We start from the raw sequence: 57,671 nt of genomic DNA, 5'->3' as shown, positions 1-57,671 counted from the left end.
TCACGACACGGTGGCCGCGCTGGCGGCCTACAAGTCGGCTCAGGGACTGCTGAGTATCGACGACGCCGTCACTGCGCTGCTGTCCACGGCCCACCAGGAGACCCGATGACCGCGAACTGGGACCGCGCCCGGGCCGTCGCGGACGCCGTGCTCTACGAAGGCTATTTGCTCTACCCGTATCGCGCGACCTCCGGCAAGAACCAATCACGGTGGCAGTTCGGGGTTCTGGGTCCCCCCGGTGCGGCCGAAGCGGGGATCGGCGAAGCCGACAGCCTGTCCACGCAATTCCTGGTGTCGGCCGATGCCGTCAACTTGGTGGTGCGCTTCCTGCACCTGCAACACCGCGGCGCCGAGCGTGACACCGGCGGTGGCCGTTATCAACCGGTCGACGAACTCAGCACGCCGGCGGGAACCTGGCTGTCGTGGGACGAGGCGGTGGAACGTGAATCATGGTTCGGCCCCTTGGAATTGACGACACCGTTCAAACAGTGGACGCTGCCCGTGGTAGCCCCGGCCGGAACCGATGTCGAGCTGGTGAGCGGAGGCCGGCTGGTGCGCACCAGGCAAGAGCTGCGCGCCGAGCTGACCGTGCGCGTCGAACCCGATGACGGTGTGGACCGGGTCAGCGTCACGGTGCGCAACACCGGCGCCGCTGCGGGCGGGCGGGCCACCGGGAAAGACCGGGCCCTCGCGCGGTCTTTGATCGGCACCCATATGATCGCCGAGGCTGTTGGCGGCGAGTTCATTTCGCTACTCGAGCCCCCGGAGCACGCCGCAGCGGCGGCGGCACGCTGCCGCCAGCACCGATGCTTCCCGGTGCTGGCCGGCCGGCCCGGTGAGCATGACCTGCTGTTGATCTCGCCGATCATCCTCTACGACTATCCGGAGATCGCCGAGCAAAGTGCGGGCGCGCTCTATGATTGCACCGAGATCGACGAGCTTCTCACGCTGCGGGTGATGACGATGACCGAGGAGGAGAAAGCCCAGGCGCGCGCCACCGATCCGTTGGCGGCGCAGATCATCGACCGCTGCGATGCGATGTCGCCGGAAGCCCTGCAACGCCTGCACGGTGTGCTGCGCGACCCGCACGCCGGTGAGTCCGCCGGTGGGCCGGGGCTCGTCCCGGACATTCCCGACGGGCTGAACTGGTGGGATCCCGTGGCCGACAACGCGGTACACCCGGAGCGGGACGCGGTGCTGGTCAACGGTGTGCGGCTGGCGCGGGGCAGCCGGGTGCGGCTGCACCCGGCGCGGCGCGCGGATGCGCACGACCTTTTTTTCGCCGGGAAAACGGCCCGAGTGACGTCGGTGCACCAAGACGTCGACGGCGACTACCATGTTGGGGTCGTCCTCGACGAGGACCCCGCGGCGGACCTGCATGACTGGTATGGCCGGTACCTGTATTTCTCCCCCGACGAAGTCGAACCACTTGACACCACTACGGAAAGGAACTCGACATGGACGTCTTAGGCTGGGTGTTCGTCGCCATTTTGGCGCTGGTGGCGCTGGTCGCGGTGGTGCTGGGGCTGATGTCGCTCCCGGACGCGCGCCGTTATCTCAAGATCCGCCACATGTAGCGCGCCGATGACGCCCCGCATCCTGGTAGCCGGCATTGGCAACATTTTCCTCGGTGACGACGGCTTCGGTCCCGAGGTGCTGCGCCATCTCGGTGACCGGCTCACCGGGCACGAGGGGGTACGGGTCAGCGATTACGGCATCGGCGGCCTGCATCTGGCCTATGACCTGCTTGAGGAGTGGGATGCGCTGGTTTTGGTCGACGCGCTGCCCGACCGCGGCGCGCCCGGAACCGTGCACGTCTTTGAGGCCGACGACAGCCCGCCGGGCCCGCTCGGCGCGCTGGACGCACACGGCATGGACCCGGCAACCGTGTTCGCCAGCCTGCGCGCCCTCGGTGGCAGCCCTCCGCGCACGATCGTGGTGGGATGCCAGGTCGCCGACGTCTCCGAGGGCCTGGGTTTAAGCGAGCCGGTTCGCGCGGCGGTTCCCGAGGCGGTGACGGCGGTCGAGTCGGTGGTGGCGATGCTGCAGCACCCCGACCGGGTCCACGATCAGCCCGCCGCGGCGATCCCGGAGGTGTGAGCGATGTGTCTGGGGATTCCCGGTCGGGTCGTGGAGATGCTCGACGGCTATCAGGGTCAGCTGGCCCTGGTGGAGGTCGCCGGGGAAAACCGCACGATCAACGTCGGCATGCTGGCGCAGGAGGCGTTGGCCCCCGGCGACTGGGTGATCATCCACATGGGCTTCGCGGTTGAAAAGACCGACGGCGCCGGCGCGCAGGCGGCGATGGCCGGCCTGGAGTTGCTGGGCCGTGGCCGCGACGACGACGCGGGCTGAATCAGGCCGTGAAGGTGTGTGGTCAGAACCCCCGCCGCGGCGACGACGCGGCGGGGGTAGCCACTGGTGATCACCACCGCGGCGGCGCGGCGCCGCGGCCGAAACCCCACGTCGACTGGCCTAAACGCGGCTTGGGCGGGGCGGCGGGCGCGAGGCGGAAATGCGCCGCCAGCACCGGTTGGGGGTCGGTGCCCTCGGTGAGGGCCAGACACGGTTCCCGAAATGCGCAGTCCCCGCAGTGCGCGGCCGGGGTCGGGTAGATGCGGGGCCAGCGGGTCATCTCCAGTGCCTCGGCGGCGATCAACTGGCCCACCGTGGTGATCTCGTGGCGGGTTCGACGGATGCGGGTGCGGCGCACGACACCCGCGCTGCGCTGCTCGGTGCGACCGGCCCCACCGGCCCGTGAGGCCTGGGCCGCGACCCGCTGGTGCTGGGGCAGCGACCGGCCACCCCCGCTGGCCTCATGTTGGGCCACCTGCCGGCTCCCCGCCGCCGGCCCGGTGGGCGGAAAATCCAGCGGGCCCCCGATCCGCAGCTCGTTGTGGATCGTGCCGGCGACCCTCAAGCCCAGATAATCCTGCTCCACCGCCCAGCAGGCCGCCACGGCCTCCTCGTCGCGCAGCAACGTCTCCAGCTCCTGCCACTGCTGGACCACCCGATGACTGACCACCCAGTACTCGTCGGCCGCGTCGACGGCCAGCAGGTCAACCAGGCACGGGTAAACCACCGCCGAGCCGTCGTGCACCACCAACCCCCGCTCGGGCTCGTCGGGATCGGGAACCAGCGCCCGCACATCGCAGTTCACCCTGACGGGCGCAAAATCATCGACAGTGACCGCCCACGCGTCATAACAGTCCAGCACCGCCGCGGCCCGCTCAAACTTGTCGGTCGCGCCCGCCTCAGCCAACGAGCGCTGCAGCGCCTTGCGCACCAGGGGCTGGGTCACCTCGCGCGGCCAATCCCAGGTCCCCGGGTAATAGTAGACGGCGAGCGCCTCTTTAAGCGCGGCAGGCAGGGCGGGTACCGCAAACCCGGTGGGCTGCAGATTACGCCGATGCGGCGAGGCGAAATCCCACTGCCGCCGGCACCGTTTAAACCACGCACGCTCTTCAGCGGTGATTCGATAATCCACAGCCGCACCCACCGATCAGTGACGGTGCGGCCAGGGCTCACCCAGCGGCCAGCGGCAGCGGTCCGCGCCCCCGGCCATCGACTCCAGCTCGGCGAGCAGATCATCGAAGAACACCCGCAACCGCTCCGGCTCATCAAACGGCCAGGCCGCCGAGAACGACATCCACACATCCGGGGCCGAACACGCCGAGCACACCCCAGCGGCCTCGGCCTGACCGGGGTGCAGCAGCCGCCAGCCATAGGCCTCGCCGCGGCGCTCCAGATACACCACGTCATCACGATCGGGGCGTGCCCCCACGATCGCGGCCAGCAATTCATCACGGGTCATGCCGCGCTCCCCCTCCAAGGGTAAACCGCCGTGCATGTTCGGCAACCCAACGGGTATGCCCGAGGGGGACTTTGGAAGGGCGCGGCAAGCAAACCCGCCCGCTTTGGTCGGCAAGCGGTCGCGTCGGAGGTGCCGCCAGTAATAGCCGTGCTGTGGGTGTCTGGGTGCATCCGCCCGGTCAGCGCTTGCGGGCAGTGACCAATAAGTACTCCCACTGCATCGTCGGCCCTCCGGCTAGGTAACGGTCAGCGAGTTCGGCGAGCTTGGCATCCAGCGCTTCAACCCGCTCCGGTTCGCTCTCGATCGCCCGGTAGACCGAGATCGTCGGCCCGTAATAGGCTTTGAAGTAGTCGCGAAAAGCTGCGCCACTGGCGAACCGGTCGATACACAGTGTGCGGCGTTGGGCACTGAAGTCGGCGATTCTGTCACCCAGTAGATCATGGACGTGATCAGGGCTGCCCCACTTCGGGGGCGGCTGCGCACCAGCCGGTGGTGGCGGCGCATATGGCTTCATTGCCGCGAGCATCTCTCCGATGAAGCCTTCTGGTGTCCAGCTGATCAGCCCGATCATCCCGCCCGGGCGGCAGACTCGGACGAGCTCGTCGGCGGCGCGTTGATGGTGCGGGGCGAACATCACGCCCACACATGAGAGGACCGCATCGAACTCATCGCAAGCAAACGGCAACGCTTCAGCGTTAGCTTCAACCCATCTCAGGCGTATCCCGTCGGCCTCGGCGAGCGCGCGGCCACGCTCGAGCAATTCTGGGCACAGATCGCTGGCAACCACGTCGGCACCGATGCGCGCGGCGGGTATCGCCACATTGCCAGCCCCTGCGGCCACATCGAGCACGCGGTGACCTACGCCAATCCCGGTGGCCTGCAACAAGGTCGGCGCTAATGGCGCCACAAGTTCGGCTGCCACCTTGGCATAGTCACCCAGCGCCCACAGCGCGCGATGCCTGCTTTCAAGTTCGTGATCGGCAGCCTTGAGACCGGTTGTGGTAGTCATCAGCCGTCCTTTCTCTCCGCTGACGACAATCGTCCTGCGCGTCGACGTAGCATTTCCAGTGGCAGATCTGAATCACCGGCAGTTCACGATTTGTACTAGCCGGTTGCGCCACCAGAGCCTGTACTGGAAACAACTGGAGCAAAGGGGCCGTGGCGAGATGTCGACATATAGCCAGTTCTGTCCCGTGGCCAAGGCCATGGAGGTGCTGGATGAACGGTGGACGCTGCTTGTCGTGCGGGAGTTATTAAGTGGCAGTGCGCATTTCAATGACATTCGACGTGGCGTTCCGAAAATGTCACCCGCGCTGCTTTCCAAGAGGCTGAGGTCATTGACTCGGGCCGGCGTTGTCGGCTGCGATAAGACGGGCGGCCGCATTTCGTATTCGCTGACACCCTGCGGCCGGGAACTCGCCGAAGTGGTGGATGCGCTCGGGAGATGGGGAATGCGCTGGATCGGCGAACTGGGCGATCGTGACCTGGACCCCCACTTGCTGATGTGGGATATCCGACGCACAGTGCCCATCGACGCTTGGCCGCGGACGCGCACCGTGTTGGCGTTCCACCTGGATGGAGTGGCGGCTAACGCCTCCCGCTGGTGGCTCGTGGTGTCCGAGGGCGAGGCCGATATCTGCGATTCCGACCCGGGTTATGACGTGACCGCGACGATCAAGGCCAGCCTGCGCACCCTGACCCAGATCTGGCGTGGCGACCTGCCGTGGGCGCGGGCCATGCTGAACGACGGCGTGACCATCACCGGAGCGGCCCATGTCCGCAAGGCAGTGCCGCGCTGGCTGGGACAATCGCGGTTAGCGGCAATCCCCCGCCCAGTGTAGTGACGGTGTGACCGCGCTAAATCCGAACAGTCCCGCCGTCCCCGCAAGCGATCAGCGGAGCAGTCCCATCGATCAGCCCGAGTGGGACCCAGGAAGTCCCGCTCCGGCGCAACCCACCGCCAGCGCTGGGGTTCTTCCGTCCCATCGATCAGCCCGAGTGGGACCCAGGAAGTCTCTAGCCACGGCCCGCCGAGCCCCTGAAGTCCTTAACGGCGGATAGACGCTACGGGCCCGACTGCCAAACTGTGCCTCGGCGCTTTGCGGCAGGCCGCTATGGCTTGTCCGGTGGGACACGGCACGATGGACTGGCGCGTGTCTTGGACCGCGGGTGGGGAGTCCGCTCTGGTGTCACTGGCGACCGACCGAAAGACCGTGGTGTTCGCCCGCGAGCCGCTGCCGGGGGCCACCCCACCCGACGCGGACGAGCGACGTGCGCCATCCCCCGGGTCGGTTCGGCCGGTCCAGCGCGATGACGCCCGCCGGGAACATCGCCTGACGCTGCTGCGGCGGCTGGCGTTCGCGGCCTGGGCGGTTGCCGTGGCGTATCGGACCATGAAGACCGGGCTCGCGTTCGACCGCGAGCTGCTGCTGGTGTACATCGCCACCGGATCGATGACCGCCGGCATCGGGCGGCGTCGCCAAGTGTGGATGGTCATCCGGGACTGGCTCCCGTTTGCCCTGGTCCTCCTGCCCTACGAGCTAAGCCGCGGCGCCGCCACGCCTGGTGGGGACCCCTATCCTCTGGCGGTTTCAGCCGGCAGCAGACCGCCGGCTGTTTTTCGGTGCGGTGCCAACGGTCTGGCTGCAGGAACGCCTCAAGATGCCCACACCACCCCGGTCGGAGGTGATCATCAGCACGGTCTACATGTCGTTTTTCATCGCGCCGTACGTGGTTGCCGGGCTGCTCTGGCTGCGTGACCGAAACGAGTGGAAAGCGTTCGTTCGGCGGTTCGTCTGGCTGTCATTTGCGGCCCTTATCGGCTACATCGTGCTGCCGGCTGCACCGCCGTGGGCCGCCACCCGCTGCACCGCCGCCCACGTCACCGGTGGGCCTGCCAGCCCGCCGTGCATGTTCGGCAGCCCAGCGGGTGTGCCCGACGGGGGACTTCTGGCGCGATGCGTCCGCATCAGCCCGGCGCCCACCTGTTTGTGGAACGGATCTCCACCCGCGGCTGGGACGCGCTGCATCTGCGTGCCGCGGCCGCGTTGATCGACTCGGGCCAGGCCAGTGTGAACCTGGTGGCGGCGATCCCGTCGCTGCACGCCGGGTTAACCGCGATGGTGGGGATGTTTTTGTGGCGCCGTATTCATTGGCGCTGGCGCCCGTGGCTGCGGGCGTACGCGCTGACAACGGCCTTCGCTCCGGTGTACTCGGCGGAGCACTATGTCATCGACACCCCGATCGGCTGGTTGCTGGCAGCGGTGGTGCTGGGTGTCGTCGGTCACGTCGAGTCGCGGTGGTCGCCCCGCGCAGGCCGGCCGACCCTTGCCCACGAGACTTGCCCACGAGACCGCGGATTCGGCAGGGCCTTCGAGCCGGTCGGCGGCGAACCCCCTGGCGCCTACGGGGCGGGCACCGACGACCGCATCCGGTGATGGTGCGGTAACCGCCGGTGCCGCTCAGTTGATCAGCGCGAGCGCGTGGGCTCGGCGCAGTTTCCCCGAGGGGGTCTTCGGGATGACACCCGGAGCCAGCACCACGACGTGGCGCGGCCGCACGTCGACCTCGGTGACGACCTGATGGGCCACTTGGTGTTTGATGCGGCGCACCTCAGCCGGATCCTCGAACAGGTGCGACTCCACGGCGACAGCGAAAGATTCCCGCGAATGTCCCGCGTCCAGCCGCACCGCCACCGCACAGCCCGGCCGCACCCCCGCAACCCGCCCGGCAGCCCGCTCAACGTCGACCGGATAGATGCTGCGCCCGCCGATGATGATCACGTCCTTCACGCGGCCGCACACCACCACGTGTCCGTTCTCGGTCAGGTAGCCCAGGTCACCGGTCTCATACCAGCCCTGGTCGTCCTGGGTGGCCACGAGCCCCGCCATGGTGACGTAGCCGCGGGTCACCGGCTCACCCCGAAGCTCGATGACCCCCACGGCACGGGCGGGCAGCAGGTTGCCGTCCTCGTCAACGATCCTGACTTCCAGGCCGTCCAGAAGCGGGCCCAATGACGCCAGCCGACGGGTGTTGCCCATCGTGGCCGGAACCGCCCGGCGCAACACGGACAACAGGTCGGCGTCGACCTCGTCGACCACCAGGCCGGCGCCGCACTCGGAAAACGACACCGCCACCGTGGCCTCGGCCATGCCGTAAGCCGGCACGATTGCCTCCCTTCGCAGTCCAAACGGTGCCGCGGCGTCACAGAAATCCTCTACGTCGGCGGGCTCTACTTGTTCTGCTCCCGAAAGCGCCCACCGCAGCGTGGACAAGTCGAATTGACCGGGCTTGGCATGCTTGCGCAGCCGCTTCGCAAACAGCGAATACGCGAAGTTCGGGCCTGCGGTCACCGTGCCCTTGTATTTGTCGATTAGCTTGGCCCACAACAGGATATCGTTCAAAAAATCCATGGGCGTGACCTTGACCAGCTCGGCGCCGAAGTACATCGGAACGGTCAAAAAACCCGTCATACCCATGTCATGAAACAGCGGCAGCCAACTCACGATGACATCGGTCTCGAGGTCGAACCGGGCGGCGGAAAACATTGCCTCCGCGTTGGACACCACGTTTCGGTGGGTGATCGAGACCGCCTTGGGCGATCCGGTCGAACCGGAAGTCAACTGCAGCAGCGCTAGATCGTCCTCGCCGGTGTCGATCGGATCGATCGGCGCGGCGCTGCGCAGGTCGGCCACGCTGACCACCGACATGCCGCAGCCGGACAGTATTGGCGCCGCGGCCAGGAACGGATCCGAGACGATCACCACCTTGGCCTCGATCATCTCGATCACCGTGACGGTGTCTTGTGTCCACACCCGCAGATCGGTGCGCGGTGTCGGTTGATGCAGCATCGTCAGGCTGGCACCGCGCATCCACAGGCCCTGTGCGGTCGGGGCGATCTCGGCCGGAGCGCCGGCCAACACCCCAACCCGATCGCCGTGCCCGACCCCCGCGGCGGCCAGGCCGCCCGCGATCCGGCGGGCCGTCCGGTGCACCTCGGCCCACGTCTGGCGCACCGGTGCCTGGGGCTCGCCGGTGACCAAGCCGTTGACGCTCATCCGCGCGTTGCGGAACATCCCCTCGGTAAGTCGGCTCACGAAGACCCCGTTCTGAGACGCAACTGGCGGCAGCGCAACCATGGAGGCTCGCGACTCGATCCGCAGCAGCATACAACCGCCCGCGCCGAACAGGACCCAAGACATGCTTTTCGCGGCACGATGAAGCTGTCCACGATCGTGGCCCCGACTCGTCTAACCAACAAACGGTTGCCCACACCAACTGGCCACGGGCCACACCAACTCGCCACGGATAGGAGCGATCATGCGGTTTGTCGAATTCATGCGCAGTATGGCCGGGCGGCTGCTGCGGATCGTGGCCGGGCTGGCATTGATCCTGCTCGGCCTGCTTGTCGTCAAAGGCACCGCCGGGATCGTCATCGGCATCGTCGGGATCGTCCCGCTGGCAGCCGGCGTCTTCAACTTCTGCTTGATCGGCCCGCTCGTGGGCGTCGGATTCTTCGGAAACCGCCCGAGGTGACGACCCGCCATCGGCCCTGCCTAGGCGCGCTTAGCGCCGCCTCTGTGGATGGCTCTGGTTGCGATCGCGAGCGCACCCGGTGCCGCCGGGCTTACGGAGGAACTGCTCCGCAGGCTAAGCCCACCCAACGGCTAACAAAAAGTGACGCACTGCTTTACGCTTAATACATGCGCGATCGGGAGACGATCGACGCCGAATTGCGCCGACTGGCAGCGCTGCGTCGCTCAATCCGCGAGCACGGCGGCACGCCGTCGATTCGTCAGGTTGACGAACTGCTCGATGAGCGCTTAGGGCACCGTCCGGAGGTGCCCGAAACCGGGGCGGGCGAACCGTGGGGAAACGCGCCGGTCGCCAGCGCCCGGTCGCAGCGCGGCAAAACCCGCGCCATCACGCCCGCCGGGCGTAAGCCGGTGTTGCGCCGCTTCGGGTTTCTCGCGGCGCTACCGCTCTCCCTCGCGGCCGCCGCCACCGTGCTGGTGGTGGTGTTCGTGACCCACAACCCGCATCCGGCGGTGGCGCCGACGCCGGGCACCCCGTCGGACGCGCGGCCCCAGCCGGTGCCTCAGGGTCCGCGCGCTGCCGCACCGCCAACCACGCCCGCTGCCGCACCGAAAACCCCCGCCGCTCCGCTTACCATCGTCGACAGGGCGTTCATCGACGCGTTGACACAGCAGGGCGTGCCAGTTCCCAGCCACGAATACGTAATGCTCCACGGGCGCGCGGTCTGCGACTTCCTTGCGCACCAGCCCGAGTTCACCGAGGCCGTCCGCTTCGTGCAGAACTCAACGATATGGGACGCCGACCAAAGCGCCGAATTCGCTGCCGGTGCCGTCGTCTCGTACTGTCCGCAGTACCAACCGGCGGGCCCGGACGCCACCACGCAGCAGGCGTTTCAGAATGCCCTTTCCGACCTGCATTCTGACCTGCAGGCCATTCAGCGTGATCTGCAGGGCATTCACGATGATCTGCCCGCCCTGCCGGGCCAGGGCTAATGCAGGGCTAGCTAATGCGGACCACCGCGGCGCACGGTTGCGGTTCCCCTCGGTGGAGCTAACGGGACTCGAACCCGTGACCCCCACACTGCCAGTGTGGTGCGCTACCAGCTGCGCCATAGCCCCCAAGTGGTGCCAATCGAAGCTACACCACCGTCAACGAGCCTTCAAAGCTGCCGGTCGTGGCCGCCGCGGTGCACCGTCACCCGATGACCTTGTCGACTACCTCCTGTGCCGCCCTTTGCACCTCGGCCAGGTGCTCACCGCCCCGAAACGATTCGGCGTAGATCTTATAGACATCCTCGGTGCCCGAGGGTCGCGCGGCAAACCAGGCGTTGGCCGTCGTCACCTTGAGGCCGCCCAGCGGTGCGCCGTTGCCCGGCGCGGTGGTCAGCATTGCCGTGATTGGCTCGCCCGCGAGCTCGGTGGCGCTCACCTGATCGGCCGACAGCCGGGCCAGCCGCGCTTTCTGCTCCCGATCGGCGGGGGCGTCGATGCGGGCGTAGGCCGGTGCTCCGTATTTGGCGGTCAGCTCCGCATACCGCTGCGACGGGGTGGCGCCGGTGACGGCGAGGATCTCCGCGGCCAGCAGCGCCATGATGACGCCGTCCTTATCGGTGGTCCATACCGATCCGTCGCGGCGCAAAAACGATGCGCCAGCGGACTCCTCACCACCGAAACCGATTGTGCCACCAAGTAATCCGTCGACGAACCATTTGAACCCGACCGGTACCTCCACCAGCCTGCGACCGAGGCCGGCGACCACCCGATCGATGATCGAGGAGCTGACGGCGGTCTTGCCAACGGCGATGCCCGTCGGCCAGGACGGCCGGTGGGTGCAGAGGTAGTCGATGGCCACGGCCAGGTAGTGGTTGGGATTCAGCAGCCCGGCGTCCGGGGTGACGATGCCGTGGCGGTCGGCGTCGGCGTCGTTGCCGCAGGCGATCTGGTAACGGTCACGGTTGGCGATCAGCGACGCCATCGCGTCCGGCGAACTGCAGTCCATCCGGATTTTGCCGTCGCTGTCCAGCGTCATGAACCGCCAGGTCGCGTCGACCAGCGGATTGACCACGGTCAGGTTCAGGTTGTGCCGCTCGGCGATCGCGCCCCAGTAGTCGACGCTGGCTCCGCCGAGCGGGTCGGCGCCGATGCGCACCCCGGCCCGGCGGATCGCCTCGATATCGATGACGGTCGGCAGGTCATCGACGTAGGCGCGCAGGTAGTCATAACGCTGTGCGGCACGCCGCGCGCGGGCCCACGGCACCCGCTTCACCCCCGTGAGTCCGCCGCGCAGAATGTCGTTCGCGCGCTCGGCGATCGCCGTGGTGACACCGGTTTCTGCGGGGCCGCCGTGCGGCGGGTTGTACTTGAAACCGCCGTCGCGGGGCGGGTTATGCGAGGGAGTCACCACAATCCCGTCGGCAAGCGCCTGGCTGCGGCCGCGATTATGCCTGAGGATGGCGTGGCTGATTGCCGGCGTGGGGGTGTACCGGTCGGCCGAGTCGATAACCGCCACGACGTCGTTGGCCGCCAGCACCTCCAGCGCCGACACCCAGGCCGGTTCCGAGAGGCCATGGGTGTCACGGCCGATGAACAGCGGCCCGGTCGTTCGCTGAGCGGCCCGGTACTCGACGATGGCCTGGGTGATCGCCAGGATGTGGGCCTCGTTGAAGGCCCCGTCGAGCGCCGAGCCGCGATGCCCCGAGGTGCCGAACGCCACCTGTTGGGCGACGTTTTCGGGGTCGGGTTCGACGGTGTAGTACGAGGTCACCAGATGCGGCAGGTCAACGAGGTCCGCGGGCTGGGCCGGCTGTCCGGCACGCGGGTGGGCCACCATGGCACCAATTCTGCCCACCGCCGGCGGGCCGGCGGCCGCGAGTGCTGGCAAACGGGCCTGTCGCCGGGGCGACCCTGCCCAGGTTCGGCTTTTCAGCGACCTTTCAGCACCTTCGCCAGCACCGCCGCCTGGCTACCGTCAAGGTCGCGGGTGGCGGTCACCAGCGTCACGGTGCCGTGCTTGGTCAGCTCGCGCAGCTCCTGCAGCGCCGCGTTGCCCTGCAACTCTTTCTCGTACCGCGCGGCGAACTCGTCGAAACGCTCGGGCCGGTGGTCGTACCATTTGCGCAGCTCCGCCGACGGCGCCACGTCCTTCAGCCAGGCTCCTACCCGCGGGTCGTCCTTGCGGAATCCCCGCGGCCACACCCGATCCACCAGAACCCGTTGACCGTCCTCAGGTCCGGGCTCGTCATACACCCGGGCCACTCGGATCCGGCTCTTGACACCCATGCGATCACTGTAACGCCGATGCGGCGACGGGCTGATGCACTCGGCGCTACCGTTGAGCCGCGGTGTGGTTGCGTCGGGATCCCGCGCGTCACCCAGGTTGAGCAAAAGCCCGGCCGGTGAACATCAGAGCCAGCCGACGCGGGCGGCGGCAACCGGCTCGGCGGGGGCCGGGGCCAGTTGCCCGTTCCGCACACCGTCGAGCATCCGTTTCACCGTGGCGATGATCTCCGGGGCCGCCGCGGCCAGTCCGCTCTTATCGGCCGGGGTGATCTCGTCGGCGGCGACGCCCGCTCGGGCCAGCACGGCCGCCGGGTCGGCCAGCTGACCGGCCAGCCAGGACAGCGGGTCGGCCGACAGTTCGGCGACGAAGTGTCGGGGGCCGGGTTCCCACCCGTCGAAACGGGGGTGGTGATGGGCCCGGTCCAGCGTGCCGGACGGGCTTTCGGTGGATCCGAAAAGATCCACCCGCCACACCGGGCGGGCGAAGGCGATCGGGACGCCGGCATAGATCGATCCCCGCGGCTCGGCCCGGTCGACCAGGCGGAGTTCCAGCCTGACCCCGCGTTCCGGGGTTTCCTGGCCGGCAAGCGGCGCCGGGTCAACGAAATACATGTCTGCGATCACCACACCCAGGGCCTCGAAGCCGAACGCTGCGAACATCACGCACCCTTTCCTTGTGCTTTTTCAGGTGTGCTTTTCAGGTGTGCTTTTTTCAGGTGCCTCGTCGAGCGTAATCCCAGCCGGTCCGCGTGGCGCCCCCCAAAATCGCCGCGACCCGGAGCACAGGTCCCTGCAGGACAACTCACGTGTCGGCCCCGACCGGTGCAGACGCACCGGGTCTTGAGGGTCGTCCCGACGCGGGCTGCCGTACCAGGGCCTGGGCCCGGTACCGTTAACGCCCTGCACAGCGCTTTCGTGGTGGAGCTGCCGGGAATCGAACCCGGGTCCTACGGCATTCCCTCAAGGCTTCTCCGTGCGCAGTTCGCTATGCCTTTACTCGGATCTCCCGGTCACGCGAACTTGCCGGGATGACGATCCCAGTCGCTGTCGGTGTCCCGATGAGTCCCGCGACCGAACCCATCGGTTGATCCCTCTAGCTGATGCCAGGATCCGGGTCGAGGGCGCTCCCGGCCTGACAGACTAGCCGTCGCTTAGGCAGCGAGGGCGTAGTCGCGCTGATGTGAATCGGCGCTTATTTGTTCGCAACGACGCTTACGGTGGTCTCTTGCCTGCACCGGCACGCTTCCCTTGATTCGATGCGCGAAGTCGAAACCGTTCAGCCCCGTGTCTTCGAGCATCCCCGCCGACCTTCGGCGGGACAATCACAGATTACGCCTACCACAGCGGTCAATTCCAACGCCGAATCGCCGCAGTATCATCCGCGCCACCGCTGCCCGATGGAGTCGTCGCAGCCTACCGCCCAGCCGTCCGGTGCCGGTGTGCGGCCCACCACGCACCGGCCTACGCCGGTCAGATCACGTAGTTCAGGTGCTCGACGATGCGAGCGGCCACCGCTGTGTCGCCGCCGAGCTCCACGCCCTCGAAGCCGGACGCCCGCCCGCCGACAAGCCGGGTGAATAACAGCCCGTCGAGGCGGATCGTCACCGACGGATTTTGTCCGCCGAAATCGTCGACCAGCCGGCCGCGGCCGTCGACGGCGACGTGAATCCTGCGCGCGAGCGGGCCGGTCAGCTCGAAAACCACCCGGGAGCCGTCCGGCGCGTTGCCAAGCTTGCCGACGACGTAGCCCATGCTGGCCGTGATCTCGTCGAGGGCAAGCTGGGCTCCCGGCCCGTGCAGATCGTCCTCGGACGCCGGCGCGCCCACCGCGTCGCGGATGTCGTGCTCGTGCATCCAGCAGTCGAACGCCCGGATCCGCATCAACCGCCCGTAGCTGTCGACACCCGCGGGGGTCTGCGCCGGCGCGTTCCAGTCCTCGTCGGGCATCGCGATCAGGTGCCGGCGCCGGTCATCGGTCACCGCACGGAACCGCTCACGCAGGTGGGCGCCCGATTCAGCGCTGAAGTGGCGCACCCAGCGCTCGTTGAGCGCGCCCATCTCGTTGCGGACGTGGGGCAGCGCCGTCACGTCGATGTCGACGACCGGAACGGCGTTCCCCAACAGGGTCAACTCGGTGCCGATCAGATGCGCCACCACCGCGTGCACCGTCCATCCGGGTAGCGGCGTCGGAACCCGCCAGCCGGTCTCCGGGAGCCCCTCCAGCAGCCGGTCGATGGCGTCCCAGACGGCGAACAGCCCGGACAGCACCGCAGGCTTGTCGAGCCGGGCGATCTGGGCAGCCACGCGCCGATCCTAAACCGTCAGCGCGCGGCGATCATTGCCACCGACACCGCGGCCAGCAACATGCCGGCCGCCTGCCAGCGGGTCACCCGCTCGCGCAGCACAATGATGGCCAGCACGACGGTTGTCGCCGGATACAGCGAAATCAAGACGCTGGCCAGCGACAGCAGCCATTCCTGCAACGCCAGCAGCATGGTGATATTGGCGCAGGTATCCAGCACCGCCGCGGTCACCGCCAGCCGCAGCGCCGTCGGGGGCGGCAACTGCAAGTCACCGCTGATCCCCGCCATGGCCACTACCAGCACGGTGGCGATCGCCCGAGCGAAAAACAACGGCCACAGCCGGCATTCCGCCGGTGCCTGGTGAAGTAGCACGAAGTCCAGCCCGAAGGCTATCCCCGAGGCCGCCGTCAGCCAGGCCACCTTGGGGGTGAATCGGTGGGTCCGGATGTCCTCGTCGTCGGGGGCCTCCCGGCCGACCAGCAGCACCGCGGCCATGGCCAGCACCACCCCTGCGGAGGCCATGCCACCCGGCCGCTCCCCCAGCGCCACTCCCGCGACTACCGGCACGGCAGCGTTGAGAATCGCCGCCAGCGGTGAGACCACCGAGATCGGCCCGGCCGCCATGGCCTGGTTGAACCACCACGCCCCGAACGCCTGGCTGATGCCGTACAGCGAACCCCACAGCACCGCACCGGGATGCACCGGCCCCCCGGCACTGAGCGCCACCGCACCCAGCAGCACCGTGACGAGGGGGTAGGAGACCACCATCACCCGCAACACGGCCGCTCGGCGCGCGGCCATGCCACCGACGAAATCGCCCACACCGAAGGTGACCGCCGACAGCTGGGCGTACGCGGCGCCGATCAGCTCATCCCCCTTGCGCGTCGTCCCATCGCCCGAAGCACTTCCCGCTGGGCGTCGCGGCGGGCCATGTCCTGGCGTTTGTCATACGCCCGCTTACCGCGTGCCAGTGCAAGTTCCACCTTGACTTTCCCTTCGGAGAAATACACCGACAACGGCACCAGCGCGAGGTTACCATCCCGGATCTTGCCGACCAGGTGGTCGATCTGGCGGCGGTGCAGCAACAGCTTGCGGTTGCGGCGCGGATCGTGGTTGGTCCAGCTGCCGTGCTGATACTCCGGGATGTACATGTTGCGCAACCACACTTCGCCGCCGTCGACGGTGGCAAACGCGTCCGCCAGAGACGCATGTCCCTCCCGCAGGCTCTTCACCTCGGTACCGACCAGCGCCACCCCTGCCTCGAAAACCTCAACGATCGAAAAATTATGCCGGGCTTTGCGATTGGTGGCGATGATCTGCCGATCCCGCACTCGGGCGCCGCTGGACTTTTTGGCCACCGCTACCGCCGCACATACACGCGCAGGGTGGCGTACGCGGTGGCCCCGGCCATCGCCACCCCCACCAAGAGCAGTACCGGGGAAATGTAGAGGACGTCGGCGTAGTCGATCCGGGCGATGAGGTTGGCTTGATAGAACTGGCTGAGCGCATTCTCGAGGAACAAGGCCCGCATCAGGATCAGGCCGACGACGGCGATGACGACGCCGACGGTCGCGGCCACCATCGCCTCGACCAGAAAGGGCAGCTGGGTGTACCAGCGGCTGGCACCGACCAATCGCATGATGCCAACCTCGGTGCGGCGGGTATACGCCGCAACTTGAACCATGTTGGCGATCAACAAGATCGCTCCGATCGCTTGCACCAATGCGATGGCGAATGCGGCGTTGCTCAATCCGTCCAGCACGGCGAACAGCCGGTCGATGAGGTCCTTCTGGTTGAGCACCGACAACACCCCGGGCTGGCCTCGCATGGCGGCATCGAATTCCTTGTGTTGCTCAGGGTTTTCCAGCTTGACGATAAACGATGCCGGGAAGGACTCCTTGCCCGCCACGTCTTTGTACTGCGGGAACTTTCGGATGGCATCCTCGTAGGCGTCTTCACGGTTGAGGTAGCGCACCGATTTGACGTCGGTGCGCGCCTCGATCTTCTCCCGCAGCGCCTTGCACGGGTTGGCGCTGCAGGTGGGGTCGTTGGCGGAGATGTCGTCGTTGAGGAAAACCTGGGTCTCGACCCGGTCGAGGTAGATGTGGCGGGAGTTGTCGGCCAACCGCACGACCAGCAGGCCGCCGCCGAACAAGCCGATCGAGATGGCGGTCGTCAGGACCATCGCGACCGTCATGGTGACGTTGCGACGAAGGCCGGTCAGGACCTCGTTGAGCAGGAAGCCGAAGCGCACCTAGCGGTCCATCCCGTACACGCCGCGCTGTTCGTCGCGCACCATCTTGCCCAACGACAGTTCGATGACGCGTTGGCGCATCGAGTCGACGATGTGGTGGTCGTGCGTTGCCATCAGCACCGTCGTCCCGGTGCGGTTGATCCGCTCCAGCAAATCCATGATGTCCTTGCTGGTCTCCGGGTCGAGGTTGCCGGTGGGCTCGTCGGCCAGCAGGACCAGCGGCCGGTTGACGAACGCCCGGGCGATCGCCACCCGTTGCTGCTCCCCCCCCGACAGCTCACTGGGCAGCCGGTTGGCCTTGCCGGACAGGCCGACCATCTCCAGCACCTCGGGCACCACGCGGTTGATCACTTCGTGACGCTTGCCGATGACCTCCAATGCGAACGCGACGTTTTCGAACACCGTCTTTTGCTGAAGCAGCCGGAAATCCTGGAACACGCAGCCGATCACCTGGCGCAGTTTCGGGACGTGGCGGCCGGGCAGCGTGTTGACGTGAAACTTCGAGACCCGGATGTCGCCACGGGTGGGCGACTCCTCGGCCAGCAGCAGCCGCATGACCGTCGACTTGCCCGACCCGGTGGGGCCGATCAAAAAGACGAACTCACCCTTGTCGATCTTGACGCTGACGTCATCCAGCGCCGGACGCGCCGAGCGTTTGTACTGCTTGCTGACGTGGTCGAGGGTGATCATCACGGCTCGCCAGTGTAACCGCGCAGCTCAACCGGCGCGCTTAACTCCCCGCGGGCGCCGGCACGAACGGTGTCGCGCCCGGCGCCGGGGACGTCGTCACCGGGGCCGTCGGGCCGGAGGGCGGCGGCACAACCTGCGGCGGAAAAAGCGGCGGCGAGGTAGCGGCCGTTGTCGGGGGCGTCGTGACCGGTGTGGCGCTGGCGGTCTCGGTGACCGTAACGGTAGCGGGCGGCTGCTGCAGTCGGCTGCGCGGCACCCAGGTGTAGTTGGGATCGGGCACGTAGCCCGGGGGCACGGCGGGCGGAGCCGGCGACTTCGGAGAGGTCTCCGGACGGTAGGCGTCATAGACCCACCACACCGCCAGGAACGCCAGGATCAACATCACCGTAGAGGTGCGGACATGACCGCCGAACAGATAGCCCGGCCAGCCCCGTCTCTGCTCGCCGCGTCTCCCGTTGGCATGCGATGTGAACGGCGGTTCCCCCGCCGACGCTGACCTCATCGGGGCGGCACCCGGCCCTGCGTTTCGTCCGGGGTGCTCCCGGCCGTCGCCGCAGGCGCGATTGCGCTCGCCGACGCATCGGGGGCGGTCACGACACCGACGCGGGCCAGGTTACGAACCACCAGCACCCGCAGCTGGCGGCCCACCTCAAACTGTTTTCCGGGAAGCGTACGGGCCACCAGCCGCAGGTTCACGGTGTCGACTTCGATGCTCTCCACCCCCATCAGGGTGGGCGCATCCAGCAACAACTCCCCCAAAACCTCGTCCTCACGCGCGTGCTCGCACACCTCGTGCAGGGCCTCGTTGACCCGGTTGAGGTCGGCGCTGGTGGGCACCGGCACGTCGACGACGGCACGCGCCCAATCCTTGGATAGGTTGACCGCTTTGACGATCTGGCCGTTGGGGACGGTAAACACCGCACCGTCTGCGGAGCGCAGCTTGGTCACCCGCAACGTGACATTCTCGACGGTACCGACCGCATCGGTCGGCGATCCCATGATGGTGAGCTCGACCAAATCCCCGAAGCCGTACTGCTTTTCGGCGATGATGAAAAACCCGGCGAGCAGATCCTTGACCAGCTGCTGAGCCCCGAAGCCCAGCGCGGCACCCAGCACAGTGGCCGGGGCGACCAGCCCGTGCACCGAAATGTGCAGCACATCGGTGATCTCGACGACGACCGCCACCGCGATGAGGACGATCGACACCCAGGAGATCACCGCCGCCACCGCCTGACGGTGCTTGGTGGCTTCCGAACGCACCAACGCATCACCCTCGGAGAAACCCACATCAAGTCGCTGGGTGATCCTTTGAGCCGCCCAATTGACGAACCGGCCCGCCAGCACCGCCCCGATCAGCAGCAACAGGATGTGCAGACCTTTGGTGAGTATCCAGTCGCGGACGTCGTCGCGCCAGACATCCTGCCAGGGTGGGGCCGCATGAACCACAGCAGCCTTATCGATGGCGAAAGCAATTGTGTTAGTTGTCATGTCGCCTGTTGCGCCACCGGATGCCCGCTTCCAGGAAGCCGTCGATATCCCCGTCTAACACCGCCGCCGGGTTGCTCACCTCGTAATCGGTGCGCAGATCCTTGACCATCTGATAGGGGTGCAAAACGTAGGAGCGCATCTGGTTACCCCAGGAGCTGCCACCTTCACCCTTCAACGCGTCCAGTTCGGCGCGCTCCTCTAACCGCTTGCGTTCCAGCAACTTTGCCTGCAGCACCCGCATAGCGGACTGCTTATTTTGCAGCTGCGACTTCTCGTTTTGGCAGGTAACGACGATGCCGGTCGGGAGGTGAGTGAGCCGGACCGCCGAGTCGGTGGTGTTCACCGACTGGCCGCCGGGCCCGCTAGAGCGGTAGACATCAACGCGGACATCGCCTTCCGGGATGTCGATGTGATCGGTGGTCTCCACCACCGGCAGCACCTCGACCTCGGCAAACGACGTCTGACGACGGCTCTGGTTGTCGAACGGGCTGATGCGGACCAACCGGTGGGTGCCCTGCTCGACCGACAAGGTTCCGTAGGCGAACGGGGCATGCACCACGAAGGTCGCGCTTTTGATCCCGGCTTCCTCGGCGTAAGAGGTGTCGAACACCTCGACGGGGTAGTGATGCTGCTCGGCCCAGCGGAGATACATCCGCATCAGCATCTCGGCCCAGTCGGCGGCATCCACGCCGCCCGCCCCGGAACGAATCGTGACCAGGGCTTCACGCTCGTCGTATTCGCCCGAGAGCAGGGTACGGACCTCCAGGGCTTCGATGTCGGCGCGCAGCGCCTTGAGCTCGGCGTCGGCTTCGGCGAGGGTTTCGGCGCCGCCCTCTTCGGCCGCCAGCTCATAGAGCACCGGCAGGTCCTCCAGACGACGGCGCAGTTGCTGCACCCGGCGCAGCTCACCCTGGCTGTGCGACAGCTCGCTGGTGACCCGCTGTGCGCGGGCCGGGTCGTCCCACAGCTTCGGGTCGGATGCTTCCTGCTCAAGCCTCTCGATGCGGCTGCGCAAGCCCTCGACGTCGAGCACTTTTTCCACCGTGGTCAGGGTGGAATCGAGGGCCGCGATGTCGGCCTGGCGATCGGGTTCCACAGTTTCCACGTTACCGGCGTTCCCCGGCGCAGACGCGCCCCGCACGCGAACGACCGGGCGTTCGGGAACCGCGGTCCCCAACCCGCCGCTTCACCGTCACCGGTAGCATCGGCTGAGGCCAGCAGGCGCGTTGTCCGGCTGCAACACCGGCCCACCGCCAGTGCGGTTTGACCGAGACACACCGCGAGACACACAGAAAGCTCCAACATGCGTCGTTACTACATCGCGATCGTCGGCTCGGGTCCGGCGGGATTTTTTGCCGCCGCGTCACTGCTGAAGGCCGCCGATGCCGCCGACCAATTCGACGTCGCCGTCGACATGCTGGAGATGCTGCCCACGCCGTGGGGACTGGTGCGTTCCGGGGTGGCGCCCGATCACCCCAAGATCAAGTCGATCAGCAAGCAATTCGAGAAGACCGCCGAAGATCCCCGATTCCGCTTTTTTGGCAACATCGTGGTGGGCGAACACATCCGGCCTGCCGAACTCGCCGAACGCTATCACGCGGTGATCTATGCCGTCGGGGCGCAAACCGACCGCGCGCTGAACATTCCCGGCGAGGACCTGCCGGGAAGTATCGCGGCGGTGGATTTCGTCGGCTGGTACAACGCGCACCCCCACTTCCGCCAGATGTCGCCCGACCTGTCGGGGGGACGGGCCGTCGTTGTCGGCAACGGCAACGTCGCACTCGATGTGGCGCGCATTTTGGTCACCGATCCCGACGTGCTCGCGGTTACCGATATCGCCGATCACGCGCTGGCGTCGCTGCGCCCCCGCGGTATCCAGGAGGTGCTGATCATCGGCCGGCGCGGGCCGCTGCAGACCGCGTTCACGACGCTGGAGCTGCGCGAGCTGGCCGACCTGGAGGGTGTCGACGTGATTGTCGATCCCGCGCAGCTGGAGGGGATCAGCGACGAGGACGCGGCTGCGGTGGGCAAAACCGCCAAACAGAACATCAAGGTGCTCCGCGAGTACGCGACCCATGAGCCCCGCCCGGGGCATCGGCGCATCGTGTTCCGCTTCTTGACGTCGCCCGTCGAGATCAAAGGGAATGGCAAAGTAGAGCGAATTGTGCTGGGCCGCAACGAGTTGGTCACCGACAGCAGCGGGCGGGTGGTGGCCCGCGACACCGGTGCCCGCGAGGAGCTGCCCGTGCAGTTGGTGGTGCGCTCGGTCGGCTACCGCGGCGTACCCATACCGGGGCTGCCGTTCGACGACAAAAGCGCGACCATCCCCAACACCGACGGCCGGGTCGTGGGCAGCCGCAACGAGTACGTCGTGGGCTGGATAAAGCGCGGCCCGACCGGTGTCATCGGTACCAACAAGAAAGACTCCCAAGACACCGTCGACACGCTGCTTGCCGACCTGGCCGCTGCCCGCGACTCCGGGACGGCGAAGCTCGCGGATTTCCCCGAGGATCACGCCGAGGAGCTCGCCAACTGGCTGGCCTCGCGGCAGCCGAAGCTCATCACCGGGGCGCACTGGCTGGCCATCGACCGCTTCGAACGCGCCGCCGGTGAACCGCACGGGCGGCCCCGCGTCAAGCTGCCGACCATCGACGAGCTCCTGCGGGTCGGCCACGCCGCTACGGGCTAACGGCCCTACTTCCCCTAATGCTTGTGTCGGCCAACATGTTTCGCCCTAATTTCGCTGACACAGACCGATTGCCACCGGCATGCGGGGTCGACGTCTTGGCGCCATGCGGGTAATTTCCTGAGCTGTCGTTGTAAAAACGATGCCGGCCCAACCCCCAACCGGTGGTATTACGGATAGCGAGGCGTATGCGAAATCGGAGCATCGGCCACCGCCCCGGAGGCGCGCCGGGTCACTACCCTAATCCACCTATCCGACCGGGACGGATAGCTCCGCCGGCCAGAGGAGGCCACGCCTGATGGGACACCGAAGTGGTTGACACCGCACACCCCGAGACCCGGGCGTCGCCGCAACAACGGCCCGAAGACCGCCCCATCGCCGGCCGCCCGCCATCGGCCCCACAGGCCTACCTGGCGCCGCTGCTGCCCGGCGGGGAACCCGTCGAGTCGCTGTTGCGCAAGGCACAGTTCTTCACGCCCGGAACACCCACCCCCGACCATCGCGAGGTCCATCGCCGCGGCGGGCGCGGGGCGGAAGAGTTCTACCGCCAGCGCTGGCGGCACGGCAAAGAGGTCCGCTCGACCCACGGGGTGAACTGCACCGGCTCGTGCTCCTGGAAGGTCTACGTCAAGGAGGGCATCATCGCCTGGGAGACCCAGGCGACCGACTACCCCTCGGTGGGTCCGGACAGCCCCGAATACGAGCCGCGCGGCTGCCCGCGGGGGGCGTCGTTCTCCTGGTACACCTACTCGCCGGCCCGGGTGCGCTACCCCTACATCCGCCAGCCCCTGCTGGAGATGTGGCGGGAGGCCCGGGCCCGGCTGGGCGACCCGGTGCAGGCGTGGGCGGAGATCACCGGCGACCCCGAACGTGCGGCGCGCTACAAGCAGGCCCGCGGCAAGGGCGGATTCCTGCGTTCGACGTGGGAGGAGGCCAGCGAGCTGATCGCGGCCGCGCATGTGCACACCATCAAGGCCTACGGACCGGACCGGGTGGTGGGTTTCTCGCCGATCCCCGCAATGTCGCAGGTGTCGTATGCGGCGGGCACCCGGTTCTTGTCGATGATCGGCGGGACGATCCTGTCCTTTTATGACTGGTACGCCGACATGCCACTGGCGTCCCCGCAGGTGTATGGGGATCAGACCGACGTGCCCGAGTCGGGCGACTGGTGGAACGCCGCCTACCTGATCATCTGGGGGACCAATCTGCCCATCACCCGCACCCCGGACGCGCATTTCATGGTGGAGGCGCGCTACCGCGGGCAGAAGGTCGTCGTCGTGAGCCCCGACTACTCCGATCACACCAAGTTCGCCGACGACTGGCTAGCCTGCGCGCCGGGCACCGACGGTGCGCTGGCGATGGCGATGGGGCACGTGATCCTCTCGGAGTTTTTCCGGGACCGCCAGGTGCCCTACTTCCAGCGGTACGTGAAGACCTATACCGATCTGCCTTTCTTGGTCACCTTGCGAAAGCGCGGCGACACCGACGGCGAGGCCTACGTTCCGGACCGGTTCCTCACCGCGGCGCACCTGGGTCACCAGGACGAACGCGCCCCGCACCAAACGGTGCTGCTGGACGCGGTGACCGGGCGTCCGGTCATCCCCAACGGCACCCTGGCCGATCACTACGGCGACGCCGGCAAAGGCCACTGGAACCTCGAGCTCGGCGACATCGACCCGGTGCTGACGCTGCACGGCCGCACCGCCGACGCGGTGGCCGTCGACCTACCGCGCTTCGACATCGGCGACACCGAGGGCGGCGGCGTGGTCCGCCGCGGCGTTCCGGTGCTGCGGCTGGGCAACCGGCTGGTGACGACGGTGTTCGACCTGCTGATGGCCCACTACGCGGTGCGCCGGGAAGGATTGCCGGGCGAGTGGCCGACCAGCTACGACGACACCACCCAGCCGTACACCCCGGCCTGGCAGCAGGAGATCACCTCGGTGCCGGCCCCCGCCGCCGTACGGGTGGCCCGTGAATTCGCCCGCAGCGCGGAGCTTTCCGGCGGCCGGTCGATGATCGCGATGGGTGCCGGCACCAACCATTGGTTTCACTCCGACCAGATCTATCGCACCTTTTTCACGCTGACCATGCTCTGCGGCTGCCAGGGGGTCAACGGCGGCGGCTGGGCGCACTACGTGGGCCAGGAGAAGGTGCGTCCGCTCACCGGCTGGCAACAGATCGCCTTCGCGCTGGACTGGCAGCGGCCCACCCGCCACATGACCGGAACGTCGTTTTTCTACCTGCACACCGACCAGTGGCGATACGAGCAGTTCGGCGCCGACGAGTTGGCCAGCCCGCTGGGCCGGGGCCTGTTCCGGGGCCGGGCGATGGCCGACGCGCTGGCCCAGGCGACCCGGCTGGGATGGACGCCGTCGTTTCCGACCTTCGACCGCAACCCCCTGGACCTCGCGGATGAAGCCGCCCGGGCCGGCAAGCCCGTCGCCGACTATGTGGTCGACGAACTGCGAACGGGCCGTTTGCGTTTCGCCGGTGAGGATCCGGATGACCCGGTGAATTTCCCGAGGGTGCTGACGGTCTGGCGGGCGAACCTGCTGGGGTCGTCGGGTAAGGGCATGGAGTACTTCATGCGCCACCTGCTCGGCACCCACCACGCGGTGCGCGCCGAGGAGACACCCGAGCGGCTGCGGCCGGTCGAGGTGCGCTGGCGCGAGGAGGCGCCGTGCGGCAAGCTCGACCTGGCTGTCACCATCGATTTCCGGATGACCAGCACCTGCAGCTACTCCGATGTCGTGTTGCCGGCGGCCACCTGGTACGAAAAACACGACATCTCCACCACGGATATGCACCCGTTCGTGCACTCGTTCAACCCGGCCATCGCCCCGCCGTGGGAGGCCCGCACCGACTTCGACGCGTTCACCACCATCGCCCGCGACTTCTCCCGGCTGGCGGCCAAGCACCTGGGCACCCGCACCGATGTGATCGCCGCGCCGCTGCTGCACGACACGGCCGACGAGCTCGCCCAGCCCGGCGGTCTGGTGCGGGACTGGCGGCGCGGCGAATGCGACCCGGTGGCCGGGCAAACCATGCCGCACCTGGTGACGATCGAACGCGACTACAGCGCGGTCGCCGAGAAGATGGCCGCGCTCGGCCCGGCGATCGAGGTGGCGGGCACCCCGTGCAAGGGCATCACCTGGAAACCCACCGCCGCCGTGGACTATCTGGCCCGCCGAAACGGCACCGTCCGCGGCGGAATCGCTCACGGGCGCCCGTCGCTCACCCGCGACGTGCACATGGCCGAGGCGATCCTCGCGCTGTCGGGCACCACCAACGGCGCGGTCGCCATGCAGGGGTGGCAGGCGCTGGAAGAGCGCACCGGGGTGCGCCTGGCCGACCTGGCCGAGGAACGCGCGGGCGAGCACATCACCTTCGAGGACACCCAGGTTCAGCCCCGGACGGTGATCACCTCCCCGGAGTGGTCGGGCAGCGAGACCGGCGGGCGGCGCTATTCACCGTTCGTGGTCAACGTCGAACGCAAGAAACCCTGGCACACACTGACCGGGCGAATGCACTTTTTCCTCGACCACGACTGGATCGCCGAATACGGCGAGTGGCTGCCGGTGTACCGTCCGCCGCTGAACTATCCCCGCCACTTCGGCGAGCAGGGACTGGCCGAAGACGGCCGGCCCGAAATCACGGTGCGCTACCTGACCCCGCACTCGAAGTGGTCGATTCACTCCGAATACCAGGACAACCTGCACATGCTGCGGCTGTTCCGCGGTGGGCCGGTGATCTGGATGAGCCCGGCCGACGCCGCCGTCATCGGCGTCAAAGACAACGAGTGGATCGAGGCCTACAACCGCAACGGCGTGGTGGTCGCCCGGGCCGTCGTCACCCACCGGATGCCCAAGGGCACGGTGTTCATGTACCACGCCATGGACCGCCACCTGATGACACCGAAATCGGAGATCTCCGGCTGGCACGGCGGCGGGGACAACTCACTGACCCGGCTGGTGATCAAGCCGACACACATGATCGGCGGCTACGCGCAGCTGTCGTTCGGGTTCAACTACTACGGCACCACCGGCAACCAGCGCGACGAGATCACCGTCATCCGCCGGCGCTCGCAGGAGGTGGCCTACCGATGAGGGTGATGGCCCACGTGGCGATGGTGATGAACCTCGACAAGTGCATCGGCTGCCACACCTGCACGGTGACCTGCAAGCAGGTGTGGACCAACCGCCCGGGAACCGAGTACGTCTACTTCAACAACGTCGAAACCAAGCCGGGCATCGGCTATCCGAAGCGCTACGAAGACCAGGAGCAATGGAAGGGGGGCTGGACGCTGGACCGCAAGGGCCGGCTTCAGCTCAAAGCGGGTGGACGGCTGCGCAGACTGCTGTCGATCTTCTACAACCCGGACCTGCCCAGCATCGACGACTACGGCGAGCCGTTCACCTACGACTACCAGACCGTGATCGACGCCCCGCTGGGCACCGCAAACCCGAGCGCGCATTCGATCTCCGCGCTGACCGGGCGGGACATGACGGTCACGTGGGGCAGCAACTTTGACGACGATCTGGCCGGTGCCCCCGAGCTGGCGGTCGACGATCCGGACCTGGCCGGCCTGCAAGACCGGGTGAAGATGGAGTTCGAGCAGGTGTTCATGTTCTACCTGCCGCGCATCTGCGAGCACTGCCTCAACCCGTCCTGTGTGGCCTCCTGCCCGTCGGGGGCGATGTACAAGCGCGCCGAGGACGGCATCGTGCTGGTCGACCAGGATCGTTGCCGGGGCTGGCGATTTTGCGTGTCCGGCTGCCCGTATAAGAAGGTCTACTTCAACCACCGCACCGGCAAAGCGGAAAAGTGCACGTTCTGCTATCCGCGGGTGGAGCAGGGGCTGCCGACGATCTGCTCGGAGACCTGTGTGGGCCGGCTGCGGTATCTGGGCTTGGTCCTCTACGACGCCGACCGGGTGCTGGCCGCCGCGGCGACCCCCGACGTCCAGGACCTCTACCGGGCCCAGCTGGGGGTGTTTCTCGACCCGCACGACCCGGATGTGCAGGCCGAAGCGGCCAGGGCGGGCATTCCGCACGACTGGATTCAGGCGGCGCAGCGTTCACCGGTCTACGAGTTGGCCGTGCGGCACCAGGTCGCCCTGCCGCTGCACCCGGAATACCGCACGCTGCCGATGGTGTGGTATATCCCGCCGCTGTCGCCGGTGGCCGATGTGGTGAACGCGGCGGGCTACGACGAGAACAACCCGGACAACGTGTTCGCCACCATCGACGCACTGCGCATCCCGATGGAGTATCTGGCCAACCTGTTCACCGCCGGTGACGCCGAGGTGGTGCGCGCCGTGTTGCGCAAGCTGGCCGCGGTGCGGGCCATCCAGCGCGCCGGGCAGCTGGGGCTCCAGGTCGACGAGAACCTGCCCGCCTCGGTGGGTGCCAGCGCTGATGATCTCGATGACCTCTATCGGCTGCTGGCGATCGCGAAATACGAAGACCGCTACGTCATCCCGCCCGCCCACGCCGAGGAGGCGGGCGTCTTGATGGGTCAGCATGAGCAGTTGTTCTGCAGCCTGGACACCGACGGCGGACCCGGGATGGGCGGCTACGGCCCGCCGGGACCGCACGGCATCGGCGCTTACCACCCGGGGGCTCAAACCACCAGCGGCCCAAGGCGTTTCAACCTGCTCAACTGGAACGGACGCGACCGCGTCCCCGGGATGTTTCCGGGTAGCGCATGAACACCCGGACGGCCAAGCTGGCGTCGGTGCTGCTGCAGTACCCGACGACGGCCCTGTTCGACGGGCTCGACGAACTCGACGCGTTCGCGGCGACCACCGCTCCCAAGGCGGCGCGCGAGTCGTTCGGCCGGTTCCTGGGCTGGCTGCGCGCCACCCCGCCGAACGAGGTGGCGCGACACTACGTGCAGACGTTCGATCTGCGCCGCCGCTGCTCGCTGTATCTGACCTACTACCGCTACGGTGACACCCGCAAGCGCGGCATGGCGATGGTGGTGCTCAAGACCGCCTACCGCGACGCGGGCTTTGTTCCCTCCGACGATGAGCTGCCCGACTACCTGCCGATGGTGCTCGACTTCGCCGCGCTCTGCCCGCGTGGCGAGCGGCTGCTCTACGGGCACCGCGCCGACCTGGAGCTGCTGCGTCGCGCCCTGGTGGATGTCCAGTCGCCCTATGCCGACGTCGTCGCCGCGGTCGCCGCCGGCCTGCCGAAGCTGGGCAAATTCGAGCTGCAGCAGGTTCGGGCGGCATGGCAGTCCGGCCCGCCCCGTGAAGAGGTCGGACTGGAGCCGTTCGCCCCGCCGGAATACCTGGCCGGCTACCGGGCGGCTGGGGATCGGGGTCAGCCGTGAGCGCGTGGTCCATGCTGTGGTGGGTGATCCTGCCCTATACCGCTTTCGTGGTGTTCGTGGTGGGCCACATCTGGCGCTGGCGCTACGACCAGTTCGGCTGGACCAGCCGCTCCACCCAATTGCAGGAACGGCGGCTGCTCAAGTGGGGCTCGCCGCTGTTTCACTACGCCACCTTCGCCGCGATCGCCGGGCACGTCCTGGGCATCCTGGTTCCCAAGTCGTTCACCGACTGGCTGGGCATCCCGGAGAAGGCCTACCAGATGTTCTCCGGTATCGCCGGGTCGATCGCCGCGATCGGCATCCTCATCGGCGCCGCAATCCTGACGTTTCGCCGAGTGGCGATCCCACGGGTGCGCGCCACCACCAGCGCGGTGGACTACCTGGCGCTGATCCTGCTCGGCATCATCGTCATCCTGGGTATCTACCTGACGATCGGCAAGGAGGAGCTCGGCGGCGGCTACGAATACCGCAACACGGTCTCGGTGTGGTTTCGCAGCCTGTTCACCGCCCGCCCGAATGTGGCGGCAATCGAGAACGCGCCCATCATGTATCAGGTGCACGCCGCGGCCGCCTGGGCCATCTTCATGGTGTGGCCATTCAGCCGCCTGGTGCACGCGTGGAGCTACCCTCTGTGGTATTTGTGGCGACCCTACATCGTGATCCGTAGCCGAGTCGCCACCCAACCGCAGGAGCCCGGCACCGCCGGGCGGCGGTGGCGCAAAATCGGCGTCCCCTACTGACGGGCCGGCATCACTAAGCCGAAGTTGCGGCGGGTCAGTTAGGCAATTTGGGGGTTGAGCTGGGGTCTGTGCGGGTTGGTCTGCCGAAGGTGTAGCCAGTGAATATGGTGTGTTGATGCTATTGATTGACGAGTTCGCCTTGTAATATTCAGTTATGGTCAAACCTGTGCGGATGCACGTAGCCCGGACTCCGAGCAAATATGTGGACAAGGCCGGCAACGTGCACCGCTATGAGTCGGTGCTGGTGCGTCGCACCTACCGCGACGGGACGAAGGTCCGCCACGAGACCCTGGCCAACCTGTCCAAGTTGCCCGCGGAGGTGATCGCCGCGATCGAGGCGACGCTGAAGGGACAGGTGATGGTGCCTGCCCAGTCGGCCTGCACCATCACCCGCTCGCTGCCGCACGGGCATGTGGCCGCAGTGGCGGCGATGGCGCGTCGGCTGGGGTTTCCGGCGCTCCTGGGTCCGGCGTGTCGATCCCGCGATCTGGTGCTGGGGTTGGTTATTTCGCGGGTGATCCGTCCGGCGTCCAAGCTGTCAACGTTGTCGCGGTGGGCCGATACCACCTTGGGGCCCGACCTGGACGTGGCTGGCGCCTCCACCGATGAGGTGTATGCCGCGATGGACTGGCTGGCGAATCGTCAGGACGCGATCGAGAAGAAGCTGGCCGCTAAACACCTTGGGCCAGCGGCGAACCCGTCACGGATGGCGTTGTTCGATCTGACCAGCTCATGGGTGACCGGGCGGTGCTGTGAGCTGGCCGCCCATGGCTATTCCCGCGACGGCAAAAAGGGCCTGCCGCAGATCAACTACGGGGTGCTCACCGACCCGGCCGGACGCCCCGTGGCGGTGCGGGTGTTTTCCGGAGATACCGCCGACCCGGTCGCGTTCACCGACATCGTCGAGGTGCTGCGCGACACGTTCGGGTTGACCCGGCTGGTGCTGGTGGGGGATCGCGGCATGATCACCAGTGCACGCATCAGCGCACTGAGAGAGCTTAACACCGATGCGGGAACCGGTTTCGGGTGGATCACCGCCCTGCGTGCACCCCAGATCGCCACCCTGGCCGCCGACAAGGGACCGCTGCAGATGAGCCTGTTCGACACCCAAGATCTCGCCGAGATCGCCCACCCCGACTACCCCGGGGAACGGTTGATCGCCTGCCGCAACCCCGCCCTGGCCGCCGAGCGGGCCCGCAAACGCGCCGCGCTGCTAGCCGCCACCGAGGCCGACCTGGCCGCCATCGCCGAGCGGGTGGCCCGCGGCACCCTCAAGGGGGCAGGCAAGATCGGTGAAGCCGTTGGGCGGATCATCGTCAAACACAACGTGGGCAAGCATTTTCACCGCACCATCACCGACACCAGCTTCACCTACCAGCGTGACCAGGCCGGCATCGATGCCGAGGCCAGCCTCGATGGCATCTACGTGCTGCGCACCAGCGTCGACGCCGATACCCTCACCCCAGCAGCCGTGGTGGAAAGCTACAAAAACCTCGCCCACGTCGAGCGCGACTTCCGCAGCATCAAGGCCGATGATCTGGATCTGCGGCCCATCCATCACCGCCTCGATAAGCGTGTCCGCGCCCACGTGCTGATCTGCCTGCTGGCCTGCTACCTGGTCTGGCACCTGCGTAAAGCCTGGGCGTCGCTGACCTTCACCGACGAACACCCACCCGCCCGCGACAACCCCGTCGCGCCCGCACAACGCTCACCACAGGCCCAGGCCAAAGCCTCGACCCAGCACGACCCAGACGGTAACCCGCTGCGCAGCTTCCGCGGCCTGCTCGATCACCTAGCGACCCTGACCCGCAACGACATTCACTACCACGGCACCAACGCCACGGTACCCACACTGGCCGAACCCACCCCCGACCAACGCCGCGCCTTCGACCTTATCGGCACCCCCATCCCGCTGACCGCCGCGTAGCCAGAACCACGACCCCACACCACCAGCAAAAACCCACGTCAGCCACGAATCCACCCACCCAAACCGCCGCAACTTCGGACTAAGCCGAAGTTGCGGCGGGTCAGTTAGGCAATTTGGGGGTTGAGCTGGGGTCTGTGCGGGTTGGTCTGCCGAAGGTGTAGCCAGTGAATATGGTGTGTTGATGCTATTGATTGACGAGTTCGCCTTGTAATATTCAGTTATGGTCAAACCTGTGCGGATGCACGTAGCCCGGACTCCGAGCAAATATGTGGACAAGGCCGGCAACGTGCACCGCTATGAGTCGGTGCTGGTGCGTCGCACCTACCGCGACGGGACGAAGGTCCGCCACGAGACCCTGGCCAACCTGTCCAAGTTGCCCGCGGAGGTGATCGCCGCGATCGAGGCGACGCTGAAGGGACAGGTGATGGTGCCTGCCCAGTCGGCCTGCACCATCACCCGCTCGCTGCCGCACGGGCATGTGGCCGCAGTGGCGGCGATGGCGCGTCGGCTGGGGTTTCCGGCGCTCCTGGGTCCGGCGTGTCGATCCCGCGATCTGGTGCTGGGGTTGGTTATTTCGCGGGTGATCCGTCCGGCGTCCAAGCTGTCAACGTTGTCGCGGTGGGCCGATACCACCTTGGGGCCCGACCTGGACGTGGCTGGCGCCTCCACCGATGAGGTGTATGCCGCGATGGACTGGCTGGCGAATCGTCAGGACGCGATCGAGAAGAAGCTGGCCGCTAAACACCTTGGGCCAGCGGCGAACCCGTCACGGATGGCGTTGTTCGATCTGACCAGCTCATGGGTGACCGGGCGGTGCTGTGAGCTGGCCGCCCATGGCTATTCCCGCGACGGCAAAAAGGGCCTGCCGCAGATCAACTACGGGGTGCTCACCGACCCGGCCGGACGCCCCGTGGCGGTGCGGGTGTTTTCCGGAGATACCGCCGACCCGGTCGCGTTCACCGACATCGTCGAGGTGCTGCGCGACACGTTCGGGTTGACCCGGCTGGTGCTGGTGGGGGATCGCGGCATGATCACCAGTGCACGCATCAGCGCACTGAGAGAGCTTAACACCGATGCGGGAACCGGTTTCGGGTGGATCACCGCCCTGCGTGCACCCCAGATCGCCACCCTGGCCGCCGACAAGGGACCGCTGCAGATGAGCCTGTTCGACACCCAAGATCTCGCCGAGATCGCCCACCCCGACTACCCCGGGGAACGGTTGATCGCCTGCCGCAACCCCGCCCTGGCCGCCGAGCGGGCCCGCAAACGCGCCGCGCTGCTAGCCGCCACCGAGGCCGACCTGGCCGCCATCGCCGAGCGGGTGGCCCGCGGCACCCTCAAGGGGGCAGGCAAGATCGGTGAAGCCGTTGGGCGGATCATCGTCAAACACAACGTGGGCAAGCATTTTCACCGCACCATCACCGACACCAGCTTCACCTACCAGCGTGACCAGGCCGGCATCGATGCCGAGGCCAGCCTCGATGGCATCTACGTGCTGCGCACCAGCGTCGACGCCGATACCCTCACCCCAGCAGCCGTGGTGGAAAGCTACAAAAACCTCGCCCACGTCGAGCGCGACTTCCGCAGCATCAAGGCCGATGATCTGGATCTGCGGCCCATCCATCACCGCCTCGATAAGCGTGTCCGCGCCCACGTGCTGATCTGCCTGCTGGCCTGCTACCTGGTCTGGCACCTGCGTAAAGCCTGGGCGTCGCTGACCTTCACCGACGAACACCCACCCGCCCGCGACAACCCCGTCGCGCCCGCACAACGCTCACCACAGGCCCAGGCCAAAGCCTCGACCCAGCACGACCCAGACGGTAACCCGCTGCGCAGCTTCCGCGGCCTGCTCGATCACCTAGCGACCCTGACCCGCAACGACATTCACTACCACGGCACCAACGCCACGGTACCCACACTGGCCGAACCCACCCCCGACCAACGCCGCGCCTTCGACCTTATCGGCACCCCCATCCCGCTGACCGCCGCGTAGCCAGAACCACGACCCCACACCACCAGCAAAAACCCACGTCAGCCACGAATCCACCCACCCAAACCGCCGCAACTTCGGACTAAGCCAAACGCTCGATTCCCGGATAAGCGTCGAATCCGCGGTCGAAGCTCAGCAGCTGGGTGATGTCACGGCGAACCATGACGGCAACGTGCAGGGCATCCCGTGCCCGGTTGATTGCCACGTAGCGGTGACAAATCTCGTGCAGCACGACGGCGTCGGTGACCAACCGTTCGCCGGCCGACAGTGCCGACTCCAGCAGACGCTGCGCGTCCAGCTTGTGCGGGTGCGATGCGCCCACCAGATACATCGGGATGTTGGAGTCGACGAAAATCACGGTGCGTTCGGCGGCAACGCCCGCTGTCCGCGCTCGATCTCCTCGAGCATCTGCTCGATGTCGGCGGTCGGAAACTCATGACGCACGGCGGCGCGGATGGTGCGCAGCTTCGCGTTGAGGTCGCCCCGCGGCTCCCGTTCACACGCCTCGCGCAGGGTGCGACGAACCCACTCAGACACCGTCGTTCGGTGCCGACGGGCGATCTCTTGAAGCTGCTCCCACTGGTCTGGGTCGAGCAGAACTTGGAGACGCTTACTCATATAATGAGTACGATATGCTCACATCATGTGGGCTGCAGCTCGCCGACGGTGAGCCCACCGGTCCAGGCAATGCGCAGTGGATGGCAAGGATTTCGAGTGCCCGCTTGGAGCAGTCACCGATCCGCGTTATGGATGCGGCGTCGGCGAGGAGGTTGGCGTATCGGTTTGGCTGATCCGGCAATCCGACTGGGCCGTGAGTGATGACGCTTTCTGGGTTCCGAGCTTGAATTCGACGCCGCCTGGGCCAGCGAAATATGCGTCGTGATCATTTGGGCTTGTCTTTCATAACCGTTGCCGTTGAGTGTGTTTGAGTTGCACACGCTCATGCGGCGTCCCCGTGCGGGTTTGGGTTTTGGCCTCTCCGCTTCCGGCCCCGCGCGGGCGGGGTCTTATGGATGCTCCGCCGGCACCGGATGTTCCGGTGTCCGCGCCATGGCCTGTACCAACCGGTGTGGTTGGCCCGGGTACCGATGGGGCCGTGGTCCCGACTGGACCACAACTGGCGTATTCCGGCCAGTCACGGAGATTAAGCGCGGCGTTGCGATCACGGTCGACGACTTCGCCGGTGCGCGGACACACCAGCGATTTGTCGATGCGCCCTTTGCCGATCAGCCGACACGGCGAGCCGTCCGGTGTGGTGCAGCCGTGATGGATCTGGCTGGACGGGAACCAGCGATCCGCCACGGTGAGCACCACGCCAGAGCGGGCGGTCTTGTAGGCCAGCATCGGCCGTATCGGACCCATCGCCGCGTCGGAGACGGCGCGCCGGTAGGCACGCCGCCCTATGCTGCGTTTCATGGCGGCCACGTCGAGGTCTTCGATCACGATGTGGCCATAGCTGCCCGCCAGCTCGGTGGTGAGCTGGTGGGCGGCGTCCCGCCGCAGGTGCACGCACCGGCGATCCAGCCGGGACAGCTTGGCTTTCGCTGCCCGGTGGCCGCGGGAGCCGGGGGTGCGGCGGGAAAGTTCACGCCCGGCCCGCCGCCGCGCCGCCAGGGTGGCTTTCAGCGGGGCCGGATTCGGGTATTCGACGATCGACTCTTCACCGGTGGCGGTGTCGAGGACGGCGACGGTGGCCAACGTGCGCACCCCGAGATCAACCCCGGCGCGCGCGGTCGGCGCGGCGACCGTGCGCGCGGTGGCCGGTGTGCGCAGCGCGTAGCCGATCGAGACGAACAACCGGCCCCAACGCTGCGAGAGCGTCATGTTCAGGATGCGGGCCCGCCCCGAGGCGACATGCCGCTGCACCCGGCGGGTGTTCTCCTTGGAGCGCAGCGGCCCGATCACGGGCACGGTGATGGTGCGCCGATCGGCCTCCACCCGCATCGCTCCGGTGGTGAACCGCACCCGGCCAGCGTCGCGGCGCGCGGATGTGAACCGCGGAAACCCCACACGGCGACCCCGCCGGGTGCCGTTGCGGCTGGCCGACCAGTTATCCAGGGCCCGCGCCAGATCAGCCAGCCCCGAGGAGTAGGCCTCTTTGGAATTGGCGGCCCACCACGGCGCCACCTCACCCTTAGCGCGGTTCCACGCCCACCGCAGCGAACCCAGATCCCAACCGATCGACGCGTGGCCGGGATCAACAGCTTTGGCGTCCAGGTCGGCTTTCACTTTCGCCAAGCCCCAGTTGAACGCTTTGCGTCGCGCCCCGAAATGCGAGCGCACCAACCCCGCCCGCTCCGGCTCTGTGGGCCATTCGACCTCGAACTTCGCTGCCGTCACCGCCCACCCGGTGTGCAACGGCGCGCCGGGTGAACCCGTCTGGGCGTAGCCCGCGGCGTCGCCGTCATAAAGGTCGAACAGCACCGACACCGACTCCACCGCGCTGCGCTGCGCCCCGAAATCGGCGCCCACATCGACATACCGCGACAACCTCGGCGTGCCATCGGGGTTGGGCTTACCCGCCAGATGCGCTCCACCGGTGGCCGCGGCCACCCTCGCGGCCTGCGCCCTGGTGCGCATCCCGACGATCATGCGGTCTTCCCTGGTTCACGTTTAGCTGCAGCCAGCGCCCGCATCGCCCGGTTTCGCGCCCCGCGCCGCCCATACAGCCGTGCGCACACATCGACGTGAGGACTTCGATCATGTCGCGCACCAGATCATCGATCGTCTCACCGGGATCGGCCACCACGATCCGGCGGCCCTGCGCAGCCAACACCGCCTTCAGGTGCTCCACCCCGAAACGGGCCAACCGGTCAGGATGCTCCACAACAATGACCTTCGCATCCGGGTCCGACAAGATAAGATCCGGCGCAGCTTCGGGCGTTTACCGTTCAGGCCCGACCCGACCTCGACAACGACCTGCCGTACCGTCAGATCCTGCTCGGTCGCCCACGCCGTCAGCCGGGCCACCTGGCGATCCAGATCGGCGCGCTGATCATGGCTGGACACCCGGGCATAGATCACCACGCCGCCCGGCGCGCTTTCGCCGGGCGGGGTCGCGCGCACCAGAATCAGCCGGCCCACCCGCTCCGCGGGCACCGGCAGTGTTCCCTCCCGAAAACCAGCGATAAGCCGTATGCCGGTTCACTCCAACCGATTCGGCCCACACCGCCAGATTCACAACGCCAATCCAAACACACTTACGCACACTCAACTGCACTCAACACGCAACAGTTCGCAACCCCATAGTGGGTGGCGCCGAATTGTTTTGCGCCGTCCCTTACGATCTGCACCGCTTGCATCCATTTGTCGTCCGGGATCGGTCAGCTGAACCCCACCATGAAATAAGCGGCCTTCGCACGTGAGAGGGACCCGCTTGCGACGACTTTCTGGGTACTCGGCGGCTGGTCGACGGTACCACGATCCATGGGGCGCTTCGGAGGAGACCGCGAAACACTCGGGCCAGGACACTATAGTTGCTTCACTGGTTGCTTCGCTATGGTCTGAATGTAAGGTAAAGGACCGTAACATCACTGGCCAGAAGGATTAACGCGGTCAACGGAATGAGGATGCCCCAGCCACGCTTTGCGGTCCAGAATGAGGCGACAACTGTTAGCGCGGCAACAAACGGGCCGCCGTAAAGCAGCATGACGAAGATGCTGGATGGGGGACCTTGGCGCGGGCAGTATTCGTAGGCGCAACGGTCGGTAGACATCACGGCTGCGAAGGCGAAAACCATCACGAACAACGCTCCCGGCACGCTCAACAGCGCCAAGGCCCAGTTCAGCACTGTAAGGATGCGGCGGAGGTAGATCTCCCGCAGGTTGGTTGAATTCCGGTACGCCGCCCGCTGGTCCTCAGCCGATGCTGGGGTTTGACTTTTTGAGATAGCGGTCTCCTCAGATTTGTTTGGACCATAGATTTGTTTGAACCTTCGCATCACGGACGAGGTCTACGGGTGGCCCGTCGACGGTGGTGGTGCCGGGGTATCGGTTTCACGCATCCGACAATCCGATGTCGCGGTCAATACAGTCTGCACTTTGCTGCCGAAATGAAATTGGGCGTCGGAACCGGAGATGGCCAGATCTTTGTTGCCGGGCTGGTCGACGAAAACGGTCACAGTTGTGGCGCCGAAGCGTGCGGCGCCATCCTTGACGATCTGCAGCGCCTTCGGCCACAGGTCGTCGGGAATCGCACGATCGAACACGATGCGTTCGACGACCTGCACCGCACGTGTCCACACATATTCGCCGCCGCAATGGTCCCAGCTGTTCTCATCGACCGTCCACTTCATTCCGGGTACCAGGGCCGCAATCTCGATCGCCATCTGATCCATCGCCGCGATGTACTCGGCGCGCGCGGCCTCAAACGAGGGCTTAGAACGCAGTCCGTTCTCCAGCTTGGCCATCCGCTGCGGGCCCGGATTGCCATGCCGTCCGGGATTCGTTGCGCCGCAACCAAAAATCGACATACACACCACTACTACCAGAACTCCCGAACAGATCCGGATCATCATCCGCCCGCGTGTGGATAGGGCTTTAATGGTGTCGGTGCCATCATCAACTGCTTGGCGCCGTCGGGCATATCGGCGATGCCTGCGGCGATGACCGCCAGGTTGTAACCCGACATTCTCAGCACCGACTCACCCCCCGGGCCAGCGACGGCGCGCAAATAATCGGCGTGACTGTGCACGCCCGCCCGCACGACACCGTCGGCACTCGTCCCGGCTTGCGAGGACAGCTCCGGCATCATCCCGCCATACGCGTCTACCCCCCAGCCGTGCAGCGGGGCAAGCGGGGCCAGCTCGGGAATCAGATCGTCGCCGACCGCCCGCATTACAAAGGCCTGCCCGTGGGTCAGGCCGAGTTGACTGGGATTGGTGAGTTCCAGCCCCGGAGAGCCGTAGAACACCGCGTCATTGACCGGATGTAAGCCCTGGGCGTTGAGCTGCTGCAACGCCAGCGACGCCGTCAGCGATCCATAGGAGTGCCCGAACACGCTGATATGAGCGGTCGGGTTGTTGGTCCGCACCTGCTGAAGATACGACGACAAGTTCGCAGCCCCGGCCCGCGCCCGATCGTCGCTGATCGTGCGCCACAGATCACGCGGGCTGGCGGTGTGGATCGGGTTCGACGGCGGATCGTAACCCATAAATGCGATGGTGGACACCGAACCCGGACGGCCAAGGCGGTTAAGCTCGTCTTGCGCCGTCTTCTGCAGATTGCGCGCCTCTTGCACCATTGAATCGCCCTGGAAATGCTGGAGGCTCCAGACCTTGGAATCGAGGATGGAGTCATGCCGAAGAAACAGTCACCGCCGAGCAAGCCGACGAGTCGCCGCTACAGCGCCGAGCAAAAGGCCGGAGCGGTACGGATGGTCCGGACATTACGGGCGGAGTTGGGTAGCGACCACGGCGTTGTCGCCCGGGTCGCCGATCAGCTTGGCTACGGGGTGGAGTCGGTGCGGACCTGGGTGCGCCAGGCCGACATCGACGACGGCTATCAGCCCGGGGTGTCGACCACCGAGGCGCGACGCATGAAGGAACTCGAACAGGAGAATCGAGAACTCAAGCGCGCCAACGAGATACTGAAACGAGCGGCGAGTTTCTTCGGGGCGGAGCTCGACCGCCAACACAAGAAATAGTCGACTTCATCGACGCCAACCGGGAAGAATTCGGGGTCGAGCCCATCTGCACCGTGCTGCACAGCGCAGGCGTGTCGGTGGCCCCGAGCACCTACTACGCTGCCAAGAAACGCGGCCCGTCGAAACGAGCCTGCCGGGATGCGGTCATGGGTCCGGTCCTGGTCAAGCTCTTCGAGGACAACTACAGCGTCTACGGCGCCCGTAAGCTGCACAAAGCCGCCGTCAGGGCCGGCCACGACATCGGCCGCGACCAGGTAGCGCGGCTGATGCGCGCCGCCGGCATCGCCGGGGTGCGCCGCGGCAAGAAGGTCCGCACCACCCGACCTGAAGAAGGTGCCCAACGCCACCCGGACCTGGTCAAGCGGAACTTCACCGCAGACGCCCCCAACCAGCTGTGGGTGACCGATCTGACGTTCGTGCCCACCTGGGCTGGGGTGGCCTACGTCTGCTTCATCATCGACGTGTTCAGCCGGATGATCGTCGGCTGGCGGGTGGCCTCGAACATGCGCACCACGATGGTGCTTGATGCCATTGAGATGGCCCGCTGGTCGCGCGGAGCTGTGTTGGCGGGCTTGCGCTGTCACTCAGACGCCGGCAGCCAGTTCACCTCGCTTCGCTATACCGAGCGCCTCGCCGAGATCGGCGCAGTGCCCTCGATCGGCACCGTAGGCGACAGCTACGACAACGCTCTGGCCGAGACCGTCAACGGCTACTACAAGGCCGAGCTGATCTACGGTCCCGCGCGGCCCGGCCCGTGGAAGACCGTCGAAGACGTCGAGCTAGCCACCCTCGGCTGGGTGCACTGGCACAACACCGCCCGGTTGCACGGCTACCTCGGCCACCTACCGCCAGCAGAATTCGAGGACACGTTCTACGCTGGCAGACGGACCGACCAAGCCCTGGTCGGAATCCAATAAACCGAGCCTCCATCGAACCCAGGGCGGTTCACATATCCGGCAAAGAGTCTTTGGTGGTGGAACCCAGACCGGGGACACTCACCGAGATGTTGGTGGCGGTGTCGGGATTGCCCACGGCCACAGCCGAAAGAACTTTCTGGCTGGGGTCGTCGGGGATCTGCAGTTGCGTCAAGTAAGTTTCGGGTGCTTCGCTGAGCGCCTGGTCGATGGAGTCGAATTCGGCCAACCGGTTGTGGGCGGCGCCCAGCTGATCCTGCAGGGTCTGCAACTCGGCGCTGCCACCGCCGTGTTGCGCCAACTGGTCACAGCGCGCCTGCAACTCGTCAATGCGGTGTTGAAGTTTGGCGCGTGCCTCGCGTAACCGTTCCTGGTTGGCGTCACTTTCCCGCTGGGTGGGGGTCAGCCCCTGGGGCCCGATCGGCGGGCCCGCATCGGCTGGGATGGGCGCGTCGCCGTCGGCCATATTGATTGCGCTCGCCAGTTCCGCATCGACCGCGTTGGCCTCCGCTAGAATCGCATCCAGCCGAGGTTGCAGCTCCTCTTCGGCGATTAAGGCCTCCATCGGCAAGCCGTTGAACGTCGAACTCGGCACGACCTTGTTAGCCAACGAGTCGATCCACATGTGCAGCTCGGTGGCATCGGCACGTAATTGGCGCAGCTGAGCCTGCACGTTCTCGATGCCGTCGGCGGCCCGGTCGGCGGCCCGGCCTACCGCCAGCGCCTCGTTGCCATGAGCATCAAGATCTTTGCGGATCAGCGCGTTTTGGTGCTTCCTGGCCTCGCCGGTTTTGCCCTCCCAAGTGTCAAACACCGCCAACGACCCCAGTTGGCGCGACACCTCCAAGGTGGCCTGACCCCGCGCGGTGGCCGCGCGGAACACCGCGCGGACCGCTTCAGCGTTCCACCGATCAATATCGGCCACCGTCAATGTCACAGCTCACTCCCCGGCCATGCCATCGGCCACGCCGACCGCACGCAACCTCGCTGCGTTCCCGCGCTCCATCGCCGCAAAAACAATCGCGTCGTCATTCAGATGCAACGCGGCTCGCCCACCCGGGTCAGCAGCGTGCGCGACGCCGCCAACCAGACATTCATCCTGGTGTTCAGCGCCGCCGCGGAAGTGCCCACCCAGCCCGTTTGCGCGGCTTCTAACTGGTTATCCGAATCCAGATGCGCGATGGCCAGATCCTCACCCTGGCCGGTGACGTGCGCCGCCGAGCACACCAGGGCCTCCAGGTCGACCTGAAACTCCCGCTCACCCGCCATCACCAGCACCTCGCCACCAGGAATGCGACCAGTTTCTCATATCAGCAGCAGAAACCGGGCAAATCAGTGCCTCCCCCAGGCTCACGCCTGCGGTCGCTTACCGGCGGGCGTTTTCGGGCCGGCGCACTCCCCCAGGCTCACGCCTGCGGTCGCTTACCGGCGGGCATCGTTGGGCCGGCGCACTCCCCCAGACTCACGCCTGCGGTCGCTTACCGGCGGGCGTTTTCGGGCCGGCGCGCTCCCCCAGGCTCACGCCTGCGGTCGCTTACCGGCGGGCGTTTTCGGGCCGGCGCGCTCCCCCAGGCTCACGCCTGCGGTCGCTTACCGGCCGAAACTTCGTGGGGGTACTCGGCGTAGAACGGTACATAGCCCGCGTCGCGGCCGGCCAGCACGTACACCGGGTCGTTCACTCCCGGGCCATAGGCTTGCGCACGCAAGTCCACTTTTCGGGCCTTGAACGTCGAGGTATAGGACAACGACTCCACCACCCGCACGAACAGCGGCACCGCATATGCCGGCAGGCGATCGTACAGTGTGCGGGCCAGCGCCTGGCCGTCGAACTCGGCGCCGTCGCGCAGTTTGATCGCGGCCATCCCCGCGCGCCCACCGGTACCGGGTATCTCGACGCCGTAGACCGCGCATTCCTCCACGGCCTCATCGGCGGCCAACGCCGCTTCGACTTGCGTGGTGGCGACGTTCTCGCCCTTCCACCGGAACGTGTCGCCGAGCCGGTCGACGAACGCCGCGTGACCTAATCCCTGGGGACGCAGCACGTCGCCGGAATTAAACCAGCAATCACCGGCGCGGAAAGCGTTGCGCACCAACTTCTTCTCGCTGGCTTTCGGATCGGTGTAGCCGTCGAACGGCTGTAATCGGTTGACCGGGCTGAGCAGCAACCCGGGCTGTCCGCGTGGCACCCGGCGCACCCGGCCGGTCTCGTCGCGCAGCGGCTCACCGGTGTCCTGGTCGTAATCCACAAATGCCAACGGCAGTGGCGAAATCCCGGTGGTCTTAGGCACATTGAAGACGTTAATGAATGCGGTGTTGCCCTCGCTGGCGGCGTAAAACTCACACACCCGCGCGATGCCGAACCGGGTCGTGAACTCGTCCCAAATCTCCGGACGCAGCCCGTTGCCGGCGATCAGCCGCACCCGGTGCGCGCGATCGGTGGGCTTGGGAGGCTGGTTCAACAGATAACCGCAAAGCTCGCCGATGTAGATGAACGCCGTTGCATCACAGGCAATCACCTCATCCCAAAACCGTGAAGCGGAAAACGAGGCACCCAGCGCCAGCGTCGCACCGGAATTGATCACCGATGCCACCGCAACCGTCAGCGCGTTGTTGTGGTACAGCGGCAGGCAGCAATACAGCGTGTCGGAGGATTTCAGCCGTAAGCCCAATCCGCCGAACACGGCCAGCGCCCGCAGCCAGCGGTGGTGCGTCATCACGCTGGCTTTGGGGAATCCGGTTGTGCCCGAGGTGAAAATGTAAAACGCCGGGTCCTTGGCCAGCACCGCAGACACGGACCTGGGGTTGGCGGTGGGCGCGGTGGCGGCAAGCCCCGCCAGGTGCTCCGTTGTCAGTAACGCCCCATCACGTGCGTCGCAAGCACCGGCCGCGCCGGCCAGATCAGGTTCGACGACAAGGATTTTGGCTTCCAGGAGGGCCAGGCTGTGCGCGAGCACCTCACCGCGCTGATGGTAGTTGACCATGCCGGCGATCGCACCGCATTTGACCGCGGCCAGCATCAACAGCACCACGTCGGGCGAGTTCCGCGACATGATCCCCACGACATCGCCGCGGCCGACACCACGTGCGGCCAGCACTGCGGCGTAGCGGTTGGCGGTCGCGTTGGCCTCGCGGTAGGACAGCCGCCGGTCGCCGCACCGGAGGAAGGTCCGGTCCCCGAAACGAGCCGCCCGCCGCTGAAACACCTTGCCGATGGAGATCTTGGAATTCGGCTGGGGCAGTAGCCCCGTGAGCGCACCGCGGATGATCACCGGCAAGTCTGCCAACACGCCCGGTACCCCGGTTGCGATGTCGGCCAGGGAAACCGGCCTGACGTCGCAGCCGTGGTGTTCGCCCACGTCGTCCCCCGATTCGTCAACCAGCATTGGCGGCCAGCCTAACCGATCGATAACCGCTCAGCGGGGGCTGCAGGCCGCCAGCGCGGCGCTCACCTCATCGACCACCACCAGCCGGTCTAAGGCCGCCCGCGAGACGTAGCCGGTGTCGACCAGCCCGGAAAGCCAGGCCCGCAGGCCGTCGTAGTGCCCGACCGGGTCGAGCAGCACCACGGGTTTGTCATGCAACCCGAGATACCCCGCGGTCCACACTTCAAACAGCTCCTCCAGCGTTCCCAGGCCGCCCGGTAACGCGATGAACGCGTCCGCGCGGTCTTCCATGATCTGTTTGCGCTCCCGCATGGTCTCGGTGACGATCAGTTCGTCGGCAGCGTGGTCGGCCAGCTCGCGATGCACCAGCATTTTGGGGATCACGCCGACCGTACGGCCGCGGCGTGCCCGCGCCGCGGTGGCCAGAGCCCCCATCGCCGAGACGTTGCCCCCGCCCCACACCAAGGTCCAGCCCCGCTCGGCGACCGCCTCGCCGAGCCGGGCGGCCAGCGCCAGCAGCTCGCGGTGCGTGGGTCCGGACGCACAGTACACGCAGACGGCCCACTCGCCGGGGGAATCGGGGGACACACACCGAAAGGTAGACCACTGTTGCCCCGGTGCGCATTTCGCCCTATCGCCACGCCACCGGCGCCGCGCGCCGTAAAATCCGGCAGTGCCGTGGGTCACCGCGCTCAACGCCACCGAGCTGGACAGCGTGCAAACCGCCCTGCAGCATCCGCAACGCTCGGGGGTGATGCTGGCCGGGCCCGACGGCGTCGGGAAGACCCTGCTGGCCCGCATCACCGCCGAGGGATTCGCCCGAGAGCACCCGGGGAGCGTCCTTCGCTGGGTAAGGGGTACGGCTCCGGGGCGCAACGTGCCGTTCGGTGCCTTCCGGCGGCTGATCGACGTCGCCGCCGAGCCCGGGCGCCCGGCCGCGCTGCTGCGGGCGGCCCGCGACACCCTCACCCGCCACCACGAGGACCTGCTGCTGGTGGTCGACGACGCGCACGATCTCGACAACCTGTCCGCCACCATGGTGTACCAATTAGCCCTGGCCAAATCCGCCCGGCTTGTGGTTACGCTGAAATCCGGGCCGCCGGTTCCCGACGCCATCGCCGCGTTGGCCTCCGACGAGCTGCTCATCCGCATCGATCCCCAGCCCCTGGACAGGGCGCGCACGGCCACGGTGCTGGAGTCGGCATTGGGGGCGCCGCTGCGGCCCGGTGCCCTCGAGCAGGTTTTCGCGCGCAGCCAGGGTAACCCGCTGTATCTGCGGCATCTGGTCCACGACGGCGGCATGCTGCGTGCGGACGACGGATGGCGGTGCCGTGACGAGCCTCCCCTGGCGTTGGCGGACCTGATCGACGCATACCTGAGCGCACTGCCCGCCCCGGCGCGCACGGTGCTGAACTACCTGGCCGTCGCGGAGCCGCTTACCCGGACCGACCTGGCCGCACTGACCGGTGAGCGGGCCGTCGAGCGGGCCGAAGCGGCGGGCGCGGTCATCGCCGACGGAGCGGACCAGATCTACGCCGCCCATCCGCTCTATGTGCACCGCGCCGGCGCCGCCCTGGGAGCCCATGCTCGTGCCCTGCGCACGTCGGTGCTCGCGCAGCTGGCAACACATCCGGTCAACCATGCCAGTGACCGGCTGCGGCTGGCCGCACTGGCCGCCGACAGCGATACCCCGGGAACGGTCGCAGACCTCGCGGCCGCGGCCAACCTGGCGCTGGGGCTGGGTGAGCTGACGCTGGCCGAACGCCTGGCGCGGACCGGCTTGGAGCGGTCGGGGGGGCTGGCGGCGCGGCTGCCGCTGGCGCACGCGCTGGCTTGGCAGGGCCGCGGCCGCGAAGCGGGCGCGCTGCTGGCGGCGGTAAACCCTGACCAGCTGTCCGAGACCGAGCTGCTGGCCTGGGCGCTGCCCCGGGCGGCGAACCAGTTCTGGATGCTCAGCGAGCCGGAGCGGGCCACCGCATTCCTGCAGGCCACCCGCAGCCGGGTCACGGCGCCCACCGCGCGCCTCACCCTCGACGCGCTGGCGGCGACCTTCGCGATGAATGCGGGCGCTCCGCTGCGCGCGCTTCAGTTGGCCCGCGAGGTGTTGGCCGCACCCCAGGCCGACGAGACGGCCATCGGGTGGGCGGCGTCGACCGCGGCGCTGTGCTCGGCCCGCATCGGCCGGCTCGATGACGTCGAGTCGCTCGCCGCCCGGGCGCTGACGGTCGCGCATCCGGGTTTGTTGCGCTTCACCAGCGGCTTCGGCCGGGTCACCGCGCTGGTCATGGCGGGACGCCTGCAGGAGGCGCGTGCGTTGGCGCAACGCTACACCGACTTCGCCGAGCTGCAGCAGCCCGGCCGGGCGATCGGTGAGGTCCTGGTGGGCTACGTGGCGATCGCCCAGGGCGACCTCGAGGCCGCCGTTGCGCTGCTGGGGCGGGCCGCCGACGCGTTGACCCCGACGGGCTACTCGTGGGGCCCGCTGTCGTTGATGCTGCTCGCGCAGGCCCTCGGGCAACGGGGCGATCAATTTGAGGCAGCAAAGGTTGTCCACCGGGCCGAGTCCCGGCACGGCCTGAAATCGGCCCTGTTCGCTCCCGAGCTGGCCCTGGCCAGGGCGTGGTCGATGGCGGCACGCGGCGACGCGACGGGCGCGATCGGCGCGGCCCGCGAGGCGGTGCAGGCCGCCGAACGCGCCGGGCAAACGGCGATCGCGCTGCGCGCGCTGCAGGATGCGGCACGACTCGGTGACATCCGGGCGGTGTATCGCGCCGAACGGCTGTCATTCGAGGTCGACTGTGCGCTCGGCCGGCTCACCGTCGCCCATGCCCGCGCGCTGGCGGCCGGCGATGCCCGCGCGTTGGCGCAGGTAGCCGACGACTTGGCCGCCGCGGGGATGCACCCTGCAGCCGCTGACGCCGCCGCGCAGGCGCAACGCACCCAGCCCGTCGGCTAGCCGGGCCGGTCAGGGCGCGGCCGGTCAGGCGGCGCGGCCCATCAGGTAGCGGCGCAGCAGCTCGGTGGCGGCGGTGATCTGGGCCACCGGTACCCGCTCGTCCCGCCGGTGCGCCAGATTGGGGTCACCCGGCCCGTAGTTGACCGCCGGGATGCCCAGCGCGGCGAATCGCGACACATCGGTCCAGCCGTATTTCGCCCGGACCCGCCCGGCGGCGGCGGCGACCAAGGTTTTGACGGCGGGCTCGGATAAGCCGGGCCGCGCGCCGGCGGCGGCGTCGATCTGCTCGATCTGCACGTCGAGGCCGTCGAACACGTCCCGCACATGCCGCAGCGCCGCGGCCACCGAGCGGTCGGGGGCAAAGCGGTAGTTGACCGTCACCGATGCCATGTCGGGGATCACGTTTCCGGCGACACCGCCCTCGATCCGCACCGCCGATAACCCTTCCCGGTAGGCGCAGCCGTCAATCTCGACGGTGCGGGCCCGGTACCCGGCCAGCCGGTCCAGCACCGCACCCAGCTTGTGGATGGCGTTGTCGCCCAGCCAGGAGCGAGCGGAGTGGGAGCGGGTTCCCGTCGTGCGGATGACGGCGCGCAGGGTGCCCTGGCAGCCGGCCTCGACGTAACCTCCGGTGGGCTCGCCCAGGATGGCCACGTCGGCGGACAGCCACGCCGGCAATTCGCGTTGGATGCGGCCCAATCCGTTTGCCGCCGCTTCGATTTCCTCGCAGTCGTAAAACACCAGCGTCAGGTCGGGCACCGGCTCGGCGATCGTGGCGGCCAAGTGCAGAAACACCGCGCAGCCGGATTTCATGTCCACCGTCCCGCAGCCGTGCAGGAGGTCGCCTTCTTCGCCGGCCGAGCGGCGGCTGGGCAGGTTTCCGTCCGCCGGTACGGTGTCGAGATGCCCGGCCAGCAGCACCCGCGACGGGCGGTGGCGCCGGGTGCGCGCCAGCACGGCGTTGCCGGTGCGGACGATCTCGAAGCCTGACGTCTGCGCACGCAGCGCGGCCTCCACTTCATCGGCGATGCGCGCCTCGTGTCGTGACTCGCTGGGGATGTCGACCAGCGCCGCGGTCAGCTCGACCGGGTCCCCGCGTAGGTCCAACACGCACCCAGCCTAACGGCGCCCGTTCCCGTGTTCCGGCCCGACAAGTAGCGTGGCGGACATGACAGCAGCCTCGGGCATCGGGTTGGCGACCCTGAGCGCGGACGGGTCGGTTCTCGACACCTGGTTTCCCGCACCGGAACTGACCGGTTCGGGTCAAAGCGGCACGGCGCGCCTGCCGGTGACCGAGGTGCCCGACGACCTGGCCGCGCTGGTGGGCCGCGACGAGGACCGCGGCACCGAAACGGTTGCGGTGCGCACCGTGATCGCCTCGCTGGCCGACGCCGCCACCGACGCCTACGACGCCTACCTGCGACTGCATCTGCTCTCGCACCGGCTGGTCGCGCCGCACGGGCTGAACGCCGCCGGCCTGTTCGGGGTGCTGACCAACGTGGTGTGGACTAATCACGGACCCTGCGCGGTGGACGGTTTCGAGGCGGTACGGGCCCGGCTGCGCCGCCGCGGGCCGGTGATCGTGTACGGCGTCGACAAGTTTCCGCGGATGGTCGACTACGTGATCCCGAGCGGGGTGCGCATCGCCGACGCCGACCGGGTGCGTCTCGGCGCGCACTTGGCGCCGGGTACCACGGTGATGCACGAGGGATTCGTCAACTACAACGCCGGCACTTTGGGGGCGTCGATGGTGGAAGGCCGCATCTCGGCGGGCGTGGTGGTCGGCGACGGATCCGACATCGGCGGCGGAGCCTCCATCATGGGCACCCTGTCCGGCGGGGGCAAGCACGTCATCTCGATCGGGAAACGCTGCCTGCTGGGGGCCAATTCCGGGCTGGGCATCTCGCTGGGCGATGACTGCGTTATCGAGGCCGGCCTATACGTCACCGCGGGCACCAAGGTCACCCTGCCCGACGGCACGTCGGTCAAGGCCCATGAGCTGTCCGGTCGCAGCAATCTGCTGTTCCGCCGCAATTCGCTGACCGGCGCCGTCGAGGTGGTGTCCCGCGACGGTCAGGGCATCGATTTGAACCCCGAGCTGCACGCCAACTAGCAACCGGCGGATGAGCACGACCGGTTGCCCTATGCCATCAGCTCCTTTTTGAGCACCTTACCCATCGGGTTGCGTGGCAACGAATCTACGATCCGCACCTCACGCGGGCGCTTGTGCAACGAGAGCTGTTGAGCTACAAAGGAAATCAAATCATTCGGTCGGGCGTCCCCAACGACGAACGCGACGATTCGCTGACCGAGATCCTCGTCGGGCAGGCCGACGACCGCCACCTCCGCCACCCCCGGATGCCCGAGCAGCGCCGTCTCGATTTCCCCGGCGCCGATCCGATATCCCCCCGACTTGATCAGGTCGACCGACTCGCGCCCCACGATGCGGTGCATGCCACCACTATCGACCACCGCGACATCACCGGTTCGATACCAGCCGCCGGCGTCGAACGCTTCGGCGGTGGCTCCCGGACGGTTGAGGTACCCGTCGAACAGCGTGGGGCCCCGAACCTGCAGCCGCCCGACGGTCTTGCCGTCATGCGCAACCTCGGCTCCGGCGTCGTCGAGCAGCCGGGTCTGCACACCGGTCAGCGGCAGACCGACCCAGCCCGGGCGGCGCTCGCCGTCCGCACGGGTGGACAGCGTGATCAGCGATTCGGTGGTGCCGTACCGTTCCACCGGGGCGTGACCGGTCAGCCGCGCCAGTCGCTCGAACACCGGAACCGGAAGCGGGGCGCTTCCGGAAACCAGCAACCGCGCCGAACGCAGCTCCCGGGCCGCCGCCGGGTCGGCCACCACCCGCGACCACACCGTCGGGACACCGAAATACAGCGTGCCACCGCCGGCAGCAGCGGCCCGCGCATACTCGATCGGTGTGGGTTTTCCGGTGTGCACGAAGCGGTTTCCGATACGAAGTGACCCGAGCAGGCCCAACACCAAGCCGTGCACGTGAAACAGCGGAAGCCCGTGGACCAAGGTGTCCTCGGCGGCCCACTGCCAGGCCTGCGCCAGCGCGTCCAGGTCCGCGGCGATCGCCCGCCGGCTCAGCTGCACCCCTTTCGGTGGACCGGTGGTGCCCGATGTGTAGATCACCAGCGCGGTGGCGTCCGCGGACGGCTCCGGGTAACTGTGCGAGGAGCTGGCCCGCAGCCGTACCGGGATATGGGGCAGGTCTTCTCCCTCCGTTTCTCCTTGCGCAGGGCGCTCCCCCAGCCAAGCCTGGGCCCCGGAGTCGGACAGGATGTGCCGCCGTTCGGCCACGCCGACTTCGTCGGGCACCGGGACCGCAACCACACCGGCCATCAGACAGCCGGTGATCGCCAGCACCGTGGCCACCGTGGGTGTGGCCAGCACAGCAACCCGCTGCACACCGTCGACCCGCTCGGCAACCGACATCGCGGCCCCGACCAGATCGCTGCGGCTCAGCGTGACGTCACCAATGCGAACAGCGTCGGCAAGGTCACGTCCGGCGGTTGCCGCCGAGGGATTCAAGGAGGTCAGCAGCATGCCAGCGAGGTTACCGTCCGCCTTCCGCGGCGCCACCGGGGTCATTGCGCCCGCCGCTTCACCTGGGCGCCCACCGCGCCCGAAACAGGAACGCACATCACCAGCCTCACCGCCACCGTTCCGTCAGCGCCTGCCAGAAGAACGCCAAGTTCGCCGGCCGCTCGGCCAGCCGCCGCACGAAATATCCGTACCACTGGGTGCCGAAGGGCACATACACTCGCACCGAGTACCCGGCGCCGACCAGCCGCCGCTGCTCGGCGTCGCGGATGCCATACAGCATCTGATACTCGAAATCCTCAGCAGTGCGCCCACATTCTACAGCAAGTGCCGGCACGGCATCGATCACGGCCGGGTCATGCGACGCCACCATCGGATAGCCCGAGCCGGCCATCAGCACCCGAAGACAGCGCAGATACGCTGCGGTGACGGCGCTCCGCTCACGATAGGCGACCGCGGCGGGCTCGTCGTAAGCACCCTTGACCAACCGGATTCGTGCACCGGCGGCGGCGAATTCCTCACAATCGGCGAGCGTACGGTGCAGGTACGCCTGCAAAGCCAAGCCCAGCCACGGGAAGTCGGCCCGCAGTTCGCGGAAGATCGACAGCGTCGAATCCGTGGTGGCGGAGCTTTCCGCGTCCACCGTCACCCACACACCGACGCGCTGCGCCGCAGCGCAAATCGCGGACACGTTCTCCCGGGCTATCTTCTCGCCGTCACGGCGAAGCGCCTGCCCCACCGCGGAGAGCTTCAGTGACACCTCCAGCGGCCGCACGCCATTGCGGTCGGCGCCGCCGCACCGCCCCAGCGCGTCGACCACCTCCAGATAGACCTGAACCGCCGCGTTGGCGCCGTCGCGATCGGTGGTCTCCTCGCCTAAATAGTCGACGCTGATGTAACGGCCCGACTTCCGCAGTCCCGCTATGCTTTCCAGCACCGCGTCGATGCTTTCCCCCGCCACGAATCTGCGCACCACCTTGCGGGTCACCGGCATTCGTTCGGCGGCGCGACGCAGCCTTTCCGACCGGCTGGCTGCCAGGATCGCCGGTCGTGCGGTGCTGGCGAACAATTCCAACATCACTCGGCGGCCAGGTGCGGGTAGGTGTGCTCGGTCGGCGGGACGAACGTCTCCTTGATCGAACGCGCCGACGTCCAGCGCATCAGATTCAGCATCGACCCGGCCTTATCGTTGGTCCCCGATCCGCGTGAACCACCGAACGGCTGCTGACCGACCACGGCGCCGGTCGGCTTGTCGTTGATGTAGAAGTTTCCGGCCGCAAAGCGCAGCCGCTCTTGCGCGGCCGCAACCGCGCCGCGGTCTTCGGCGATGACGGCGCCGGTCAGCGCATAGCGCGACCCGATGTCGATGACCTCGAGGATCCGCTCGTAGTGCTCGTCGGGGTAAATGTGCACCGACAGGATCGGCCCGAAATACTCCGTCGAGAATGCCTCATCGGACGGATCGTCGCCCAGCAACACGGTGGGCCGAACGAAATAGCCGACGCTGTCGTCATATTCACCACCGACAGCGATGGTGATACCGGCAGTCCCTTTCGCGCGCTCGATAGCGTTGACGTTTTTGGCGAAGGCACGCTCATCGATCAGCGCGCCGCCGAAGTTGGACAAGTCGGTGACGTCGCCGTAGCGTAGCGCCGCGGCCGCATCGAGGAATTCATCGCCCATCCGCTGCCACACCGACTGCGCGATGAACGCACGCGATGCCGCCGAGCACTTTTGCCCCTGATACTCGAACGCCCCCCGGATCAGCGCGGTGCGCAGCACATCTGGCCGCGCCGAGGCGTGGGCCACCACGAAGTCTTTGCCGCCGGTCTCCCCGACCACCCGAGGATAGCTGAGGTAGCGACCGACATTGGCGCCTACCTGCTGCCACAGGTGTTGGAAGGTAGCGGCCGAGCCGGTGAAGTGAATGCCGGCTAGCCGCGAATCACTAAGGGCCACATCTGAAACTGCGTACCCATCGCCGGTGACCATATTGATCACGCCGGGCGGCAGCCCGGCGGTTTCCAGCAACCGCATCGTCAGATACGCCGCCAGCGTCTGGGTGATCGACGGTTTCCACACCACGGTGTTACCCATCAGCGCGGGTGCGGTGGGCAGGTTACCGGCGATAGCCGAGAAATTGAACGGCGTGATCGCGTAGATGAACCCATCCAGCGGTCGGTAGTCGATACGATTCCACTGCCCCCGGGGACTGATCGGCTGCTGCGCGAGAAGCTGACGGGCGAACGCCACGTTGAACCGCCAGAAATCGGCGAGTTCGCACGCCGCGTCGATCTCGGCCTGATAGACCGACTTGGACTGGCCGAGCATGGTTGCGGCGACCATCTTTTCCCGCCACGGACCGGTCAGCAGATCGGCGGCACGCAAGAAGACCGCAGCACGCTCGTCGAACGGTGTGGCCGCCCAATGTTGTTTGGCTTCCATTGCGGCTTCGATAGCGGCCGCGGCGTCGGCGTGGGTGGCGTTGGTCAGCGTGCCCAGTGTTGCGGCATGCCGATGCGGCTGCACCACATCGATGCGTTGCCCGGCGCCCATCCGGTGCTCGCCGGCGATGACATGGGGCAGATCGATCGGCTCGGCGGCCAGCGCGGCCAGGGCGGTGCGCACCCGGGCGCGTTCGGGGGACCGCGGTGCGTATTCGCGGACCGGCTCGTTGAAAGGCAGGGGTACCTCGGTGATCGCGTCCATGCTGTCAGGATCGCGCGCGCAAACGCCAAACTGGCTGTCTGATCGGACAAGGTTTATAGGTAGCTATCGTATGCTTGGACAATATGCGGGCAGTCGGGGTCGGGTTGGGTCAGCTGCTGCTCGCGTTGGACGCCACCATGGTCAGCCTGGTGGATGCCCCCCGCGGCCTGGACCTGCCGGTGGCGTCGGCGGCGCTGGTGGATTCCGACGATCTGCGGCTGGGCCTGGCTTCCGGCGCAGACTCGGCCGATGTCTTCTTTCTCCTTGGTGTCACCGACGCCGAGGCGCTGGAATGGATCGCTAAACCGGGTGGGCAGCTCCCGGTGGCCATCTTCGTCAAGCAGCCCTCAGATGAGCTGGTGGCCAGGGCGGCGATGGCCGGGACCGCGGTGGTGGCCGTGGAGCCGCGGGCCCGCTGGGAGCGGCTTTACCGGCTGGTCAACCATGTGCTCGAGCATCGCCGCACCGACCCGCTGACCGACTCGGGAACCGACCTGTTCGGTCTGGCACAGTCTTTGGCCGACCGCATCCACGGGATGGTCAGCATCGAGGACGAACAGTCGCATGTGCTTGCGTATTCGGCCTCCAACGACGAGGCCGATGAGTTGCGCCGGCTGTCCATCCTGGGTCGCGCCGGCCCACCCGAGCATCTGGAATGGATTGCGCAGTGGGGCATCTTCGAGGCGCTGCGAACCAGCGGTCGGGTAATCCACGTCGCGGAGCGACCCGAGCTGGGGTTGCGGCCGCGGCTGGCGATCGGAATTCACCATCCCCCGCCGGACTCCCGCCGCGCACCGGTGTTCGCCGGCACCATCTGGGTCCAGCAGGGCTCGCGACCGCTGGCCGAGGACGCCGAGGAGATGTTGCGTGGAGCCGCGGTGCTGGCGGCCCGCATCATGTCGCGGCTGGCGACCCGGCCCTCGATAGCTGCGCTGCGGGTGCAGCAACTGTTGGGGCTGCGTGACCCGGATCCGGCCGACGGCGGCTCGCCTGCGGAGAGCTCTGCGCTCATCGCCCGCGAACTCGGCATCGCCGCCGATGGGACGGCCGCGGTGATCGGTTTCGACACCGCCGATCACCGAGTGGGGTTGACCGATGTCTTGGCATTGAGCGCCAGCGCTTTTCGTGGTGATGCCCAAGTCGCCTCGAAAGGCTCACGGGTGTATGTGCTGCTGCCGCAGGCCGCGAATTCCCGGTCGGTGACCTCGTGGATCCGCGGCACCATCGCGGCGCTGCGCAGCGAGCTGGGTGTCGAGCTACGGGCTGTCATCGCCGCCCCGATCACCGGGCTGACCGGGGCGGCGGCGGCGCGCAAAGAGGTCGACCGGGTGCTGGACAGCGCTGAGCGCCACCCGATGTCCATCGGTCAGGTGAGCTCACCGGCCGAGGCGCGCACCGCCGTGCTGCTCGACGAGATCGTGACGATGGTGGGTGCCGACGAGCGGCTGATCGACCCACGGATCCGCGATCTGCGGGCGGCCAACCCGGTGCTGGCCGAGACGCTGCGAGCCTACTTGGACAGCTTCGGAGATATCGCGGCCGCCGCCCGGCAGCTGCATGTCCACTCCAACACGGTGCGTTATCGGGTGCGCCGGATCGAGAAACTGCTGTCAACGTCATTGGCCGATCCGGATGTGCGGCTGCTGTTTTCGCTTAGCCTGCGGGCAACCGATCGTTGAGCCCCGGAACCTGGTGTCTTGACTGTCGCAGTCGTGCGGCGGTCGCAACCTAGGCCAGTTCGTCGTCGCGGTATTTGTCAAGGTCGGGGAAAGTCGCCTGTTGCTTCTGGTCGGGTGTCTGCCTACCGACCAATTACCTGCGCCGCCGCACCTGTCGACAACAGCGCGATGGCGCATCAACGCCGAACCCGCAGTCAACACAACAATTTTGCCAATTATGCAGAATTTTGCCAATTATGCAGAATTTTGCCAATTATGCAGCGGCGTACGCGGCGGCGACCTCCGCGGCCAACCGGGCATTGGACAACACCAGTGCGATGTTGGCGGCCACCGACGCGCCGCGGGTCTCCCGGTGAAAAAAGTCAAGCAGGAATGGGGTGACGTCCTTGCCACGCACACCGCTCGCCTCGGCGGCAGCCAGGCCGGCGGCGAGCACCCGATCGTGCAGCGCGCGGTCCATCTCCTCGTCGGCCGCGATCGGGTTGGCCAATACCAGCCCGTAGCCGTCGGTGCCCACCCGGCGGCGGGCGCGCAGCACCTCGGCGGCCTGTGCCGGCGTCTCCACCCGCCAGCCGATCGGGTAACCGGAGTCGGCCAGATAAAAGCCGGGGAACCGGTCGGTGCGGTAGCCGATCACCCCGATATTGAGAGTCTCCAGCCGCTCCAGGGTGGCCGCGACGTCCAGGATCGATTTGACACCCGCGCACACCACCAGCACCCCGGTCCGCGAAAGGGTCATGAGATCAGCGGATTCGTCCCAGCTGTCGCGCGCCCCCCGGTGCACGCCCCCCAGCCCGCCGGTGGCCACAACCGTGATGCCCGCCGCCGCCGCGAAGTGCGCGGTCGAGGCGACCGTCGTCGCCCCGTCCCCGCCCCGGGCCGCTAGCGCCGCGGCATCGCGGACACCGACCTTGACCACCGCGTCGCCGTCTGCGATGCGTCGTAGCAGCGCATCGTCCAGGCCGATGTGCGGCTGGCCGCCGATAATCGCAATCGTGGCCGGCACCGCCCCGCCGGAGCGCACCGCCTGCTCGATCTCCCGCGCGATGCCGAGGTTGTCGGGACGCGGTAGACCGTGACTGATGATGGTGCTCTCCAGCGCGACGACGGGCCTGCCGGCGGCCAGCGCGTCCGCGACTTCGGGATGAATCCGCAGCTGGCTAGGCACGGCTTACACCCTACGTGACCGGGCACAATGCACCCCGGCGTGGCGCAACGGCCTGGCCGGCCACAAGCCAGGGCGTGCCTGGCGAGGGTTTCGGTGCGAGGATTCGCGTCTACACGGCGCCGATTTCCTGCGCGACCTGTTGCGCGCAAGCCTCGGGGACCGCCCGTGCTATCCGCGACCCGATGTCGTAGGGCACGATTATTGCGGTCGCACCCGGGATGCGGCTGACGGCCCGGGCCATCTTGTCTGCCGTCGCGTCATGAAGCAGCCGGCCCACCAGCGGCGGGTATTCCCGACGCGGCAACAGCACCGTCACCTTGGTGTCGGGTTGTTCGTCTTGCACCTGCAAGACCAGTTCTTGTGCGGCCCGGCTAACGTTTCGATCCGGGCAGTCGATCACCCGCAGCGCGGTGTCGCCATCGAACTCCCCCCAACTCTCGCACAACTGCGCGGCGTGGGCCGCATCCACCACGAAGTGCACCGCGGTCAGCTCGTCTGCGCGCAGGTCTTTGGCGTAGCTCAGCGCTTCGATCTCGGCGAGGTCGACCGAATCCACGAAGAGGAACACCCGATGCCGCGCGTAGTTGCACAACTCCGGACGCTGGTGCTCGGTGCGCGACATCTCCAGGACGGCTGCCTCGGCGCGGTACTGCCGGTTGAGCCGCATCAATGCCAGCACCAGCAGGGGGAAGACCACGACGATCAGCCAGGCCCCCTCGGTGAACTTGGCCACCACGAAGATCCCCACCACGATCGTCGAGATGATTCCGGCGCCCAGGTTGATCGCCAGCTGGCGTCGCCAGCCCGACCGGCGATGTGTGACATGGTGGCGGGCCATGCCATAGCCGGCCATCGCGAACGCGGTGAACACACCGATCGCATACAGCGGCACCAGTTCGTGGACCTTGCCACCGGTCACTAGCAGCAGTATCACCGCCAAGGCGGTCAGCGTGATGATGCCGTTGGAAAACTGCAGACGATGTCCGCGCTTGGTCAGCGGTCGCGGCAGAAAACGGTCCTCGGCCACAAAGCTCGCCATCGGCGGAAAACCACTGAAGCTGGTGTTCGCGCCCGTGAAGAGGATCGCCGCGCTCGCGGTCTGCACGAGCAAATACATGCTGTTGCCGATCACGCCGCCGCCGAACACCGCACGGGCGACCTCGGAGAGCATCGATGGATACCCGGCGACATACGGTGTGGCGTGAGTGGCACGAACCAGATACACCACACCCACCAATAAAAACCCGAGGATGCCGGCCATTGCGGTGAGGATCCGACGCGCATTAACACCCTGTGGCTCGCGAATGTAATTGACCGCGTTGGAAATCGCCTCGACACCGGTCAGCGACGTGCCGCCGTTGGCGAAAGCGCGCAGCAACACCAGAATCGTCGCGCCCATCACCAGCCCGCTGCCTTGATGAACCGGCACCGCTCCGGCGATGTGCGCCGGATCGTATTTCGGTAAACCCCAGACGACTTCGCGGAACACCCCGACGGCGATCATCACCGTGAGCATGATGACAAACGAGTAGGTCGACACCGCGAACATCCGCCCGGACTGCCGCATCCCGCGCAGGTTGGCATAACAGATCAGCAGCACCGCGGCCACGGTGATTTCCAGATGGTAGGGACGCAGCTGGGGTATCGCCGACACCACCGCTATTGTGCCCGCGGCACACTGCACGGCCACCGTGACCACGTAGTCGATCAGCAGCGCCGCGGCCGCGACCTGCGCCACCCGCGGACCGAAATTCTCCCGCGCCACCACATAAGAGCCCCCGGCTCGGGTGTAGGCCATAACGACCTGCCGATATGACGCGGTCACCAGCGCCAAAACCAGCAAGAGGACACCGGTGATCGGCAACACCAGCACGAACGCGGCCAACCCGGCGCTCGGCAGCAACGAGATCATCATCTGCTCAGGCCCGTAGGCGGTTGAGGAAATCGCGTCGGGGGAAAACGCGCCCAATGCCACCGGATTGGACAATCTCTCCGATTCCAGGTGCTCGGTGGTCAGTGGTTTTCCCAAAAAGATGCGTTTGCACGAGTCGCCGATCGACGGCGAGACGCCGAAGGGCTCAGCCGATGAGGTCACAGCCGCAGCTGTGGTAGCCGATGTTGTCACAACACCTCACTTTCTCGGTACTCGACGACGTGGTAGCTCGGGTCGACCATCGATAGGGCCCGCCCGCCGTTGCGGCGTGCCTTGCCGCTGATCCGCACCAGCTGACCGGTGCGGATATCCGCACCCTGACCGGGATGAAACAGCACCCCGACTTCTCCGCTGTCATCCTCGACGACCACCCGCCGAAACGTTCGTCCGCCTTTGCTGATCTCGTCGATCCGGCGGACCCGGCCCTCGATGGTGGCCCGCCGCCCGGCGATCAGGCCCTGCACCGCGGTGACCGCCGCAGGCGGCCGGAAATGTTGGTAGTCCTGCCCGCGCGAAATCCAGCCCTGCAGGGTGCCGAGCCCCCGCGCGCTCCATCGCCCGAAACGACCCGGGATCGCCTGCGCGATCCGAGAGTCGATGTCATAGGGCACGATCAGCGCGGTCGCACCCGGGACCCGGCTGACCGCCCGGCCCAACTTGTCCGCGGTGCGGTCATGA

At 67.1% G+C, this 57,671-nt stretch carries 46 protein-coding genes, 1 tRNA gene, 1 other RNA gene, 8 pseudogenes and 1 other annotated feature (2 of these 57 running past the window's edge); of the genes and pseudogenes, 19 read left to right on the top strand and 37 right to left on the bottom strand.

Annotated features, from left to right (window positions below):
• From QJR12_RS07840 to QJR12_RS07825, 4 genes are all read left to right on the top strand, one after another.
• Nucleotides 1-109: the 3' end of a DUF6084 family protein gene (locus QJR12_RS07840; protein WP_300580380.1), read on the top strand. The gene continues 539 nt to the left of window position 1, outside the view; 109 of the gene's 648 nt are visible here — the last part of the coding sequence; the start codon falls outside the window, past its left edge; its stop codon occupies nt 107-109.
• Nucleotides 106-1,470: a hypothetical protein gene (locus tag QJR12_RS07835; RefSeq protein WP_300580377.1), complete on the top strand. Its 1,365-nt coding sequence runs from the start codon at nt 106-108 to the stop codon at nt 1,468-1,470. The genes QJR12_RS07840 and QJR12_RS07835 overlap by 4 nt, the downstream gene beginning before the upstream one ends.
• Nucleotides 1,471-1,584: 114 nt before the next feature.
• Entirely contained in the window at nt 1,585-2,100 is a 516-nt protein-coding gene (locus QJR12_RS07830) for a hydrogenase maturation protease (protein ID WP_300580374.1), read from the top strand.
• A gap of 3 nt (nt 2,101-2,103) precedes the next feature.
• Nucleotides 2,104-2,355, top strand: a complete 252-nt coding sequence (locus QJR12_RS07825; protein ID WP_300580372.1) for a HypC/HybG/HupF family hydrogenase formation chaperone — start codon at nt 2,104-2,106, stop codon at nt 2,353-2,355.
• Between the two features lie 70 nt (nt 2,356-2,425).
• Here the strand turns inward: QJR12_RS07825 and QJR12_RS07820 are convergent, their stop codons facing one another.
• From QJR12_RS07820 to QJR12_RS07810, 3 genes are all read right to left on the bottom strand, one after another.
• Nucleotides 2,426-3,487 (bottom strand): hypothetical protein, encoded by a 1,062-nt coding sequence (locus QJR12_RS07820; RefSeq protein WP_300580369.1) that lies wholly within the window; start codon nt 3,485-3,487, stop codon nt 2,426-2,428.
• 15 nt (nt 3,488-3,502) lie between these two features.
• A complete protein-coding gene (locus QJR12_RS07815) occupies nt 3,503-3,814 on the bottom strand; it encodes a hypothetical protein (RefSeq protein WP_300580366.1) in 312 nt (103 codons plus the stop codon).
• A 178-nt stretch (nt 3,815-3,992) separates the two neighbouring features.
• The gene (locus QJR12_RS07810) at nt 3,993-4,823 is read right to left on the bottom strand and encodes a class I SAM-dependent methyltransferase (protein ID WP_300580363.1); all 831 of its coding nucleotides are present in this window, start codon (nt 4,821-4,823) and stop codon (nt 3,993-3,995) included.
• 157 nt (nt 4,824-4,980) lie between these two features.
• Here QJR12_RS07810 and QJR12_RS07805 point away from each other — a divergent pair, with 157 nt between their 5' ends.
• Both QJR12_RS07805 and QJR12_RS07800 read left to right on the top strand, forming a co-directional pair.
• Complete coding sequence (locus QJR12_RS07805) at nt 4,981-5,655, top strand: helix-turn-helix domain-containing protein (RefSeq protein WP_300580511.1); 675 nt, start codon at nt 4,981-4,983, stop codon at nt 5,653-5,655.
• 492 nt (nt 5,656-6,147) lie between these two features.
• Nucleotides 6,148-7,251: pseudogene (locus QJR12_RS07800) on the top strand (phosphatase PAP2 family protein).
• A 24-nt stretch (nt 7,252-7,275) separates the two neighbouring features.
• Here QJR12_RS07800 and QJR12_RS07795 read toward each other — a convergent pair.
• The gene (locus QJR12_RS07795) at nt 7,276-8,910 is read right to left on the bottom strand and encodes a fatty acyl-AMP ligase (protein ID WP_300580359.1); all 1,635 of its coding nucleotides are present in this window, start codon (nt 8,908-8,910) and stop codon (nt 7,276-7,278) included.
• 223 nt (nt 8,911-9,133) lie between these two features.
• On the opposite strand from QJR12_RS07795, the gene QJR12_RS07790 reads away from it, so the two are divergent.
• Both QJR12_RS07790 and QJR12_RS07785 read left to right on the top strand, forming a co-directional pair.
• The gene (locus QJR12_RS07790) at nt 9,134-9,349 is read left to right on the top strand and encodes a YgaP-like transmembrane domain (RefSeq protein WP_300580357.1); all 216 of its coding nucleotides are present in this window, start codon (nt 9,134-9,136) and stop codon (nt 9,347-9,349) included.
• A gap of 167 nt (nt 9,350-9,516) precedes the next feature.
• Complete coding sequence (locus QJR12_RS07785; protein ID WP_300580354.1) at nt 9,517-10,341, top strand: DUF732 domain-containing protein; 825 nt, start codon at nt 9,517-9,519, stop codon at nt 10,339-10,341.
• A gap of 53 nt (nt 10,342-10,394) precedes the next feature.
• On the opposite strand, the gene QJR12_RS07780 is transcribed toward QJR12_RS07785, so the two are convergent.
• The 13 genes from QJR12_RS07780 to prfB all read right to left on the bottom strand — a co-directional run bounded on the left by QJR12_RS07780 (nt 10,395) and on the right by prfB (nt 20,458).
• Nucleotides 10,395-10,467 (bottom strand) — tRNA-Ala (locus QJR12_RS07780).
• Between the two features lie 76 nt (nt 10,468-10,543).
• Nucleotides 10,544-12,178 (bottom strand): phosphoglucomutase (alpha-D-glucose-1,6-bisphosphate-dependent), encoded by a 1,635-nt coding sequence (pgm, locus tag QJR12_RS07775; protein ID WP_300580351.1) that lies wholly within the window; start codon nt 12,176-12,178, stop codon nt 10,544-10,546.
• A gap of 92 nt (nt 12,179-12,270) precedes the next feature.
• Nucleotides 12,271-12,627 carry a DUF488 family protein gene (locus QJR12_RS07770; protein ID WP_300580349.1) on the bottom strand — a complete coding sequence of 119 codons (357 nt, stop codon included), beginning with the start codon at nt 12,625-12,627 and terminating at the stop codon, nt 12,271-12,273.
• 123 nt (nt 12,628-12,750) lie between these two features.
• A complete protein-coding gene (locus QJR12_RS07765; RefSeq protein WP_300580509.1) occupies nt 12,751-13,287 on the bottom strand; it encodes a hypothetical protein in 537 nt (178 codons plus the stop codon).
• 256 nt (nt 13,288-13,543) lie between these two features.
• Nucleotides 13,544-13,911, bottom strand: a transfer-messenger RNA (tmRNA) gene (ssrA, locus tag QJR12_RS07760).
• Between the two features lie 186 nt (nt 13,912-14,097).
• Complete coding sequence (locus tag QJR12_RS07755; protein ID WP_300580346.1) at nt 14,098-14,931, bottom strand: maleylpyruvate isomerase family mycothiol-dependent enzyme; 834 nt, start codon at nt 14,929-14,931, stop codon at nt 14,098-14,100.
• Between the two features lie 17 nt (nt 14,932-14,948).
• Nucleotides 14,949-15,797: a DMT family transporter gene (locus tag QJR12_RS07750; protein ID WP_366526298.1), complete on the bottom strand. Its 849-nt coding sequence runs from the start codon at nt 15,795-15,797 to the stop codon at nt 14,949-14,951.
• Entirely contained in the window at nt 15,794-16,261 is a 468-nt protein-coding gene (gene smpB / locus QJR12_RS07745; protein ID WP_300580506.1) for an SsrA-binding protein SmpB, read from the bottom strand. Before smpB ends, QJR12_RS07750 begins: the two co-directional genes overlap by 4 nt.
• A gap of 29 nt (nt 16,262-16,290) precedes the next feature.
• Nucleotides 16,291-17,184, bottom strand: coding sequence for a permease-like cell division protein FtsX (gene ftsX, locus QJR12_RS07740; RefSeq protein ID WP_300580340.1), 894 nt, complete (start codon nt 17,182-17,184; stop codon nt 16,291-16,293).
• A complete protein-coding gene (gene ftsE, locus QJR12_RS07735; protein WP_300580503.1) occupies nt 17,185-17,874 on the bottom strand; it encodes a cell division ATP-binding protein FtsE in 690 nt (229 codons plus the stop codon). It lies immediately after the preceding gene.
• Between the two features lie 40 nt (nt 17,875-17,914).
• Nucleotides 17,915-18,376, bottom strand: a complete 462-nt coding sequence (locus QJR12_RS07730) for a hypothetical protein (protein WP_300580338.1) — start codon at nt 18,374-18,376, stop codon at nt 17,915-17,917.
• Complete coding sequence (locus QJR12_RS07725; RefSeq protein ID WP_300580500.1) at nt 18,373-19,320, bottom strand: mechanosensitive ion channel family protein; 948 nt, start codon at nt 19,318-19,320, stop codon at nt 18,373-18,375. Before QJR12_RS07725 ends, QJR12_RS07730 begins: the two co-directional genes overlap by 4 nt.
• 31 nt (nt 19,321-19,351) lie before the next feature.
• Nucleotides 19,352-20,458, bottom strand: coding sequence for a peptide chain release factor 2 (prfB, locus tag QJR12_RS07720; RefSeq protein ID WP_300580336.1), 1,107 nt, complete (start codon nt 20,456-20,458; stop codon nt 19,352-19,354).
• Between the two features lie 207 nt (nt 20,459-20,665).
• Between prfB and QJR12_RS07715 the strand changes: the two genes are divergently transcribed.
• The 7 genes from QJR12_RS07715 (at nt 20,666) to QJR12_RS07685 (ending at nt 33,047) form a co-directional block, all read left to right on the top strand.
• On the top strand, nt 20,666-22,051 hold the full coding sequence (locus tag QJR12_RS07715) for an FAD-dependent oxidoreductase (protein ID WP_300580334.1): 1,386 nt from the start codon (nt 20,666-20,668) through the stop codon (nt 22,049-22,051).
• Between the two features lie 407 nt (nt 22,052-22,458).
• Nucleotides 22,459-26,154 (top strand): nitrate reductase subunit alpha, encoded by a 3,696-nt coding sequence (locus tag QJR12_RS07710; RefSeq protein WP_300580498.1) that lies wholly within the window; start codon nt 22,459-22,461, stop codon nt 26,152-26,154.
• Nucleotides 26,151-27,758: a nitrate reductase subunit beta gene (gene narH, locus QJR12_RS07705; RefSeq protein ID WP_300580332.1), complete on the top strand. Its 1,608-nt coding sequence runs from the start codon at nt 26,151-26,153 to the stop codon at nt 27,756-27,758. The genes QJR12_RS07710 and narH overlap by 4 nt, the downstream gene beginning before the upstream one ends.
• Nucleotides 27,755-28,387 carry a nitrate reductase molybdenum cofactor assembly chaperone gene (narJ, locus tag QJR12_RS07700; protein WP_300580329.1) on the top strand — a complete coding sequence of 211 codons (633 nt, stop codon included), beginning with the start codon at nt 27,755-27,757 and terminating at the stop codon, nt 28,385-28,387. The genes narH and narJ overlap by 4 nt, the downstream gene beginning before the upstream one ends.
• Nucleotides 28,384-29,127, top strand: a complete 744-nt coding sequence (narI, locus tag QJR12_RS07695) for a respiratory nitrate reductase subunit gamma (protein WP_300580326.1) — start codon at nt 28,384-28,386, stop codon at nt 29,125-29,127. Before narJ ends, narI begins: the two co-directional genes overlap by 4 nt.
• A 154-nt stretch (nt 29,128-29,281) precedes the next feature.
• Nucleotides 29,282-31,054 carry an IS1634 family transposase gene (locus tag QJR12_RS07690; RefSeq protein WP_300575500.1) on the top strand — a complete coding sequence of 591 codons (1,773 nt, stop codon included), beginning with the start codon at nt 29,282-29,284 and terminating at the stop codon, nt 31,052-31,054.
• A 220-nt stretch (nt 31,055-31,274) separates the two neighbouring features.
• Entirely contained in the window at nt 31,275-33,047 is a 1,773-nt protein-coding gene (locus QJR12_RS07685; RefSeq protein ID WP_300575500.1) for an IS1634 family transposase, read from the top strand.
• A 79-nt stretch (nt 33,048-33,126) separates the two neighbouring features.
• Here QJR12_RS07685 and QJR12_RS07680 read toward each other — a convergent pair whose 3' ends face one another.
• From QJR12_RS07680 to QJR12_RS07640, 9 genes and pseudogenes are all read right to left on the bottom strand, one after another.
• Nucleotides 33,127-33,402 carry a type II toxin-antitoxin system VapC family toxin gene (locus QJR12_RS07680; RefSeq protein ID WP_300580323.1) on the bottom strand — a complete coding sequence of 92 codons (276 nt, stop codon included), beginning with the start codon at nt 33,400-33,402 and terminating at the stop codon, nt 33,127-33,129.
• Nucleotides 33,399-33,662 carry a ribbon-helix-helix protein, CopG family gene (locus tag QJR12_RS07675; protein WP_300580321.1) on the bottom strand — a complete coding sequence of 88 codons (264 nt, stop codon included), beginning with the start codon at nt 33,660-33,662 and terminating at the stop codon, nt 33,399-33,401. Before QJR12_RS07675 ends, QJR12_RS07680 begins: the two co-directional genes overlap by 4 nt.
• A 126-nt stretch (nt 33,663-33,788) precedes the next feature.
• Nucleotides 33,789-33,935, bottom strand: a pseudogene (locus tag QJR12_RS07670) (LppA family lipoprotein); the annotation flags it as partial.
• A gap of 9 nt (nt 33,936-33,944) precedes the next feature.
• Nucleotides 33,945-35,636, bottom strand: a complete 1,692-nt coding sequence (gene tnpB, locus QJR12_RS07665; protein ID WP_300580319.1) for an IS607 family element RNA-guided endonuclease TnpB — start codon at nt 35,634-35,636, stop codon at nt 33,945-33,947.
• Nucleotides 35,633-36,225: pseudogene (locus QJR12_RS07660) on the bottom strand (IS607 family transposase). The gene tnpB and the pseudogene QJR12_RS07660 overlap by 4 nt, the downstream one beginning before the upstream one ends.
• A 58-nt stretch (nt 36,226-36,283) precedes the next feature.
• Nucleotides 36,284-36,409 (bottom strand): annotated as a pseudogene (locus QJR12_RS07655) (LppA family lipoprotein); the annotation flags it as partial.
• A gap of 131 nt (nt 36,410-36,540) precedes the next feature.
• Nucleotides 36,541-36,984 (bottom strand): hypothetical protein, encoded by a 444-nt coding sequence (locus QJR12_RS07650; RefSeq protein ID WP_300580316.1) that lies wholly within the window; start codon nt 36,982-36,984, stop codon nt 36,541-36,543.
• A 12-nt stretch (nt 36,985-36,996) separates the two neighbouring features.
• On the bottom strand, nt 36,997-37,560 hold the full coding sequence (locus QJR12_RS07645) for an LppA family lipoprotein (protein ID WP_300580314.1): 564 nt from the start codon (nt 37,558-37,560) through the stop codon (nt 36,997-36,999).
• Nucleotides 37,557-38,285 (bottom strand): annotated as a pseudogene (locus QJR12_RS07640) (alpha/beta hydrolase); the annotation flags it as partial. The pseudogene QJR12_RS07640 and the gene QJR12_RS07645, both read right to left, overlap by 4 nt.
• Nucleotides 38,286-38,339: 54 nt before the next feature.
• Here QJR12_RS07640 and QJR12_RS07635 point away from each other — a divergent pair.
• Nucleotides 38,340-39,604, top strand: a protein-coding gene (locus tag QJR12_RS07635) for an IS3 family transposase (RefSeq protein ID WP_300576643.1) whose coding sequence is annotated in 2 segments (ribosomal slippage) — nt 38,340-38,646 and nt 38,646-39,604 — 1,266 coding nt in all. Because the reading frame shifts where the segments join, the coding sequence is not laid out codon by codon here.
• Nucleotides 38,642-38,773 (top strand) — a sequence feature (AL1L pseudoknot). It overlaps the preceding gene by 132 nt.
• Before the next feature lie 37 nt (nt 39,605-39,641).
• Here QJR12_RS07635 and QJR12_RS07630 read toward each other — a convergent pair.
• From QJR12_RS07630 to QJR12_RS07615, 4 genes and pseudogenes are all read right to left on the bottom strand, one after another.
• A pseudogene (locus tag QJR12_RS07630) lies at nt 39,642-40,538 on the bottom strand (alpha/beta hydrolase); the annotation flags it as partial.
• 3 nt (nt 40,539-40,541) lie between these two features.
• Nucleotides 40,542-40,870 (bottom strand): annotated as a pseudogene (locus tag QJR12_RS07625) (hypothetical protein).
• Nucleotides 40,871-41,175: 305 nt separating this feature from the next.
• Nucleotides 41,176-42,984 (bottom strand): long-chain-acyl-CoA synthetase FadD6, encoded by a 1,809-nt coding sequence (gene fadD6, locus QJR12_RS07620; RefSeq protein ID WP_300580303.1) that lies wholly within the window; start codon nt 42,982-42,984, stop codon nt 41,176-41,178.
• A 30-nt stretch (nt 42,985-43,014) separates the two neighbouring features.
• Nucleotides 43,015-43,572: a TIGR00730 family Rossman fold protein gene (locus QJR12_RS07615; protein WP_300580301.1), complete on the bottom strand. Its 558-nt coding sequence runs from the start codon at nt 43,570-43,572 to the stop codon at nt 43,015-43,017.
• 85 nt (nt 43,573-43,657) lie between these two features.
• On the opposite strand from QJR12_RS07615, the gene QJR12_RS07610 reads away from it, so the two are divergent.
• Complete coding sequence (locus QJR12_RS07610; RefSeq protein WP_300580299.1) at nt 43,658-45,940, top strand: AAA family ATPase; 2,283 nt, start codon at nt 43,658-43,660, stop codon at nt 45,938-45,940.
• A 24-nt stretch (nt 45,941-45,964) separates the two neighbouring features.
• On the opposite strand, the gene dapE is transcribed toward QJR12_RS07610, so the two are convergent.
• The gene (gene dapE / locus QJR12_RS07605) at nt 45,965-47,050 is read right to left on the bottom strand and encodes a succinyl-diaminopimelate desuccinylase (RefSeq protein WP_300580298.1); all 1,086 of its coding nucleotides are present in this window, start codon (nt 47,048-47,050) and stop codon (nt 45,965-45,967) included.
• A 49-nt stretch (nt 47,051-47,099) separates the two neighbouring features.
• Between dapE and dapD the strand changes: the two genes are divergently transcribed.
• Complete coding sequence (gene dapD / locus QJR12_RS07600) at nt 47,100-48,053, top strand: 2,3,4,5-tetrahydropyridine-2,6-dicarboxylate N-succinyltransferase (RefSeq protein ID WP_300580296.1); 954 nt, start codon at nt 47,100-47,102, stop codon at nt 48,051-48,053.
• 29 nt (nt 48,054-48,082) lie between these two features.
• On the opposite strand, the gene QJR12_RS07595 is transcribed toward dapD, so the two are convergent.
• From QJR12_RS07595 to pruA, 3 genes are all read right to left on the bottom strand, one after another.
• Complete coding sequence (locus tag QJR12_RS07595; RefSeq protein WP_300580295.1) at nt 48,083-49,507, bottom strand: acyl-CoA synthetase; 1,425 nt, start codon at nt 49,505-49,507, stop codon at nt 48,083-48,085.
• A 106-nt stretch (nt 49,508-49,613) separates the two neighbouring features.
• Nucleotides 49,614-50,582: a proline dehydrogenase family protein gene (locus tag QJR12_RS07590; protein ID WP_300580293.1), complete on the bottom strand. Its 969-nt coding sequence runs from the start codon at nt 50,580-50,582 to the stop codon at nt 49,614-49,616.
• Complete coding sequence (gene pruA / locus QJR12_RS07585) at nt 50,582-52,213, bottom strand: L-glutamate gamma-semialdehyde dehydrogenase (RefSeq protein WP_300580291.1); 1,632 nt, start codon at nt 52,211-52,213, stop codon at nt 50,582-50,584. The genes QJR12_RS07590 and pruA overlap by 1 nt, the downstream gene beginning before the upstream one ends.
• Before the next feature lie 83 nt (nt 52,214-52,296).
• On the opposite strand from pruA, the gene QJR12_RS07580 reads away from it, so the two are divergent.
• Entirely contained in the window at nt 52,297-53,892 is a 1,596-nt protein-coding gene (locus QJR12_RS07580) for a helix-turn-helix domain-containing protein (protein ID WP_300580290.1), read from the top strand.
• A gap of 253 nt (nt 53,893-54,145) precedes the next feature.
• Here QJR12_RS07580 and QJR12_RS07575 read toward each other — a convergent pair whose 3' ends face one another.
• The 3 genes and pseudogenes from QJR12_RS07575 to QJR12_RS07565 all read right to left on the bottom strand — a co-directional run.
• Nucleotides 54,146-55,060, bottom strand: coding sequence for a pseudouridine-5'-phosphate glycosidase (locus tag QJR12_RS07575; RefSeq protein ID WP_300580288.1), 915 nt, complete (start codon nt 55,058-55,060; stop codon nt 54,146-54,148).
• A 121-nt stretch (nt 55,061-55,181) separates the two neighbouring features.
• A pseudogene (locus tag QJR12_RS07570) lies at nt 55,182-57,155 on the bottom strand (APC family permease); the annotation flags it as partial.
• A gap of 26 nt (nt 57,156-57,181) precedes the next feature.
• Nucleotides 57,182-57,671, bottom strand: the end of a protein-coding gene (locus QJR12_RS07565; RefSeq protein WP_300580287.1) for an amino acid permease. It continues 1,832 nt past the right edge of the window; 490 of the gene's 2,322 nt are visible here — the last part of the coding sequence; its start codon lies off the right edge, out of view — the gene reads right to left on this strand; it ends in the stop codon at nt 57,182-57,184.

The organism is Mycobacterium sp., from assembly GCF_029961025.1.
GTDB lineage: Bacteria > Actinomycetota > Actinomycetes > Mycobacteriales > Mycobacteriaceae > Mycobacterium.
The sequence above is the reverse complement of the archived record's forward strand: the minus strand, read 5'-3'. Positions and strand labels throughout refer to the sequence as shown.

Excerpts from the sequence above, each read along its gene's own strand:
- QJR12_RS07770 (WP_300580349.1), bottom strand. The coding sequence starts at position 12,627 with ATGGGTGTCAAGAGCCGGATCCGAGTGGCCCGGGTGTATGACGAGCCC.
- QJR12_RS07825 (WP_300580372.1), top strand. The coding sequence starts at position 2,104 with ATGTGTCTGGGGATTCCCGGTCGGGTCGTGGAGATGCTCGACGGCTAT.
- narJ (WP_300580329.1), top strand. The coding sequence starts at position 27,755 with ATGAACACCCGGACGGCCAAGCTGGCGTCGGTGCTGCTGCAGTACCCG.
- pgm (WP_300580351.1), bottom strand. The coding sequence starts at position 12,178 with ATGGTGGCCCACCCGCGTGCCGGACAGCCGGCCCAGCCCGCGGACCTC.
- fadD6 (WP_300580303.1), bottom strand. The coding sequence starts at position 42,984 with ATGCTGGTTGACGAATCGGGGGACGACGTGGGCGAACACCACGGCTGC.
- QJR12_RS07805 (WP_300580511.1), top strand. The coding sequence starts at position 4,981 with ATGTCGACATATAGCCAGTTCTGTCCCGTGGCCAAGGCCATGGAGGTG.
- QJR12_RS07790 (WP_300580357.1), top strand. The coding sequence starts at position 9,134 with ATGCGGTTTGTCGAATTCATGCGCAGTATGGCCGGGCGGCTGCTGCGG.
- narH (WP_300580332.1), top strand. The coding sequence starts at position 26,151 with ATGAGGGTGATGGCCCACGTGGCGATGGTGATGAACCTCGACAAGTGC.
- QJR12_RS07835 (WP_300580377.1), top strand. The coding sequence starts at position 106 with ATGACCGCGAACTGGGACCGCGCCCGGGCCGTCGCGGACGCCGTGCTC.
- QJR12_RS07715 (WP_300580334.1), top strand. The coding sequence starts at position 20,666 with ATGCGTCGTTACTACATCGCGATCGTCGGCTCGGGTCCGGCGGGATTT.
- QJR12_RS07765 (WP_300580509.1), bottom strand. The coding sequence starts at position 13,287 with ATGTTCGCAGCGTTCGGCTTCGAGGCCCTGGGTGTGGTGATCGCAGAC.
- QJR12_RS07675 (WP_300580321.1), bottom strand. The coding sequence starts at position 33,662 with ATGAGTAAGCGTCTCCAAGTTCTGCTCGACCCAGACCAGTGGGAGCAG.
- QJR12_RS07810 (WP_300580363.1), bottom strand. The coding sequence starts at position 4,823 with ATGACTACCACAACCGGTCTCAAGGCTGCCGATCACGAACTTGAAAGC.
- QJR12_RS07650 (WP_300580316.1), bottom strand. The coding sequence starts at position 36,984 with ATGCGAAGGTTCAAACAAATCTATGGTCCAAACAAATCTGAGGAGACC.
- QJR12_RS07595 (WP_300580295.1), bottom strand. The coding sequence starts at position 49,507 with ATGCTGCTGACCTCCTTGAATCCCTCGGCGGCAACCGCCGGACGTGAC.
- QJR12_RS07590 (WP_300580293.1), bottom strand. The coding sequence starts at position 50,582 with ATGTTGGAATTGTTCGCCAGCACCGCACGACCGGCGATCCTGGCAGCC.
- QJR12_RS07690 (WP_300575500.1), top strand. The coding sequence starts at position 29,282 with ATGGTCAAACCTGTGCGGATGCACGTAGCCCGGACTCCGAGCAAATAT.
- QJR12_RS07815 (WP_300580366.1), bottom strand. The coding sequence starts at position 3,814 with ATGACCCGTGATGAATTGCTGGCCGCGATCGTGGGGGCACGCCCCGAT.
- QJR12_RS07685 (WP_300575500.1), top strand. The coding sequence starts at position 31,275 with ATGGTCAAACCTGTGCGGATGCACGTAGCCCGGACTCCGAGCAAATAT.
- QJR12_RS07645 (WP_300580314.1), bottom strand. The coding sequence starts at position 37,560 with ATGATGATCCGGATCTGTTCGGGAGTTCTGGTAGTAGTGGTGTGTATG.
- tnpB (WP_300580319.1), bottom strand. The coding sequence starts at position 35,636 with ATGATCGTCGGGATGCGCACCAGGGCGCAGGCCGCGAGGGTGGCCGCG.
- QJR12_RS07785 (WP_300580354.1), top strand. The coding sequence starts at position 9,517 with ATGCGCGATCGGGAGACGATCGACGCCGAATTGCGCCGACTGGCAGCG.
- ftsE (WP_300580503.1), bottom strand. The coding sequence starts at position 17,874 with ATGATCACCCTCGACCACGTCAGCAAGCAGTACAAACGCTCGGCGCGT.
- QJR12_RS07830 (WP_300580374.1), top strand. The coding sequence starts at position 1,585 with ATGACGCCCCGCATCCTGGTAGCCGGCATTGGCAACATTTTCCTCGGT.
- QJR12_RS07730 (WP_300580338.1), bottom strand. The coding sequence starts at position 18,376 with ATGAGGTCAGCGTCGGCGGGGGAACCGCCGTTCACATCGCATGCCAAC.
- QJR12_RS07580 (WP_300580290.1), top strand. The coding sequence starts at position 52,297 with ATGCGGGCAGTCGGGGTCGGGTTGGGTCAGCTGCTGCTCGCGTTGGAC.
- pruA (WP_300580291.1), bottom strand. The coding sequence starts at position 52,213 with ATGGACGCGATCACCGAGGTACCCCTGCCTTTCAACGAGCCGGTCCGC.